46 protein-coding genes and 1 pseudogene are annotated in these 57,671 nt (G+C 59.7%); 13 read left to right on the top strand and 34 right to left on the bottom strand.

Features of this window, described 5'->3' with window-relative positions; genetic code table 11:
- Nucleotides 1-150 precede the first annotated feature (150 nt).
- Complete coding sequence (locus H8B15_RS15970) at nucleotides 151-1,302, top strand: PDDEXK-like family protein (protein ID WP_187320660.1); 1,152 nt, start codon at nucleotides 151-153, stop codon at nucleotides 1,300-1,302.
- 348 nt (nucleotides 1,303-1,650) lie between these two features.
- On the opposite strand, the gene darG is transcribed toward H8B15_RS15970, so the two are convergent.
- The 13 genes from darG to H8B15_RS15905 form a co-directional block, all read right to left on the bottom strand.
- The gene (darG, locus tag H8B15_RS15965) at nucleotides 1,651-2,682 is read right to left on the bottom strand and encodes a type II toxin-antitoxin system antitoxin DNA ADP-ribosyl glycohydrolase DarG (protein WP_187320659.1); all 1,032 of its coding nucleotides are present in this window, start codon (nucleotides 2,680-2,682) and stop codon (nucleotides 1,651-1,653) included.
- Between the two features lie 24 nt (nucleotides 2,683-2,706).
- On the bottom strand, nucleotides 2,707-3,324 hold the full coding sequence (gene darT / locus H8B15_RS15960; RefSeq protein WP_187320658.1) for a type II toxin-antitoxin system toxin DNA ADP-ribosyl transferase DarT: 618 nt from the start codon (nucleotides 3,322-3,324) through the stop codon (nucleotides 2,707-2,709).
- A gap of 163 nt (nucleotides 3,325-3,487) precedes the next feature.
- Nucleotides 3,488-4,126 (bottom strand): hypothetical protein, encoded by a 639-nt coding sequence (locus tag H8B15_RS15955; RefSeq protein ID WP_187320657.1) that lies wholly within the window; start codon nucleotides 4,124-4,126, stop codon nucleotides 3,488-3,490.
- A 102-nt stretch (nucleotides 4,127-4,228) separates the two neighbouring features.
- The gene (locus H8B15_RS15950) at nucleotides 4,229-4,945 is read right to left on the bottom strand and encodes a M48 family metallopeptidase (RefSeq protein ID WP_187320656.1); all 717 of its coding nucleotides are present in this window, start codon (nucleotides 4,943-4,945) and stop codon (nucleotides 4,229-4,231) included.
- Nucleotides 4,942-8,181, bottom strand: a complete 3,240-nt coding sequence (locus H8B15_RS15945; RefSeq protein ID WP_187320655.1) for a type I restriction endonuclease subunit R — start codon at nucleotides 8,179-8,181, stop codon at nucleotides 4,942-4,944. The genes H8B15_RS15950 and H8B15_RS15945 overlap by 4 nt, the downstream gene beginning before the upstream one ends.
- 10 nt (nucleotides 8,182-8,191) lie before the next feature.
- Nucleotides 8,192-9,064: a hypothetical protein gene (locus H8B15_RS15940; RefSeq protein ID WP_187320654.1), complete on the bottom strand. Its 873-nt coding sequence runs from the start codon at nucleotides 9,062-9,064 to the stop codon at nucleotides 8,192-8,194.
- Between the two features lie 120 nt (nucleotides 9,065-9,184).
- Nucleotides 9,185-10,585 carry a coiled-coil domain-containing protein gene (locus H8B15_RS15935; RefSeq protein ID WP_187320653.1) on the bottom strand — a complete coding sequence of 467 codons (1,401 nt, stop codon included), beginning with the start codon at nucleotides 10,583-10,585 and terminating at the stop codon, nucleotides 9,185-9,187.
- 121 nt (nucleotides 10,586-10,706) lie between these two features.
- Nucleotides 10,707-11,948 carry a restriction endonuclease subunit S gene (locus H8B15_RS21200; RefSeq protein ID WP_281383954.1) on the bottom strand — a complete coding sequence of 414 codons (1,242 nt, stop codon included), beginning with the start codon at nucleotides 11,946-11,948 and terminating at the stop codon, nucleotides 10,707-10,709.
- A gap of 17 nt (nucleotides 11,949-11,965) precedes the next feature.
- Nucleotides 11,966-13,480 carry a type I restriction-modification system subunit M gene (locus H8B15_RS15925; protein WP_216859170.1) on the bottom strand — a complete coding sequence of 505 codons (1,515 nt, stop codon included), beginning with the start codon at nucleotides 13,478-13,480 and terminating at the stop codon, nucleotides 11,966-11,968.
- Nucleotides 13,481-13,575: 95 nt separating this feature from the next.
- Nucleotides 13,576-13,869 carry a hypothetical protein gene (locus tag H8B15_RS15920; protein WP_187320651.1) on the bottom strand — a complete coding sequence of 98 codons (294 nt, stop codon included), beginning with the start codon at nucleotides 13,867-13,869 and terminating at the stop codon, nucleotides 13,576-13,578.
- 14 nt (nucleotides 13,870-13,883) lie between these two features.
- Complete coding sequence (locus tag H8B15_RS15915; RefSeq protein ID WP_187320650.1) at nucleotides 13,884-14,465, bottom strand: restriction endonuclease subunit S; 582 nt, start codon at nucleotides 14,463-14,465, stop codon at nucleotides 13,884-13,886.
- A 243-nt stretch (nucleotides 14,466-14,708) separates the two neighbouring features.
- Nucleotides 14,709-15,941 (bottom strand): hypothetical protein, encoded by a 1,233-nt coding sequence (locus H8B15_RS15910; protein ID WP_187320649.1) that lies wholly within the window; start codon nucleotides 15,939-15,941, stop codon nucleotides 14,709-14,711.
- The gene (locus tag H8B15_RS15905) at nucleotides 15,938-18,469 is read right to left on the bottom strand and encodes an N-6 DNA methylase (protein ID WP_187320648.1); all 2,532 of its coding nucleotides are present in this window, start codon (nucleotides 18,467-18,469) and stop codon (nucleotides 15,938-15,940) included. Before H8B15_RS15905 ends, H8B15_RS15910 begins: the two co-directional genes overlap by 4 nt.
- A gap of 98 nt (nucleotides 18,470-18,567) precedes the next feature.
- On the opposite strand from H8B15_RS15905, the gene H8B15_RS15900 reads away from it, so the two are divergent.
- From H8B15_RS15900 to H8B15_RS15865, 9 genes are all read left to right on the top strand, one after another.
- Nucleotides 18,568-19,572, top strand: coding sequence for a helix-turn-helix transcriptional regulator (locus H8B15_RS15900; protein WP_187320647.1), 1,005 nt, complete (start codon nucleotides 18,568-18,570; stop codon nucleotides 19,570-19,572).
- 581 nt (nucleotides 19,573-20,153) lie between these two features.
- Complete coding sequence (locus H8B15_RS21415) at nucleotides 20,154-20,483, top strand: DUF6660 family protein (protein ID WP_425489805.1); 330 nt, start codon at nucleotides 20,154-20,156, stop codon at nucleotides 20,481-20,483.
- Nucleotides 20,484-20,676: 193 nt separating this feature from the next.
- Complete coding sequence (locus H8B15_RS15895) at nucleotides 20,677-25,083, top strand: CusA/CzcA family heavy metal efflux RND transporter (protein WP_187320646.1); 4,407 nt, start codon at nucleotides 20,677-20,679, stop codon at nucleotides 25,081-25,083.
- A gap of 23 nt (nucleotides 25,084-25,106) precedes the next feature.
- Nucleotides 25,107-26,294, top strand: a complete 1,188-nt coding sequence (locus H8B15_RS15890) for an efflux RND transporter periplasmic adaptor subunit (RefSeq protein WP_187320645.1) — start codon at nucleotides 25,107-25,109, stop codon at nucleotides 26,292-26,294.
- 50 nt (nucleotides 26,295-26,344) lie between these two features.
- On the top strand, nucleotides 26,345-26,674 hold the full coding sequence (locus H8B15_RS15885; RefSeq protein ID WP_187320644.1) for a YnfA family protein: 330 nt from the start codon (nucleotides 26,345-26,347) through the stop codon (nucleotides 26,672-26,674).
- Nucleotides 26,675-26,766: 92 nt separating this feature from the next.
- Nucleotides 26,767-27,189 carry a Fur family transcriptional regulator gene (locus H8B15_RS15880; protein WP_187320643.1) on the top strand — a complete coding sequence of 141 codons (423 nt, stop codon included), beginning with the start codon at nucleotides 26,767-26,769 and terminating at the stop codon, nucleotides 27,187-27,189.
- A gap of 81 nt (nucleotides 27,190-27,270) precedes the next feature.
- The gene (locus H8B15_RS15875) at nucleotides 27,271-27,885 is read left to right on the top strand and encodes a hypothetical protein (RefSeq protein ID WP_187320642.1); all 615 of its coding nucleotides are present in this window, start codon (nucleotides 27,271-27,273) and stop codon (nucleotides 27,883-27,885) included.
- A 51-nt stretch (nucleotides 27,886-27,936) separates the two neighbouring features.
- The gene (locus H8B15_RS15870; protein ID WP_187320641.1) at nucleotides 27,937-30,042 is read left to right on the top strand and encodes a heavy metal translocating P-type ATPase; all 2,106 of its coding nucleotides are present in this window, start codon (nucleotides 27,937-27,939) and stop codon (nucleotides 30,040-30,042) included.
- Nucleotides 30,039-30,824 (top strand): ZIP family metal transporter, encoded by a 786-nt coding sequence (locus H8B15_RS15865; protein WP_246455544.1) that lies wholly within the window; start codon nucleotides 30,039-30,041, stop codon nucleotides 30,822-30,824. Before H8B15_RS15870 ends, H8B15_RS15865 begins: the two co-directional genes overlap by 4 nt.
- Nucleotides 30,825-31,028: 204 nt before the next feature.
- Here H8B15_RS15865 and H8B15_RS15860 read toward each other — a convergent pair whose 3' ends face one another.
- Nucleotides 31,029-31,241 (bottom strand): hypothetical protein, encoded by a 213-nt coding sequence (locus tag H8B15_RS15860; protein WP_185284443.1) that lies wholly within the window; start codon nucleotides 31,239-31,241, stop codon nucleotides 31,029-31,031.
- Nucleotides 31,242-31,364: 123 nt separating this feature from the next.
- On the bottom strand, nucleotides 31,365-32,327 hold the full coding sequence (locus H8B15_RS15855) for a site-specific integrase (RefSeq protein ID WP_185284442.1): 963 nt from the start codon (nucleotides 32,325-32,327) through the stop codon (nucleotides 31,365-31,367).
- 493 nt (nucleotides 32,328-32,820) lie between these two features.
- Between H8B15_RS15855 and H8B15_RS21085 the strand changes: the two genes are divergently transcribed.
- Nucleotides 32,821-33,273: a site-specific integrase gene (locus H8B15_RS21085; RefSeq protein ID WP_246455540.1), complete on the top strand. Its 453-nt coding sequence runs from the start codon at nucleotides 32,821-32,823 to the stop codon at nucleotides 33,271-33,273.
- A gap of 318 nt (nucleotides 33,274-33,591) precedes the next feature.
- Here the strand turns inward: H8B15_RS21085 and H8B15_RS15845 are convergent, their stop codons facing one another.
- The 12 genes and pseudogenes from H8B15_RS15845 to H8B15_RS15790 all read right to left on the bottom strand — a co-directional run bounded on the left by H8B15_RS15845 (nucleotide 33,592) and on the right by H8B15_RS15790 (nucleotide 50,785).
- On the bottom strand, nucleotides 33,592-35,130 hold the full coding sequence (locus tag H8B15_RS15845) for a glycoside hydrolase family 32 protein (RefSeq protein WP_185284441.1): 1,539 nt from the start codon (nucleotides 35,128-35,130) through the stop codon (nucleotides 33,592-33,594).
- Between the two features lie 34 nt (nucleotides 35,131-35,164).
- Nucleotides 35,165-36,061 (bottom strand): carbohydrate kinase family protein, encoded by an 897-nt coding sequence (locus tag H8B15_RS15840; protein WP_185284440.1) that lies wholly within the window; start codon nucleotides 36,059-36,061, stop codon nucleotides 35,165-35,167.
- A gap of 89 nt (nucleotides 36,062-36,150) precedes the next feature.
- Complete coding sequence (locus H8B15_RS15835; RefSeq protein WP_185284439.1) at nucleotides 36,151-37,470, bottom strand: sugar porter family MFS transporter; 1,320 nt, start codon at nucleotides 37,468-37,470, stop codon at nucleotides 36,151-36,153.
- Nucleotides 37,471-37,551: 81 nt separating this feature from the next.
- The gene (locus H8B15_RS15830) at nucleotides 37,552-39,276 is read right to left on the bottom strand and encodes a RagB/SusD family nutrient uptake outer membrane protein (protein ID WP_185284438.1); all 1,725 of its coding nucleotides are present in this window, start codon (nucleotides 39,274-39,276) and stop codon (nucleotides 37,552-37,554) included.
- A gap of 24 nt (nucleotides 39,277-39,300) precedes the next feature.
- Nucleotides 39,301-42,471: a SusC/RagA family TonB-linked outer membrane protein gene (locus tag H8B15_RS15825; protein WP_185284437.1), complete on the bottom strand. Its 3,171-nt coding sequence runs from the start codon at nucleotides 42,469-42,471 to the stop codon at nucleotides 39,301-39,303.
- 340 nt (nucleotides 42,472-42,811) lie between these two features.
- Nucleotides 42,812-45,586, bottom strand: a complete 2,775-nt coding sequence (locus H8B15_RS15820; protein WP_258049151.1) for a hybrid sensor histidine kinase/response regulator transcription factor — start codon at nucleotides 45,584-45,586, stop codon at nucleotides 42,812-42,814.
- Nucleotides 45,587-46,078: 492 nt separating this feature from the next.
- Nucleotides 46,079-46,279 (bottom strand): annotated as a pseudogene (locus H8B15_RS21410) (transposase); the annotation flags it as partial.
- A gap of 407 nt (nucleotides 46,280-46,686) precedes the next feature.
- Nucleotides 46,687-47,103, bottom strand: coding sequence for a VOC family protein (locus tag H8B15_RS15810; RefSeq protein ID WP_185284435.1), 417 nt, complete (start codon nucleotides 47,101-47,103; stop codon nucleotides 46,687-46,689).
- A 51-nt stretch (nucleotides 47,104-47,154) separates the two neighbouring features.
- On the bottom strand, nucleotides 47,155-47,880 hold the full coding sequence (locus H8B15_RS15805) for a helix-turn-helix transcriptional regulator (protein WP_185284434.1): 726 nt from the start codon (nucleotides 47,878-47,880) through the stop codon (nucleotides 47,155-47,157).
- A gap of 1,152 nt (nucleotides 47,881-49,032) precedes the next feature.
- Nucleotides 49,033-49,416 (bottom strand): transposase, encoded by a 384-nt coding sequence (locus tag H8B15_RS15800; protein ID WP_187320640.1) that lies wholly within the window; start codon nucleotides 49,414-49,416, stop codon nucleotides 49,033-49,035.
- Nucleotides 49,417-49,734: 318 nt separating this feature from the next.
- On the bottom strand, nucleotides 49,735-49,920 hold the full coding sequence (locus H8B15_RS15795; RefSeq protein WP_187320639.1) for a hypothetical protein: 186 nt from the start codon (nucleotides 49,918-49,920) through the stop codon (nucleotides 49,735-49,737).
- 493 nt (nucleotides 49,921-50,413) lie between these two features.
- On the bottom strand, nucleotides 50,414-50,785 hold the full coding sequence (locus H8B15_RS15790; RefSeq protein WP_187320638.1) for a winged helix-turn-helix transcriptional regulator: 372 nt from the start codon (nucleotides 50,783-50,785) through the stop codon (nucleotides 50,414-50,416).
- 161 nt (nucleotides 50,786-50,946) lie between these two features.
- On the opposite strand from H8B15_RS15790, the gene H8B15_RS15785 reads away from it, so the two are divergent.
- On the top strand, nucleotides 50,947-51,693 hold the full coding sequence (locus H8B15_RS15785) for an SDR family NAD(P)-dependent oxidoreductase (RefSeq protein ID WP_187320637.1): 747 nt from the start codon (nucleotides 50,947-50,949) through the stop codon (nucleotides 51,691-51,693).
- Nucleotides 51,694-52,369: 676 nt separating this feature from the next.
- On the opposite strand, the gene H8B15_RS15780 is transcribed toward H8B15_RS15785, so the two are convergent.
- The 7 genes from H8B15_RS15780 to H8B15_RS15755 form a co-directional block, all read right to left on the bottom strand.
- Complete coding sequence (locus H8B15_RS15780) at nucleotides 52,370-53,143, bottom strand: SDR family oxidoreductase (protein WP_187320636.1); 774 nt, start codon at nucleotides 53,141-53,143, stop codon at nucleotides 52,370-52,372.
- A gap of 96 nt (nucleotides 53,144-53,239) precedes the next feature.
- Nucleotides 53,240-53,839 (bottom strand): helix-turn-helix domain-containing protein, encoded by a 600-nt coding sequence (locus H8B15_RS21300; RefSeq protein ID WP_343069172.1) that lies wholly within the window; start codon nucleotides 53,837-53,839, stop codon nucleotides 53,240-53,242.
- Between the two features lie 83 nt (nucleotides 53,840-53,922).
- Nucleotides 53,923-54,165: a hypothetical protein gene (locus H8B15_RS21295; RefSeq protein ID WP_343069171.1), complete on the bottom strand. Its 243-nt coding sequence runs from the start codon at nucleotides 54,163-54,165 to the stop codon at nucleotides 53,923-53,925.
- Nucleotides 54,166-54,459: 294 nt separating this feature from the next.
- A complete protein-coding gene (locus tag H8B15_RS15770; protein ID WP_187320635.1) occupies nucleotides 54,460-54,774 on the bottom strand; it encodes a DUF3817 domain-containing protein in 315 nt (104 codons plus the stop codon).
- Between the two features lie 5 nt (nucleotides 54,775-54,779).
- Nucleotides 54,780-55,235: a hypothetical protein gene (locus H8B15_RS15765; protein WP_187320634.1), complete on the bottom strand. Its 456-nt coding sequence runs from the start codon at nucleotides 55,233-55,235 to the stop codon at nucleotides 54,780-54,782.
- 4 nt (nucleotides 55,236-55,239) lie between these two features.
- Nucleotides 55,240-55,680, bottom strand: a complete 441-nt coding sequence (locus H8B15_RS15760; protein ID WP_187320633.1) for a DUF6010 family protein — start codon at nucleotides 55,678-55,680, stop codon at nucleotides 55,240-55,242.
- 77 nt (nucleotides 55,681-55,757) lie between these two features.
- On the bottom strand, nucleotides 55,758-56,672 hold the full coding sequence (locus H8B15_RS15755) for a helix-turn-helix domain-containing protein (protein WP_187320632.1): 915 nt from the start codon (nucleotides 56,670-56,672) through the stop codon (nucleotides 55,758-55,760).
- A gap of 502 nt (nucleotides 56,673-57,174) precedes the next feature.
- Here H8B15_RS15755 and H8B15_RS15750 point away from each other — a divergent pair.
- The coding region (locus H8B15_RS15750) for an NAD(P)H-binding protein (protein ID WP_187320631.1) at nucleotides 57,175-57,671 on the top strand (497 nt) is incomplete at its 3' end.

The raw sequence follows: 57,671 nt of genomic DNA, 5'->3' as shown, positions 1-57,671 counted from the left end.
GGCGTAAATGCCGAGCTGTTTCGTTCTACTACGGACCCCTATAGCCCATATTGTTCGCTTTACGAGTAGGTAGTGCGGCTACATGAAGTATTGTTAGAAGGGTACGGCAAACAAGTTGTTACTTGCTGCTCTCATCTATCAACGTTGCATATGACGCATAGTAGTTTGCTACAGCAGGTTTCCGCCTTGCAACGGACGCAGGAGAAGATGACGTTGCTAAGCGGTGAGAACTTCAATGTATTTCGAATCCTGGGCCTCGAAGCGAACGAAGTGCGGATGCACTCCGCGTTCCTCGGAGAGCTGCTGAATCCGGCGGGTAGCCATGGCCTGCGGGATGCGTTCTTAAAGCTGTTTGTCGAAGCGATAGGCTTTACGAGCTTCCCAACGGCTACTGCCCGGGTTGTGGTGGAGTACGATATCGGGCGAGTGACGGCAGACTACTCGCAAGGCGGTCGAATTGATATTTACCTGGAATCGGCCGGGCAATACCTGTTCATTGAAAATAAGATTTATGCCCACGACCAGCAGAATCAGCTAGAGCGGTATCGGGCACACCGCAAAGACGCTCGGCTGCTGTATTTGACGTTAGAGGGTGCTGAGCCAACTAACTGGGGGGCCGGAAAGCTGCTGCCAGAACAGTACCAGCGACTCTCTTACCGCACCGACATTGTTGCTTGGTTGGATACATGCCGGCAAGTGGCGGTGGCCTATCCGCTCGTGCGGGAAACAATCGTTCAGTACCAACACCTCATTCACTACCTCACGGGCAAAGCGCCCAATGACTTCATCCGAATGGAAATGCAGCAACTGGTTCAGCAAAGCGAAGAAAACTTTGTGAGCGCCCACGCCCTCAAACAAGCGTTTGAGGAAAGTCAGGCAATTTTTGTTCGAGAGCTAATCCACCAGTTCGAGGAGAAGTGGTACGCCCGATTCAGTGAGAATGTCTCACCATTCCCAGACTACGCCATCTACTTCCGGCTCCACAACAATAGTTATGGCTTTCGGGCTGTACGGGACGGGAAGGACGTATTGGCAACAGAAGAGGCATTACGTCCGTTGGCCGTCCTTATTCAGAATAAGGTTCCGAAGTTAAAACGCGACCGTAATCACTATTGGCTAGCGTGGAAATGGATGAGCAACCGTTACTTCAATAACATACCGCCTGCCGAACTCTACCAAGCTGTGAAAAACGAAGAGGCCCGGCTGCATCTGTTTGAGGATAGGCTACGAGAAGGACAAGGCTATTTTGATCAGGTCAAAGAGTTAATGCGCGAGGTTGCACAGGCAAACAAGACAGTGTAGCCTATTTGGAGATTCTTCTTGCAAAAGGAAATTTGATGAAAGGGTAGCTCTACTACTTTCTGTTTTTAAATTTTTCAAGGAGGACCTCTGGGATCATCGTGTGTAGCCTCGGCCTATTTACGTAGTCGGGGCTACTTCTTTTTCCTAGCTAGACCTCCTCGCCCCTACACGTACATATGCATGGGCTTTTTGTAGTCCATGTGATTTTGTAACTCGTGAATAAGAACATGAGACCAAATCGGCAAACTGCTACTACTGCATCATTAACACAGATAACGGGGCAAACTGGCCGGGCATGATGCTCGACTAGCTAGCCCCGTTGGGTAACTGCAAGTAGGACGAGCTAGGCTACACGCCTTCTAGCGAAAGTCGTTCAAACGCTAAGCCGATATATTCGGGTGTCAATACTTCGCGTTTACGATCGTTCCAAGCACCAACAGCCTGCACTAGGGTAGGAACATCATGCGCCTCGCGGGCGTTGAGCAGATAATCGACGGTAGCTAGGAGCTCCATCCCAAGAGGGGACTCGAAGCCTTCGATGAGGTGGGTAAGGTGGGCTACCTGCTCCTTTTGCTGGCCAGTAAGGTACTGCGCCATGTATGCGTCAATCTCGGGAAATTTTTCTTCCATCAGCGTCAGCTCCGCGAAGGGCTTCGCTTCCTTATAGGCCATGCCGCGCAGGTAGGCACCATCCATGCGTTGCAGGACGTGACTCAAATTATAGGCAAAGGGGCCATACTGCGCTTTCTCGAACTTCAGCTTAAGGGGTTCGCCTAGGCGCTGAAGAAAGTAGGCGAGCTTTTGCACTTCGATCAGGCTGAGGCTGTAACCAAGCGATGAGTAGGCCCGCATAGCGGCCAGCAACATAGCGCGGGAAGGGGTCAGCTTTTGGGCGTCAGCAGTGGGCTGGCGCTCCCGCTTGGAAACCGTAGCGGAAGGCTCGTAGAGGTAGATGGGAATGGTAACCTCGGTGAGGGACTGCTCGATGATGGGTCGCACCTGGCTCCAGTTCAGGCCTCCGTTGCCGCAGCCCAAGGGAGGCATAGAGATGGAGGTGATACCACGCGCTGCGATTACGCGCTTCAGGTCTTCAAGGCCTTCGGTGATGTACTCGATATGGGAGCGTTCCTTCCAGTGCCGCTTGGTAGGGAAGTTGATAATGAAGCGCGGGCCAACTAGCTCGTGAGTTTCAGTGACGAACATTTCGCCTACGCGAACCTGCTGTGTTTTGCAGGCCTGGCGGTAAAGGCGGTAGTTAAGGTCGAAGGCTTCTTTGAACTGCAAGGCGATGCCTTTCCCCATTACACCTTCGGTATTGACGGTGTTGATGAGGGCATCTGTGGATGCTTGCAACAAGTTGCCTTCGGCAGAGATAATCATGCGAATTGCGGTGAGCCAGGAGACTTAATAGTACCAAGTGGGCACTGCGCGCACGGGCAGCGTGAGGCCGGCCTGCTGCACAAGTTGCTCAACCTGGATACGAATATGGGTATTGAGAACAGCAATTCCTACCAAAGCATTCACGGGTACAAACTGATAAACGAGAAACTCAGCCTGTTTGTGACGCTGTAGATTGGGGTTCTGGAGCGTCGGTTTCCAGTGGTCGGCGTAAATATCAGCCCACGCCAGGGCGGCTAGGTCAGTAGGGCTTTGGTGGAAGGTAGTCAGGATTTCGTAGGCGTGGCCATCGGTGAAGACGTAGGGTAGGCCCAGCTGCTGGATGCGCTGCACTTGGCTAACGAGGTATACAATATTGGCCTGAGGCTGGCGGTGGCTGATGGCATAGAGCATGGGGCTGCGCGGTCCTAGGTAGAAAGGCACGTAGTCGTTGAGCACGCCACCGGGTGGGAGTGGTACAGCAATGCGGTTACGCCGGTCGGTGAGGCTAGCGTCGCCGATGTTCTGGTAGGCGGTGATGGCGGGGCTAGGATGGTTGCGACAGAAGATGCCGTGCCGTAGCGTATCGGGTAGATTAGCAAGGTGTGTGAGACGGAAGATGCGGGTGGGAATCGGCTGGAGCATGAGCCAAAGAAAACCATTATTACTTTGCGAGAAGATCTGGCAGATACTCGTTCATGCTGTGGTAATTAAGTGTGATTTTGCAACTCGTGGGTGAGAAGCGCGACGATGCTGGTAAGCAGCGGGAGTGGTTGGGCTATCTGTATGGCGCAGTATAGATTGAAAGCTAGGGGAGAATGGTATTTAACCAGTTCCTTACATTGCTGCCCATAGTAGTGCGGGCACGGTGCAAGTGTTTAAGAAAAGGCTGCTCTTTGTAGGAGCGAAGGTTCGCAAGTACCGTTAGTACCATTTCGGCGCGAGCAGCATCTGATCCGTATTCACTATGAACACTATTAATTGTCTTCTCAGCTGCCGGCGTTACGCGGAAAGCATAATTAAGCCGGGGGTAGTTCTGGAGAAATTGCTGGTATTCTGCAGGAAATGGTGGCGAAAGGTCTGTTTCTGGTGATGGAGTCACCTCTGCGAGCTGAAACAATGAACCATCTTCCCGGCGCAGGTGGATAAAGCTTAGCATGCCATCGAGCCACTCGTCAATGATGGGCTGAGGTAGAAATTTACTCTCGAAGTAAAATAGCTCCTCATTGCATAGCTCTAGATATTGCTGCACTGCTTCTTTAGATAGTGGAAGCTGGGTAAGAAGCTTAAGGCTTAGTTCTTGAAAGCGGCTAGTGCAACTCGTAATGACAGTGTGATGAAAACTGTTGCGGGAACTTCGCCAACTGAGTAACGCAAACAGAATTCCGGCAACACCCAGAATAGTAGCGATATGATCTAAGGCTTCCAGAATGCAAAGTAAGGTCATGTGACTGTTGAAATTAGTGGCGCGGGAGAGATGCTTCGACAAGCAAGCGGACGCAGATAAAGCATAACTTCTTAAGCAGGGCTGAAAACTAAGCCAAGAACGTTAAACAAGGGCCTTTTCCAGCTTTGCTTTGCGGCGCTCCCAGTCGGGTAGTATCTGGGTGAGGAGGCGGTAGAAGCGGCGGGAGTGGTTGGGCTCGATGAGGTGGCAGAGCTCGTGGAGGATGACGTAGGCAATGGAGCTTTTGTCGGCGCGGATGAGGTCGGTGTTGAGGGTGATGCGGCCGGTGGGGCTGCAGCTGCCCCAGCGCTTTTGGTAGTAGCGGTGGTGCAGGGTAGGTAAAATGGGGAGCTGGTACTCGCTTAGCAGCGGTAGGCATTGCTGCAGCACGGCCTGAAACTGCTCGGCGGCGCGCTGCTGGTACCACTGGCGCAGGAGTTGGGCGGTGTGGTCGGCATCGGCGGGGCGGGGCGTGTGCACCACCAGGCGGCCGCGGATGAGCTTGACCTGGGACTTAGGAGCTTCTTCGAGGCGGAGGCGGTACTGGCGGCCGAGGTAGAGGTGGGTTTCACCGCTGACGTAGCGGCGGGCGGGCGTGGCGGGGCGGAACTGCTGGAAGTAGGCCTGCTGGCGCAGAATCCAGGCGGCGCGGCGGGTGACGCGGGCCTGGATTTGGGCCAGGGGCACGTCGGGGGGAGAGAGGATGTGCACGCGCTGGTCGGGGTGGACGGAGATGCTGAGGGTGCGGCGCGGGCGCACTTCTACCGTGAAAGTCAGCTCGTGGCTGCCATAAGTGATGGAGAAAGCAGTGACACTCATGCGTACTGGCGGCGGGCGACGGCGAATACTTGGTCGAGGAGGCGGTCGATGGCGTCGAGGGAGAGGCCGAGGTTTTCGCGGGCGTTGAGGTCGAAGAGGTAGTCGTCGAGGGCGAGGCGGGCGGCGTTGACGAGGGAGTCTTTGTTGGGCCAGTCGACGATGGGGCGGGCCTGGTCGAGGAGGTGCGAGCGGAGCAGGTCGTCGAGGTGCAGGCCGGCGTGGATGGCTACTTCGCGCAGGCTGGCGGCATCGGCACCAGGGGACGGGCGCACGGCTTCTTCGGTGAGGCCGTAGAAAGCCTGGGCGGCGGGGCGGCCCTGGAGGGCGGCGGGGGTATCGGGGGCGGTGCGGTGGCGCAGCACCTGCTGCTGCACGTCGCGGGCGCGCTGCAGGTACTCGGCCTCGGAGATGCGGCGGGCGCGGTAGTCGGCAATGGTTTCCTCGATGAGCTCGGAGAGGCGGCGGAACAGGGCCGGGTCGTCGTCCATCTTCTCGGTGATGGTGCGGGCGGTGCGGTGGGCAATGGTATCGGCCTGGGCGGCGGGGGTGCCGGCCTCGGCCACTACCTCGGCGAAGTGCTGCTCGTCGAAGATGTTGACCAGCTGGGTGAGGCGGATAATTTCCTCGGTGCGGATGTGGGTGTCGATGAGCTTCTGCACCTGGGCTTCGTACTGGCGGTAGTCCACCACGTCGGCGTAGCGCTGCTTGGCCTGCTCGCGCAGCTTGAGGAAGAAGGCGCCGTCGTGGCGGTACTGCTCGACTTTGGCGGGCGGGTTGCGCTGGGTAAAATCCAGCGTGGACAGGGCCAGGCGCAGCAGGCGGGCGTAGGTGGATACCTTGTCGTAGAAGTCGTGGCGGAGGGCGGCATCGGCCAGCAGCTGCTGGTAGGCCTCGGCGTCGTAGCGGTTGGGCACGGCGCGGAACAGGTCCCAGAGCTCGGCGTGGCGCTGGGGCAGCTCGTCGACCTGGGTGCGGACGTGGGCCAGGGTGTCGGCCAGGTCGGCTTCGTCGAAGCCGTCGAGGCCGGAGTAGGTGGTCAGGGCCGAGTCGAGCTGCTGGAGGTTGCCGTAGTAGTCGATGATGTAGCCGAACTCTTTGCCGGGGTGCACGCGGTTGACGCGGGCAATGGCCTGGAGCAGGGTGTGCTCGCGCAGGCCGCGGGTGAGGTAGAGAACGGTGTTGCGGGGGGCGTCGAAGCCGGTGAGGAGCTTGTCGACGACGATGATGAGTTCGGGCTGGTCCTGGTACTTGAAGGCGTTGATGACGTTTTTCTGGTACTGCTCGGGGGAGCCGTGCTGGTCCATCATGCGCTTCCAGAAGCGCACGACGGGGTCGGTGGCCTCGGTGGCGTAGGCGTCGTCGGTGCCCTCGCGCTCATCGGGGCCGGAGATGAGGACTTCGGAGGTGACCTGGCCCAGCATGTCGAGGGCGGCTTTGTATTTGAGGGCGGCTTTCTTGGAGCCGGTGACGAGCTGGCCCTTGAGGCCAGTGCCGGCCCAGGTGGCCGTGAAGTGCTGGCTGATATCGAGGGCAATTTCCTGGATTTTCTGCTCGGCCTCGTTGAGGGGCTCGGCGCGGCTGACCTTGTGCTTGAGGTCGGCGCGCTGGTAGTCGGTGAGGGGCTCGGTGACGACCTCGAAGAAACGGTCGAGGGGGCGGGCGTTGACGGCCTGGGCGGCGTGGCGGCCCTCGTAGAGCAGGGGCACCACGGCCTTGTCTTCGACGGCCTGGCGGATGGTGTAGGGCGGGTCGATGAGGCCGCCGAAGCGGGCGGCGGTGCTCTTTTCGCGCTTGAGCAGGGGCGTGCCGGTGAAAGCCAGGAAGCAGGCGCGGGGCAGCACCTGGCGCATGCGGGTGTGCAGGGAGCCGTACTGGGAGCGGTGGCCTTCGTCGACGAGCACGAAGATGTTGTCATCATCAAGAGGGACGTCGAGGTGGCGCACGGCCTTGTCGAACTTGTTGATGAGGGTAGTGATGACCTCGGCGCGGGGGTCGTGGAGGAGCTGGCGCAGGTGCTTGCCGGAGCGGGCGCGCTTGGGCAGCTTGCCGCACTTGATGAAGGTGCCCTCAATCTGCTCGTCGAGGTCGGTGCGGTCGGTGACGAGCAGGATGCGGGCGCCGGGCAGGCGCGGGTCGGTGGCCAGCAGCTGGGCCAGCATGACCATGGTGAGCGACTTACCGGAGCCCTGGGTGTGCCAGAGCACGCCGCCGAGGCGGCGGCCATCCTGGTCGCGCTGCTGCACCCGCTCGAGGGTGGCGCGCACGCCGAAGAACTGCTGGTAGCGGGCTATTTTCTTGAGGCCGTCTTCGTAGAGCACGAAGTGGAAAGCCAGGTCGAGGAGGCGCTGGGGCTGGCAGAGGCTCCAGAGGGCGCGGTCCTGGCCGGTGGGCAGCTGGGGGGCGGCCCGGAGCTGGCGGAAGTGGGCCTGGGCGTAGGCGAAGTCGCCGGCGAAGAGGGCGGCTTCCTGCTCGGGGCGCAGGGGCTGGTTTTTGAGGGTGAGGAGCTGCTGCTCCCAGGCGGCCTGGGCTTCGGGGCTGGGGTGCTGCTCGCGCCAGGTGGCCCAGAACTCGGGCGGGGTGGCGGTGGTGGCGTAGCGGGCCTGGTCGCCGTCGGCGACGAGCAGCAGCTGCGACCAGATATAGAGCGGACGGATGCCGTCTTCGGTTTGCTGGCGCAGGTGCTGGGCAATGGCCTGGTCGAGGAGGCCGGCAGCGGGGCGCTTGCACTCGAGCACGGCCAGGGGGATGCCGTTGACGAAGAGCACCACATCGGGGCGGTAGGTATCGGGCAGGCCAGCGCGCTGCACGGTGAACTCGCTGGTGACGTGGAAGGCGTTGTTGGCGGGCTGCTGCCAGTCGATGTAGCGCAGGGAGAAGCTTTTTCGGTCGCCGTCGACGACTTGCTCGAAGCTTTTGCCAAGGGTGAGCAGGTCGTAGGCGGCGTGGGTGGCGGGGCCGAAGCCGAGGGGGCCGGGCAGGTCGCGCAGGGCCTGGATGGCGGCGGAGAGGTTGTCGTCGGAGAAGGGCTGCTGCTGGCCGCGGTGGCGCACGGCGTTGAGGCGGGCGAGTTGGGTGCGCAACACCGTTTCGAGCAGAACGCCGTTGGTACGCCCGCCGCGGGCGGCCAGGGCCTGCGCGGGGGCGAGGTAGGTATAGCCGAGCTTCTGGAGCCACAGCAGGGCCGGGAGCTGGGAAGCGTGGTCTTCGCGCAGGTTGGGGGTAGCGGAGGCGGGCATGGGCTGAGAATTATTGTTGTGCAGCAGCGGCTTGGTCTTCCTGATGCTCCAGCAACCGCTGATACAGATGGCCAACGTTCAAGCGCAAGTCTTCCAGCAGCACCTCGGATGCGCTTAGTGTTTCCCCAACCAATCTTACTGCTTCAAAACAGCCTACTAATACTTTGTACCATTGTAAGCATTCGAACCACTGCGGTAGGTGAAAGAAGCGGCTTCCTAAACGAGAATAGTGCTCGTGCTGGGAGCCATGCTTGTATAGCCAGTACAAGTCAGATAAAGATTTAAGGTCATCATGCTCAGCTAGGTGCTTGTACTGAGAATCAGTTGTTAGACTAGATTTCAATTCGCGCTCCTCAAGTTTCAATAGGTCCAAGTCACTAGTTGCTCTCAGCGCAGCATTATTGAGAAATTCCATCTGCGGCTCTGTTAATTTAATTAACGGCGCAACCTTCTCATCTGCATACCAAGCCTGCAAAGCTGCTGCTTTATCCTCATCGTTTCCTGTTAACTGGCCGGTAGCTATCAGACTTTCTACAAATCGTATGTATGGCTTATCTAACAGCTTTACTTCGTTTTCAAATGTTGCCTCATGCTCCTCTAGAGTCTTAAGGTATAGGAGAAGTAAAACATCAGTTACACACGAACGGAACAAGAGCGTAATAGGCACTTTCATCTCACCATGTTCAGGCCAGTAATTTAACTGGGCTAGAATACCCATCAGACTGGCCTTAATCCGACGAATCAAGTCGAGGTAGGTTTGCTCAATAATTGGAATGGGTAACGGCTGGGCATCATGAGGCTGCTCGATTGCATTGATGGCGCCAATGAGCGACTCGATGTAGCGTTTCAAAATATCCCGGTCTTTAAGGTCGCCGTGTATCATGCTGCTATTGAGAAGTGATTTTTGCGTGTTTAATATATCTTTGGTTAGAGTCTGACCCTGCCATGTGAGGGAACAGATAGGAAAACGTCCGGGCCAGATGCTGGGCGTTTTTCTTATTTATCAGGCTTTCGGTTTGACGGCGGTTACCGCTTCGGCGACTGTTGACTTTAAGGTTGAGGCAACATCTGCAACATTTTTAGTAGCATCCGCCAAATGCTTGGTACTGAAAACTAGTGGAGTGGCCTCCTTGCCTAAGGCGGGCGGCGTATAGATGCCCTGGATGGTGCTGACAAGCATGGCGGTTTTCTCTGCTCCCAGCTCAATCATATCTGAGTAAGCCGTTACAGTGGTGGCCACAGCCGCTTTGAAGGCGTATTCTTCCTGTAAGTTGCGCTCTTTCGTGTACTGGGCTATTGCGAAAAATAGCAGAACAAAGGCGGGAGAGGTTCGCACCACATTCAGCAACGTTACAGACCAGCTAAATCCGCCGTCGCCGTGACTGGGGAATTGGGTGAAGATGTGCAGCACCCACCACAAAGCGAAACCAGCCGCCGCAATAGCTACTGCGGCCCAGACCCGTACTGGCCAGGCTAGTTCTCCCTGGCGGCGGCTGAACGTACCGCCTAGCGCGGCATCAGCCGCAAAACCGAGTAACTCCTCAATACGCTGTTGCTTACTTAAAATAAGTTGCTCTTTTTCGGAAGCACTTCTAATAATCTCTGCGTACTCGGCATCTTTCTCCCCTAATTCATACAGATGGTTTTGGGCATTACCTCGTGCAGATTCAAGCGCGGTATTGAGTTCGGTAAATTCTTCTTGCTCTTCAACCAGTTTCTCGCGCGAATCCGTCAGAAGCTGCTTTTGTTGCTCTAAAATCCCTGCGATGGTAGCATTGCTGGTGCTGGCAGTTGTCTGAAAGTCGCGGATTTCTCTTAGCAGCTCGTTTGACTGCTGTTGGTTGCTGGTTAGGGTCTTGAATTCCTGCTGCTTCTGGGTGCGGTATTCGTCCAGCTCATTTTGGCTTTCTTCAAGAGCTGCCTTTAAGGTATCTACTTCCGCGACTCGCCTTTCAACTTCGGCTTGTAGTAGGCTGATGCTGGCTTGTGCTTTCTGAAATTGGAGTTCGTCAATGCTATGCACGCGCAGCTTTGATTTTTCCCAGAACCCAAACTGCATTTGATAATGCACTAACCACAACAATTGAGGGGCAATATGGTCGAACGAATAACCACCAGTCAGGTAGCTTACCATGTGTTGAAGAATGGCATTCAACTGGTTGTTTCCTACTTCAGGGTCATTATAGGCGTGCAACATAATCTGCCAACTTCCCCGGTCAATTTCTGCTCTCAACTGCTTGATAGCTCGATTGAACATGGCAATAAATTCGGCCAGCTTGAATTCTGCAACAGTGACAGTGCGCAGGTCTTTATTCTTGTAGGCTTTTTTGGCTAGCTCGTTCAAATTCAGAGCCTCTAACTGTCGTAGTGACTTGTCGACCGTAATTCTTTGTTGCTCAGTCATCGTAATTATTGCAGAATCAATTCAACGTTTTGGCTTCTAACGCACTACCAGAGAAAAGACTGGCATATTGAGAATATAGGAAAACTTTAACATGGTGCCGGCCCACCACGTTAAAACTGCCCTACCCCACCCGCAGCCGCCCCGTGAGCAGCTGCTGCATGAGGCCCTTTTTCTGCTGCTGCCACTGGTGGAGCTGGGCCTGGAGCAGCTCGATTTCCTGGTCGCAGGCGGTGAGCACGGCGGCAATGCGCTGCTGCTCGGGGAGCGAGGGAAACGGAACCTTGATTTTGTAGAGGCTGGCGGGCTGAATTCGCTTGGAGCCGGTGCCGGTGGCTATTTTTTCGAGGTTGAGGTAGAAATCCTCCCGACTCATCAGGTAGAGAAACCATTGGGGATTTACCGTAGCCGAGAAATCGAAAGTGGGCATGTCCTGGGTGGAGCTGTAGCCGTCCAACTCGGCGGGGATGATGCCCATAGCGCCTTTATGCAGATTTTGCTTGCCGTAGATGAACTGCCCGGCGCGGCGCAGGTAGTAAACGGTGGCGTCTTCGGCCTCGGTGCCGCGCACGTCGCGTGCTTCTACGCCATTCAAATTGAGGCGTACCGTGATACGCTCGTGCGGATTGGAAACGGGGAGCGACTCGCGGCTTTCGGTTATCATCTCGCCAATGGAGGCCAGCGGCCACGGCTGCCCCTGAAACTCGGGAAACCGCCGCTGCCCCGTCAGTAGCTGCTGCATCAGGCCGCGCTTGTAGGTGCGCTTGGCTTCAATCAGATTAGCTAGCCCATTCTCGTATTTCTCCCACTGTTTCAGAAAATACACTACACGGCCTTGTTCTGACTTAGTAGGTAATGGGAACGTGAACTGAGTAAGCGTACCAGCGTTGATATTTTTCTGTCCGCCGCCAGCCTGCCCATTGTTGACGAAGTCTTTGCCTATTTCTGAGTTGATGAGGTAGCACAGATAGTCACTATCAACAATAGAAGGTATAGGCCTCGAAATGAGCGTAGTGAAACTTTGGGCATTTTCAAACTCCTGCGTGACTACTGCCGAAATCCCAGGATAACCAGTACGTACAGTCAGAATATCGCCAACCCTAAGTCTTTTATTTCTAAACGAGTGCTCGTACTCTTCACCAATGAAAAGCAGGTCACTGGTATCCAAATAACCTTCTTTGATATTGAGGTTGCGCAGCAATATGATGCCCGTACTCTGATAGGCATGGGTTGCTGCACTAGCAATACCCACTGTAACCTGTGAGGTGACGTCTCCCAATTTCATTACTGCCCATTCTTCCGGTATCCAACCAAAGCGCGTCAGCTTATACCCTGCCTTCCCGGCAGTCCCGGCCGTTTTTTTCATTTCTATCGTTTCCATGCTTACGCCTCCACGTTGATGCCCAGCTCGCGCAGGTAGGTGTGTACCTGGCCGCGCACGGCGGTCAGCTCGTGCTCCAGGCGGGTGATTTCCTGCTGGGTGGCCACCAGGTCGATGGCGGCTTCGGCCTCCTGGGTATCCACATAGCGCGGGATGTTGAGGCTGTAGTCGTTTTCGAGCAGCTGAGCGGGCGTGACGCGCTGGGCGTAGCGCTCCTGGGTTTCGTAGCGGCGGTAGGCGTCCACCACGCGGGCCATATGGGCCTCGCCGAGGCGGTTCTGGTTTTTGCCGGCGTCGAAGTCGCGGCTGGCGTCGATGAAGAGCACGTCGGAGGTGGTGCGGCCCCGGCGGAACAGCAGGATGGCGGCCGGAATGCCGGTGCCGAAGAACAGGTTGGCGGGCAGGCCGATGACGGCATCCAGCAGGTTTTCCTCGATGAGGCGCTGGCGAATCTTGCCCTCGGTGCCGCCCCGGAACAGCACGCCGTGGGGCACGATGACGCCGGCCTGGCCGTGGCCATCGAGGGTGGTTTCAATCATGTGCAGGATGAAGGCGTAGTCGCCCTTGCTCTTGGGCGGCAGGCCGCGGAAGAAGCGGCCGTGGCGGTCGAGGCCGGCTTCGTCGTGGCCCCACTTGTCGAGGGAGAAGGGCGGGTTGGCGGCCACCACGTCGTAGCGGCGCAGGTTTTCGCCGTCGAGCAGGCGGGGGTTGCGCAGGGTGTCGCCCCACTCAATCTGGGCATCGTCGAGGCCGTGCAGGAACATGTTCATGCGGCACAGCGCATAGGTGGAGCCGTTGATTTCCTGGCCGTAGAGGGCCACGTTGCGCGAGCCCACCTGGCGGGCCATCTTGATGAGCAGGGAGCCGGAGCCGCAAGTAGGGTCGCAGATGCGGGCGCCGGGCTGGGGGTTGAGCAGGCGGGCCAGCAGCTCGGCCACTTCGCCGGGGGTGTAGAATTCGCCGCCCTTCTTGCCGGCATCGGCGGCGAAGCGGGAGATGAGGTATTCGTAGGCGTTGCCGATGACGTCTTCGCCGCCCACCACGGAAGGGCGCAGGTCGAGGCGCGGGTCGGCGAAGTCCTGGAGCAGCAGCTTGAGGCGGGTGTTTCGCTCGCGGGTCTGGCCCAGGTTGGGCTCGGAGTTGAAGTCGATGTTGCGGAACACATCGGTGAGCTTGCCGCGGTTGGCGGTTTCGAGGTCGTCGAGGGCGATGTTGATTAGCTCGCCGATGTTATCGGCGTTGCGCTGCTCGTAGAGGTAGCCGAAGGAGCAGTGGGCGGGCACCTGGAAGCGTTCGAGCTGCATGGCGCGGGCGGCGCGGGCTTCGTCGCCCTGGTACTTGGCGAGGTAGGCGGCGTGGTGGTCGGCCCAGACGTCGGAGAGGTACTTGACGAAGAGCATCGTCAGGATGTAGTCTTTGTACTGGGTGGGGTCGACGGTGCCGCGCAGGGTGTCGCAGGCGCGCCAGAGGATGTTGTTGATTTCGGCCTGGGAGACGCGGGGGGTAATTTTAGTCATGTTCTGGGGGAGGGACCTCACCCCCCGGCCCCCTCTCCTCGGGGAGAGGGGGAGCCAAGGCGGCGCGGGTTTAGTCTTAGTTTAGGGGAGAATTCTTATTGACGCTGAGAATCACCGGGAATGGCTGCCCAATTGGTCCACTCGACGGCTGCGCACCGCTCCAGACGAATTTGTTTATTGGCGGGCTGGTTGGAGTTCAGCGACTGGATGACCTGCTGCAAATCAGCTAGCGCAGTCTGTGGGGTGATGCCCTTCTTCCATAAGGAAGTATTGGGTAGGTAGTACGTCTGATTATTAGCAGTCCAAGCATCAGCATATCCTTTGGTCTTCATAGCCGATTTTACTTCGGTATGGCGGATAGTGATATCGTAGGTGATGAGTGTGTTCATAACTGACAGGATGATTAAGCGGTTAGGAAGGAGCCGGTGGCGGTGTGGATGGCTTCTTGGAAGGCCTGCTGGTAGAGCATGGCCTTTTGCTGTAGGAGCCGCTCGGTGAGCTGCTGCTCGTGCAGCCAGAGCTGGTGGAGGTTGGCCAACCGCTGTTGCACGGGAATAGGCGGTAGGTCGATGGTGGTGGCCAGCAGGGCGGCTTTGTTGAGGACAGGGACGGTGGTACTGGCGTTGGTGATGCCCTGGAGGCGGCGCTGGGTGTGGGGATGGTTGAGGTAGGCGGCCAGGTAGGCGGGTACTACCTCGAAGCTGGGCCGCAGGACGAAAAAGCCAGAGGAGGCTACATAGCCGGCCAACTCGGCAGTAACGAGCGTGGCGGGGTAGCGGCCGCCCTTAGCGGGTAGTAGCACGTCGCCGGAGCGGAGCCGGGCGCGCTTGGTGGTTGCGTTGGCGGGAGCAAACCGCGTGGGAGGCTGAACCAGCCGACCTATGCTGTCGAGGTCACTAGGCAGTAGCAGCGTGAGCGGGCCCTCATCGAGCGGCTTTTCGTAGCTACCTAGGAAAGTATCGGTGAGGTGGGAGATGGTGAGCACGCCAAAAATATGTTTCTGTAGTTTACTACAAAGGTAGGTGCGTCTCAGAATTATGCGAGAAATATCTTCTGTATCTTACTACAAATTTTAATTGCGGGACATGCAATATACTGGATGAGGCGGTGGAACAAATATTCCTATTCGCTATTCTTTCCTTGCTTTAAATTATAGTGAAGTAGCAGCACAGAGACATCTATAGGAGCCTGGCAACTATACTGCAATTGCCGGTTTGCAGCATTACCGCTAACTTAAACGAACATCTCCAACAACTAATGGGACACGGGCATCGGGCCGGGTGGCGGGCTTCAGCTGGGCCTGGAGTACGCTGTGAAGCGTTAGGCCATGTTTATGCATACTAGATTGATATACGAAGGCCTCCTGGCCGGTGTCAGTGGCTTTGAATAGGCCATTATTCCCACGGTCTATGTGAACGATGGTGCCGGTAACGTACTCGACAGAAGCTGATGCGGATGGGATAGTCTGCCAGTTGTTCTGGTGGGTTTGCAGCAGGGCGGTATCATCGATTACCGATTTGAGCCACACGAGCAGGTCGAGCAGCTGGTACGTGAGGCTGGTTAGCAGGTAGGGTGTTTTGACCGTTTGGCGGAGCACCCGGAGCTGCTGCTTGGCAGTTTCACGCTCGGTTGAGGTTATCTTCTGGTCGTGCTGATAGTGGGAGCCATTGCTGGTAAGCTCGATGAGCGTGCGCAAGGAATCGGCCAGGATTTTGGGTAGGCTGGGCTGGGACAGTTTCACACTGTCGCCGCCGTGGGGCGGGTTCATCTGCTGGCCGCTGAGGAAGATGGAAGCGGCGGTGAGGTTGACCTCGTGGCCCTTCAGGCACTGGGCAGGCAGAAGCTGCTGGCGGTGGGTGGCGAGCAGGAAGGCTTCAACCAGCTGACGCAGGGTATTGAACGAGCTATCATCGTCGTGCGTAGCGGCAGGACGTTCGATTTCCCGCAGCACTTTCAGCAGGAGCGAACTGGCCGTGGGGCCGAGGAGCTGGTCAGCGCAGGCGAATGCGGGCGCGAAGCGGTAGCGGAGCTGCACGTCGGGCAGGCCGTCGATGGCCTCTTTGATGGCCGCGAACAGGCGTTGCGTTTCATCACTGGAGCCTTTACGGAAAAACCCCTCGTACTGCTCCTGAAAGCCGGCATCCTGCAAGAGACTGGGCTGGCCCGTGAGAATGAAGCGAGGCAGGGGCTTTTGGTGGGCGCTGCTGAGGGCGGTGATTTGCTCCCACGCCTCGTAGAGCGCCTTCCGGCTTTCGGTGCCTTCCTGCTGGCCAGCCTTCTGGTAGGCCATGGCGTCAAGCAGCACGGCATTGACGGTACTTATGTGGGCGGAGAGGTAGCGAATGCCTTCTTCGGTTGACTGGAAAGGAATTAGCGTGATGCCATTTGCCCGGGCCAGCGTGCTGAATCCCTGCAGCGTTTTGTACTCGTCATCAATCCATAGAACCTGATAACTGCTCATGGCTTCACTTTTTTGTATTGTACATCAAGGACTGGTAGCTCCAGCTCGTAGGCTACCGGGTATTCAGCATCGGGCTGGTTGATGATTTCCAGCTCGCCGCCAAAGTAGTTGACAATCTGCTTGACCTCGTAGCCACCGATACCAGTGTTGCCGGTGGGGCCGGCTTTGGCCCCCTTGCGGGTGAGCTGCGCCACATCGAAATTCAGGGGGAAAGGGTGGCCGTTGTTGGCGATGGTGAGGCTGAGGGCAAACTCAGATAGCCCCTCCTCCAAGAATACTTCTTCGACCGTGATGTCGATTTTATTGCGCTCCTTCTCCAGGTTATGGAATCCATGTTGCCGGGCGTTTTCAATTACATGGCTGAGTAGTAGCTGAAGCAGGTGTTTGTTGGCCTGCACCGTTACGGAGTCGATGCGTTGCGCTTGTTTATGACTCGGGAAGTCAAAAACAGGCACGAATTTCTCGTGCAACGTGATAGTAAAGGGCGGCAGGCTCGTCCGGATGTGCGCCACTTCCTCGCGCAGGAAATCCAAGATGTCGAGGGCTTGTAGCGGGTAGTCGGCCAGGACCAGTTCGGCTTCGTTGCGGCTCAGGGTTTGGAACATGAATTCCAGGTCGCGCTTGATGGCGGCCAGAGTATCCTGTACGGTGGTGCTTTCGGTAGGAAACAGAGGGCTGTGCGGGGCTAAAACCGTATTGGAGGCAGCGGCATACTGAATGGCGGCTTCCAGCAGGTCGACGTTGGACGTCAGGTTGAGCTGCGGCCGACCCAGGGCATGCTTCAAGGCCGCGAGCTGCGCGTAGGACTCGGCTTTGAGGGCGCGCTCGGTCTGGGCAGCATCTGAGGCGAGTTGTTGGGTTTTGTCGGCCTGCTCGCTGGTTATGCGGACTAAATTGCGCTGCTCGGCCAGACCGGGTAAATTGATAATCAGCTGCCATAAGTCGGATTTCCGGATAGCGGGCATGGCGGAGCCAATGCTCAGATTACGGAACTGCTCCTGCACGAACTCAGAATTAAGCTCAGCTATCAGATATTCGAGCACGACCTCGTCGGGCTGCCTTAGCTGGAGTGGCAGAATACTGGTAGGCGACAAGAATACCTCTTCCCCCGGCTGGTGCGTGTACCAGGTTGGCTTGGGCCGCCCGCCCTGAATAGCCACCAATAGCGCATCCTGCTTCAAGGCCACTAGGCGACGGCCGCTGAACTGTTCAACGGGTAGTTCGTCGCCAGTGAGCGTGAAACTCAGTTTGTCAGACTTCAAATCCCGAATACGCAACAGCCGGCCCTCGGTCGGCTGCTCGCTGCGTAACGGCAGCGGCTTGACTACCTGTTCGAAGCGCACCTGATGGGGCGTGGGTTCAGCGGGTAGCTGGTAGCGGCGGACGGTGAGGTCGTAGTCGTGCCGGCGGAAATCAGCTTCGGTGGCGAAGTGGGCACCATCCGCGCCGTGCGGCTGGGTCAGCGCTGCGAGCAGGGCGTCGGGTTGCAGCGTGACCTGGCGGCCCTTGCGTTGGGTGTAGGACTCGGCATCGAGCAGCAGGACTGGCTGACCAGCGGGCCGGGCCTTGTTGAGCAGCAGCAGGGCCAGGCGCACGCCCGTGTAGGGCGCTAATAAGCCGGCGGGAAATTCGATTATGGCTTCCAGAGCACCCGATGTCACCAACTCCTGGCGCAACTGCCGGTACGCCGGCCCCTGCTGGAATAGAAAGCCTGCCGCAACCGGGATGACAGCCCGGCCGTGCGGCGGCAACTGGCGCAGGACGGTGTAAACGAAAGCCGCGTTGTCCGGCATTTTGTATGGCAGGTCGGGCCGGAATCGGCTACTATGGCCGCTTTTACCGAATACGGGCAGAGTAGTCAGGATAAGGTCAGCGGGCGGAAGCTGGGGCCACTGGTCGAGGTGTATTTCGGCCAGCAGGTCGACTGAGGAACGTTGGTAAGCGACTAGGCGTAGCGCAGCCAGCCTGCGGATTTCTGCGTTTTGCTCCTGCCCAATATATTCAACAGCCGGGTTGAGAAAAGGAAGCAGCGCGGCGGTGCCAGCTTGCAGATTGTAGACGTGCATACCCGGCTGGGGCTCGTAAATAGAGGCAATGAGCTCGGCTAGGTCGGCGGGAATTGTAAATTCGCCGGAGTCACGGTTGTAGCGGCTGAGCTGGTCGAGGGTGAAATCAAAAAGGCTCTCAAACTCGGCCTGAGGGAGAGCAGGAAGGTGGAGCGAATCGACTGTGGACGCTACATGTTCGCGAGTGTTAGGACGGAGGAGTGACATTAGCTCTTCGGCCCAGATAAGGGCTGACTTGACAGTTTCAGAGTTGCCGTTAGCCTGATAGTCACTCAGAGAGAAGCTATAAAAACCGTAGTTCATATCGCCCTCTACCCAAAACGACGGGTGCGCGAGTCGGCCAAGCAAAAGCAAGGCCGGCACGGCGGTATAAGAAGACACCCGAGCTTCGTCGCGGATAATGGAAAACAGCTTCGTAACCTGTTTTTGCAGTTGAGGGGTAGGGGCGGGGGGACGTTTCATAGACAAGGGATGTCATCCTTTTTTCAGGAAGACGATGCAAAGCAACGGTGGGGGTGTGCAGCCAAACTGCACAGGGCGTAATTTCCCGAAAAAAATTTATGCCACCTACAAAAAATGCCCTGCTGCGCTACGCCGCCATAGACGCCTGCCTGCAGCGAACCACGCAGCAGTGGAGCTTTGAGCGGCTCCGAAGAGAAGTAGCCGCCGTGTTGGCCGAGCATGTGGATAGTGCTGGGGGAGTGAGTGTACGGACTTTGCGAGAAGACTTGAAGAATATGCGGCCGGGTGGGGCAACAGGCTACAACGCTCCTATCCTCTTCGAGCCGGAACGCGGATATTACTATGGGGAGGCAGGGTATTCGATTTTTGCCAGTCCGGTGACGGTGCACGACCTGCCGACGTTGCAACAGGCAGTGGGGCTGTTGCGACAACTTACCGGTCTGGGCCTGTCGCGGGAATTGGGGGAGGTAGTAGAGCGACTGGAACTACGGCTTAGTGGACAGGCACAGGCAGTTCGGGAAACCATCTGCCAATTTGAGCAGCCGACAAGCTATCAGGGACAGGAATGGCTGGGGGCACTTTATGTAGCAGTGCAACAGCAACAAGTGCAGCGGATAATTTACCAACCCTTCGGAGCCACACAGCCAGACGAACTGCTGGTGCATCCTTACCTATTAAAGCAATACAACGGGCGCTGGTTTCTGATAGGGCAGCGGGAAGGCTGGCAAACTAGCTTATCGGTGTTTGCGCTGGACCGGATACAACAATTGCATACTGATAAGCAGACTTTTCTGCCGCATGCGGGAGAGGTAAATCAATACTTTACCCATCTGATAGGGGTTTCTATTCTACCCCATGCGGAGCTGGCGGAGGTGCGGTTACGGTTTACAAAGTCACGGCTGCCCTATGTGCTGACGAAGCCACTACACGCTTCTCAGACGCTTGATAAGAATACCGACGAAAAGGTATTGCAGGTGGTGCCGACCCGGGAGCTGGTAAGTGTGTTGCTTAGCTATGGAGGTGACGTGGAGGTACTGGCACCGGCTATTCTGCGGGAACAGCTGGCGGAGGAGGCAAAAAGAATGTTGGGTTACTATCTCTAGTTCGCATAGGGTTCAAGATTACCTGTAATATATCAGCAGTATCAAGCGTAATTGGCGGCCTTTGGATAAATGTCCGAGAAGTACCTTGGACATTTTCCAAACGGTGGATGAGAAGGTGTCCAACCTGCCTTTCTTCTTCCCCACTGCCCCACGTAGGTCGTACCAAGCCGGCGCTCATGGGTCATGTAGCATGTGTTGAGTGGGCCGTGTTTTTCCAGACACAGTTGCTCAACACATGGTACACGAGCACTAAAATAGGTTCAGGAATGCTACGGCTGAGTTTGTATCATTCCTTAAACGCAGGTGGGAGTCGTAGAAGTCTGCTAAGGCGTTCGTCAACAGCCTTTCCGCTCGCTGGATACTAAATTTCACCCCACGTATGCTCAATGCAGTAGCTTTGCAACAGCCACCGCTATTTGGGGTATTGGAAACATCGCCGAGTCTTCGGTAACAGGCGTGCTTCTTGGCGTATTGCTACTCATGGGCTGCTGCTGCCCGGAATGCATCCCGCGCTTATGGAGAAACCCTAGCCTACGCCCGGTTGTATAGGGTTAGTAGCGACTCCGCTATCTTTGCCTGTAATGCGTCTTTCTGCTCTGTTTTTTGCTTTGTATTTCGCGTGCCTCTCGTGCCTGACCTGTGCCGACGAGGCGCCCGTGTGCAAAGACCAGACGCAAACGACGGTAGCCGCCTCGTCCCACTCAGATTATGGGGCTGATGCCTTGGGGGACTGGTGTTCCCCCCTATGCCAGTGCCACTGCTGCGGTGGAGCCGTCGTACCGTTGGCTCCACTACCGGCGCTCATGCAAGCCCCGCCCCAGGTATGGGACTCGGCACGCCGGCACGCCCGGCTCGTGGTAGCGGCACCAACGCGTGCTCCCGGGGCTATCTGGCAACCGCCGCGGGCCTAATCCTTCCCTCTTTTTCCTGCTGACCACCCCCTCCGGGCGGCCTGCTCCCCCGTGGAGTAGCCTCGCTGGACATGCCGACGCGTAGCGTTGACGCCGGGGTGCGTCGTGGCCGCGCCGTTCCCGCTTTTACTGGCCGGAACCGCCTCGCCGCAGGGTTTTTACGGAAGCGTTAGACCTAACCCCCCACCAGCGGATGTTCGACCGGCTGATCTATTTTTCCATCCACAACAAGCTCCTTATCGGGCTGCTGACCCTGGCCTTGATTGCCTGGGGCGGCTACTCGCTGAGTCGGCTGCCCATTGACGCGGTACCCGACATCACCACCAACCAGGTTGTCGTCTATACAGTGGCGCCCTCGCTGGCGGCCAGCGACATTGAGCGCCTCGTTTCCTTTCCTATCGAGCAAAGCGTGGCCACCATTCCCCACCGGGAAGAGGTGCGCTCCTTCTCGCGCTTCGGCCTCTCGGTGGTAACTATCGTTTTCGAGGACCAGATTGATATTTACTGGGCCCGCCAACAAGTAGCCGAGCGCCTGCGCGAAGCCGAAAGCCAGATTCCGACAGGCATCGGCCGTCCGGAGCTGGCCCCCGTCAGCACCGGCCTGGGCGAAGTGTACCAGTACCTGGTGCGGGCCAAGCCGGGCTACGAGCAGCGGTACGACGCCCGCGAACTACGCACCATTCAGGACTGGATTGTGCGGCGGCAGCTACTGGGCACACCCGGCGTGGCCGACGTGTCCAGCTTCGGCGGGCAGCTCAAGCAGTACGAAATCCGCCTGGACCCTGACCGGCTGCGCTCGCTCGGGGTCACCATCGACCAGGTGTACCAGGCCGTATCGCGCAACAACCAGAACACCGGGGGCGCCTACCTCGACCAGAAGCCCACGGCCTACTTTATCCGCACCGAAGGTCTGGCCGAGAATGCCGCCGACCTGGGCAACATCGTCGTGCGCAGCACCCAGGACGGCCTGCCCGTGCTGGTGCGCGACGTGGCCGACGTGCGCCTGGGCTCGGCCGTGCGCTACGGCGCCATGACCCGCAACGCGGAGGGCGAAGTCACCGGCGGCCTCGTACTCATGCTCAAAGGCGCCAACGCCAACGAGGTGATCCAAGCCGTGAAGGCGCGCATGGCCACCGTGCGCAAGTCCCTACCCGAAGGCGTGACCATCGACGTGTACCTGGACCGCTCGGACCTAGTCGGCCGGGCCATTAGTACCGTCACCAAAAACTTGGTCGAAGGCGCGTTGATTGTGCTGTTCGTGCTCGTGCTCTTTCTCGGTAACTGGCGGGCCGGGCTGGTGGTAGCCTCCGTCATTCCACTGGCCATGCTCTTTGCCATCAGCATGATGCGCCTGTTCGGGGTGTCGGGCAACCTGCTTTCGCTGGGCGCCATTGATTTCGGGCTGATTGTGGACGGGGCCGTCATCATCGTGGAGGCCATCGTGCACCGCCTGCACGGCGGGCAGCTGCGCGTGCCCGGGGGCCGCCTCACCTCGGCGCAGATGAACGAGGAAACCTACCACGCGGCCAGCCAGATCCGCTCCTCGGCCGCCTTTGGCGAAATCATCATCCTCATCGTGTATTTGCCCTTGCTGGCGCTGGCGGGCATTGAGGGTAAGATGTTCCGGCCCATGGCCGAAACCGTGGCCTTCGCCATTAGTGGCGCCTTTCTTCTGAGCCTGACCTACGTGCCCATGATGTCGGCGCTGGCCTTAAGCCGCGCCACCGAAGCCAAGCGCACGTTTTCCGACCGGATGATGAACTGGCTGGAAGCCCGCTACCGGCCGGTGCTGGTAGGGGCTCTACGCCGTAAAACGGTGGTATTAGTGACCGCCGTGGCCCTGTTTGGGTGCGCACTGCTGCTGTTCCGGACCCTGGGCGGCGAGTTCATCCCGCAACTGGCCGAGGGAGACTTTGCTATCGAGATGCGTACGCTCACGGGTTCGTCGCTGAGCTACACGGTCGATAAAAGCCAGCAGGCCGGCGCTATTCTCACCAAGCAGTTTCCGGAAGTCAAAGAGGTGGTCGCCAAAATTGGAGCGGCGGAAATCCCTACTGACCCCATGCCGGTGGAAGCGGCCGACGTGATGGTGATCCTGGAGAAAGACCAGCGTAAATGGACCTCGGCCCGCACCCAGGAAGAGCTGGCCGAGCGGATGGCCGAAGCGCTTGCAGTGATTCCCGGCGTCACCTTTGGCTTCCAGCAGCCCATTCAGATGCGCTTCAACGAGCTGATTTCCGGCGCCAAGCAGGACGTGGTGCTTAAAATCTACGGCGAAGACTTGCAGCAGCTGGCCGCCTACGCCGAGCAGGCGGCCCGCCTGGTGCGGCAGGTGGCAGGCGCCGAGGACGTGTACGTGGAGCAGGTCACCGGCCTGCCCCAAATCGTGGTGAAACTGGACCGCAACCGGCTGGCCCGTTTCGGGCTGAACGCCGAGGACGTCAACCGCACGGTGCAGACCGCCTTTGCCGGGCAGAGCGCCGGGCAGCTTTTCGAGCAGGAGCGCCGCTTCGACGTGGTGCTGCGCTTGGCCCCCGCGCTACGTCAGAACATCCGCAACGTGCGGCAGCTGCTGGTGGCCACGCCTGCTGGCGAGCAAATTCCGCTGGAGCAAGTAGCATCGGTGGACTTGCAGGAAGGCCCCAACCAGATTCAGCGCGACGATGCCAAGCGCCGGATCAGCGTGGCCTTCAACGTGCGGGGCCGCGACGTGGAAAGCATTGTGCAGGAGTTGCAGGGTAAAATGGACCAGCAGTTGAAGCTGGCTCCCGGCTACTACACCACCTACGGCGGGCAGTTCGAGAACCTGCGCCAGGCCACCGAGCGCCTGAGTATCGCCGTACCGGTGGCGCTGCTGCTCATTTTCGTGCTCTTGTTCTTCACCTTCCGGTCGCTGAAGCAGTCGGTGCTGATTTTCACGGCCATTCCCCTCTCGGCCATCGGCGGGGTGCTAGCCCTGTGGCTGCGCGGCATGCCCTTCAGCATTTCGGCCGGGGTAGGCTTTATTGCCCTGTTTGGCGTGGCCGTACTTAACGGCATCGTGCTGATCGGCTACTTCAATCAACTCAAGGACGAAGGCCATACGGACCTGTATTCGCGTATCTTGGAAGGCACACAGGTGCGGTTGCGGCCGGTGTTGATGACGGCCACCGTGGCGTCGCTGGGCTTTCTGCCGATGGCCCTGAGTACCTCGGCCGGGGCGGAAGTCCAGCGGCCCCTGGCCACCGTCGTCATCGGCGGGCTGGTGACGGCCACGTTGCTCACGCTGCTCGTGCTGCCTGTGCTCTATGCCCTCTCCGAACGCCCGACCACACCCAAGGGAGAAGAGCCGGCCCCGGTGGCCACGGCCCTGCCGGTTGCTACCGGATTGCTGCTCCTGCTTGGGGGACTACTACTCCCCGCGCCCGGTCGGGCACAGGGCGTGCTTACGGCGACGCAAGCGGTGGGCCAGGCGCTGCAAGCCAACGGCACGGTGCAGGCGGCCCGCAGTGCGTTGGAAGCGCAGCAGGCGTTGCGACGAACCGCGTACGATGTGGGCCGCACCACGATTCTGGGCACCTACGGGCAAGTGAACTCGCCCTTGTCTGACAACGTGCTCAGCATTGGGCAGACGCTGGCCTTACCGGGTTACTACCAGGCGCAGGCCCACCTGAGTCAGGCGCAGATCCAGGGCCGCGAGCAGCAGCTCGCGCAGGTGCAGGCGGAGCTGCGCCGGCAGGTGCGACTAAGCTACGAGCAAGCCGTCCATGCCCGGCACCGGCTGCGCATGCTGCGCGGGCAGGACAGCATCTACGCCGAGTTTCTGCGCTCGGCGCAGCTGCGCTTCAACACGGGGGAAGTCGCCCGACTCGAACCCGCCAATGCCCTGTTGGCGCAGGGCGAAACGCAAAACCTGCTAACGGAAGCCCAAGCGGACTACGCCATTGCCCGCCGCCAGCTGCAAGCGTTGCTACAAGCCCCACAACTGGTAACCATTGCCGACAGTACCCTGCGCCTGCTGCCCTCCCCCTCAGCCCCCTCGGATACGGCGGTGCTGGCGTTGACGCCCCAGGCCCGGGTGTTGCAACAGCAAGTAGTGGAGCGACAAGCGCAAACCCGGGTGGAGCAAGCCGCCGGCTTGCCGCAAGTAACGGTAGGCTACACCAACCAGTCACTTAGGGGCACCTACGAAGTAGATGGCCGGATGACCACCTACGGGGCCGGTGACCGGTTCCAGGGCGTGCAGGCGGGCGTGGCCATCCCCCTACTGCGCGGCCCGCTGAAGGCCCGCGTGCAAGCGGCCCGGTTGCAGGAGCAAGCGGCAGCCAGCACCTATCAGCGCTACCGGGCGGAAGTAGCCGCTCAACTCGAAGAGCTGCGCCTGCGCCTGCAAGCGCAGCAGCAACGGGTGCAGTTCTACGAGCAGACCGGTCTGCCGCAGGCCGCGGTCATTGTCCGCATTAGCCAGCTCGCCTACAAGGCGGGCGAGACCACCTACGCCGAACTGCTGCTCAATCTGGAACGCGCCCTGCGCGTGCGCACCGCCTACCTCGACGCCGTGCTGGCGCACAACCAAACCGCCATTGATTTGGAGTACCTGCTGGGCACTCCGGCACAATAACCCGCTCTTTCAGAATGATTCCTATGCATAAGATCACCTCACTCGTGCTGCTGCTGGGCCTGAGCCTACCCTTCGGCTGCACCCCCGATAAACCAGAAACGGCGGCAGATGCCGAAGGCCGTGAAGCCGCGCCCCCCAATCAGCAGGAAGGCGAAGAAGCGGAAGAGACGACCGACCTGGTGACGCTCTCGCCCGCGCAGCAGCAAGTGGCGGGCATCCAGACCGGGCACCTGACCAACCGGCCCATGGGCACGGGCCTGGCCGTGACCGGCACGCTGGACGTGCCCCCGGAAAGTGCCGTCTCCGTCACGGCTCAGCTGGGAGGCTTCGTGGAGAACACTGAACTGCTGCAAGGCACGCGGGTGCGTAAAGGCGAAGTACTGGCCACCATCCGCAACCCCGAGTTCGTGACCCTACAACAGGAGTACCTGGAAACCCAGGCCCGCCTGGCGTACGCCCGCACCGAGCTGGCCCGGCAGAAAGAACTGTACGAGCAGGAAGTAGCGCCCCAGAAGAACTACCAGCGGGCCCAAGCCGACTACCACGCGCTGCGCGTGCAAACCGACGCCCTGGCGGCCCGGCTGCGGCTGGTGAACCTGCCGGTGGGGGGGCGCCTGATTACCACGGCACCCATCCGGGCACCCCGGGCGGGCTTTGTGCGGGCGGTAAACGTTACCGTCGGGCAAGCGGTGACGCCGACCGATGCGCTGTTTGAAATCGTGGACCCCGAACATTTGCACGTCGAGCTGACTGTGTTTGAGCGCGACGTGGCGCGGGTGCAGAAAGGTCAGCTGATTCGCTTTACGCTGGCCAGCGACTCCACGGGTGCCCGCCGCGAGCGGACGGCCCGCGTCTATCTGATCGGGCGGGCCATTGGGGAGGACCGCACCGTGCGCGTCCACGGTCACTTAAACCAGGAAAACGACCCGGCCCTGCTGCCCGGTCTCTACGTGCGGGCGCTCATTGAAACCGGCCGCACCGAGGTGCCCGCCCTGCCCGACGCGGCGGTGGTACGCTTCGAGGGCAGGAACTACGTCTACGCCGTGGAAGCCCCCGGCCGCTACCGCATGGTGCCCGTCACCCTGGGACGTAGCGAAGACAATTTCACCGAAGTCACCCTACCCACATCGGTCCCCGCAACGACCACCTTTGTCACGGCGGCGGCCTACTCGCTGCTGGCCAAGATGAAAAACGCCGAAGAAGAGGAATAGCCCCCTGCGGGCAGATTCTGTTTATCCATTCTGTGCTAACACTCTCCATAATGAGCTACTTACAACCCATTGCCGTCTTTATATTGGCTGGCCTCTGCGAAATCGGGGGCGGCTACCTGGTCTGGCAGTGGCTAAAGGCGGACCGTCCGGGATGGATGGGCCTGCTCGGGGCCCTGCTGCTTGTGCTCTACGGCTGGGTGGCCACCTGGCAGCCCACCTCCTTTGGCAAAACCTACGCCGTCTACGGCGGCATTTTCGTGGTCATGTCCATTGCCTGGGCCTGGTACTTCGACGGTTTTCGGCCGGATCGGTTGGATGTGCTGGGCGGGGTCATCATCCTATTAGGGCTGGGGGTCATGCTGTTCTGGCCCCGACCCTGACTCCTCGTGTTGCTCTGGTTCACCCCAGCTCCTGGCAGCTTGCTACCCTGAAAAAAGCGGCCGTCCAACCCTTATTCTTCATCACGCACGCTATGGCCCATCCCCAAGAAGACACCCTCATTGCCAAGCAGATCACACCCACGGCCATGCGCCTGTTGGTGCTGGAAGTGCTGCAACAGCAGTCGGCCGCACTCAGTCTGGCCGACGTGGAGCAATTGCTCGGCCACGCCGACCGCATCACCGTACACCGCACCCTGAAAACCTTTACCGACAAGGGCTTGGTGCATCGCATTGAGGACGGCAGCGGGGCCGTCAAGTTTGCCTTGTGTGAGCCCGGCTGCACGCCTGAGCACCACCAGGATCTGCACGTGCATTTCTTCTGCACCCAGTGCCGAGAAACCAGCTGCCTACCGGCGGTGGCCATACCGGCTATTCCCTTGCCCAGCGCGTTTCAGGTGCAGGAAACGAGTTTGGTGCTGAAGGGCGTGTGCGCACGCTGCACCAGCATCGCCTGAAACAATGCAATACCATTGCATCGCCCCGCGAGCGAAGTTTGTGCTCGCCTGGGGCAGTGCCTTATCTGATTTCAGCTGCCCATGCTTGAACTTCTCACCGGTGCTCTTGTGCTCAGCTTGCTCCACGCCGCCATTCCCAACCACTGGGCACCCGTACTGGCCGTCGCCCGGGCCGAACACTGGCCGTTGCGCCGGGCAGTGGGCGTGACGCTGGTAGCAGGCCTGGCCCACGTGCTGAGCACGGTGGTCCTTGGGCTAGCACTGGGCTGGCTGGGCTGGCGCCTATCGGCCCGTTTCGAGCAGGTAGTCGGGTGGGTCGCGCCGTTGGTGCTGGTGCTCATCGGGCTGGTCTATGCCTTTTCCGGGCCCGGCCATACGCACCCGGACTCGCGCCCGGTGAGCCGCCGGGGACCACGCCGGCGGGTGGTGCTGGGACTGGCCGCGACGATGTTTCTGGCCCCGTGCCTGGAGATTCAGACCTTCTTTCTGGCTGCCGGCACCCACGGCCCCGCCGCGTTGGCGCTGCTGATGCTCCTGTACCTACTGGTTTCCGTTACCGCCATGTGCGCTCTGGTAGCACTGGCCCACCGCAGCTTGCCAAGGCTGAAGCTGGCGGGGCTCGTCGAACACGAACGGCAGCTGACCGGCGCGGTGCTCATACTGGTGGGGCTGGCTGGCTTTTTCTTGGATTGGTAGCCGCTTGCTACCACTACTTTCTTCTTTTCCTTCCGAATCCATTTTCCTCCTATGCCTGATCCAACCTCCCAGAACACCAACGAAGAGCTGCATACTGCCAAGCAGGTAAAGCTCGAAAACGTGGGCGCTCTTAGCCGCGAGCAGCTCACGCCCGACGCCGCGACAGAGCCCCAGGGCCACGACGTAGCCGGCCACGACCACGCCCCGGCCGAGGATACGACACCGGACGCGCACGCCGGCCATAGCCACGGCGCGGGCGACCATGACCACGGCCCGGCCGGCGACCATCCTTACCTGGTGCCGGGCATCAGTCTGGCCCTGCTACTGGCCGGTATTGCGCTGAATTATGTTGATGTGGCCTTTTTCACGGGCTATGTGCGCCTGGCCTGGTACGGCTTGGCTTTTTTGCTGGTAGGCTGGAAGGTGATTCGCGCAGCTATCCAGAGCATTCCCTCAGGCAATATCTTCAATGAGTTTCTGCTCATGAGCCTCGCCACGCTCGGCGCATTTGCCATTGGCGAGTACCCGGAAGGCGTGGCCGTGATGCTGTTCTACACCGTGGGCGAGCTGTTTCAGGATGCAGCCGTGAACCGGGCCAAGCGCAGCATCAAGGCCCTGCTCGAAATTCAGGCCACCGAAGTCACCGTGGTGCGGGAGGGCCAGCCGCTGGTGCTCGACCCCAAGGCCGTGCAAATGGGCGACATAATGGAAGTGAAGCCCGGCGAGAAGGTAGCCCTCGACGGCACGCTCAACGGTCAGGCAGCCAGCTTCAACACGGCGGCCCTCACCGGCGAGTCGGCTCCGCAAACCAAGCAGCCGGGCGAGGCCGTGCTGGCGGGTATGATTAACCTCGAATCCCTGATTCAGGTCACGGTTACGGCTGCCTTTGCCGATACCAAGCTCTCAAAAATCCTGGCGATGGTGCAGGACGCGGTAGGCCGCAAGGCCAAAACCCAGCAGTTCATCACCACGTTTGCCCGCATCTACACGCCCATTGTGGTGGGGCTGGCCGTGCTATTGGTGCTGGTGCCCTACTTCGTGGTGGGTGACTACGTCTTCCGGGACTGGCTCTACCGGGCGCTGGTGTTTCTGGTCATTTCCTGTCCCTGTGCGCTGGTGATCAGCATTCCGCTGGGCTACTTCGGCGGTATCGGGGCGGCCTCGAAAGCGGGTATTCTGTTCAAAGGCTCCAATTTTCTGGACGTACTTCGCGAGATTGACACCGTGGTGATGGACAAGACGGGCACGCTCACGCAGGGCGTGTTTGCCGTGCAGCAGGTGCAGCCCGCGCCCGGCACCACGCCCGAGCAGCTGCTGCGGCTGGTCGGGGCGCTGGAAACCAAATCCACCCACCCCATTGCCAAGGCCGTGGTGACCCACGTCGGCGCGGCCGCCACGGGCGTGCCCGTCGAGGCTGTGGAGGAAATTGCCGGCCACGGCCTGCGTGGCACGGTGGATGGCCGCAACGTGCTGGCCGGCAATACCAAGCTGCTGGCGAAGTTCGCCGTTTCCTACCCGGCGGAAGTTGACCAGGTGGTGGACAGCATCGTGGTGGCGGCCGTGGACGGCCAGTACGCCGGCTACCTCACCGTGGCCGACGCCCCGAAAGAAGACGCGGCCCGCGCCGTGCAGGAGTTGAAAGCCGACGGCATCGGCCAGGTGGTGATGCTCTCCGGCGACAAGGACAGCATCGTGCAGCGGGTGGCGAAGGAACTAGGCATTACCGAAGCGCACGGTGGGTTGCTCCCCGAAGACAAGGCCAAGTACGTGCAGCAGTACCTAAGCGAGGGCCGCAAACTGGCCTTCGTGGGCGACGGGGTCAATGACGCGCCCGTGGTGGCGCTGGCCGACGTGGGCATTGCCATGGGCGGGCTGGGCTCAGACGCGACCATTGAAACGGCCGACGTCGTAATTCAGACCGACCACCCCAGCAAGATTGCTACCGCCCGCCGCATTGCCCGCGCCACGCACCGCGTGGTGTGGCAGAACATCTGGCTGGCCTTCGGAGTGAAAGCCGTGGTGCTGGCCCTGGGGGCCGGCGGCGTGGCCACCATGTGGGAGGCCGTGTTTGCCGACGTGGGCGTGGCCCTGCTGGCGATTCTCAACGCCGTGCGCATTCAGCGCATGAATTTTATAACCGATAACTCGTCAAAATGATGCTGCTCGTGCTGGCGGCTACTAGCCAACCCGCCTGGACAACCCTGGCGGGCTTTTCGCTCCTGCCTGCCCTTGTGATGATAGCCGGGGCGGCGCTGGCCGTGTGGCGGGCGCCGGGGCCGGGTCTGCGCAGTGCCATTCTGCACTTTGCGGCCGGGGTCATCTTCTCCGTCGTGGCCGTGGAGCTGCTACCCGACATCGTGCAGCGCCACGCCCCCTACGAAGTAGCCCTGGGCTTCGGCCTGGGCATTGCTACCATGTTGGGGCTGCGCGCCTTTACTCAGCGCCTGGAGCAGCGGAAGGAAGTGCCCCCCGCAGTAGCGGCCGGGAGCCCGACGCCGGCCGCACCGCTCCCCTGGGGCCTGCTGCTGGCCATCGGCATCGATATCCTGATTGACGGTTTGCTGCTGGGTATCGGCTTTGCCGCCGGTGCCAAGGAGGGCACCCTGCTGGCCGTGGCCCTGACCATTGAATTGCTCTCGCTGGGCCTAGCCACGGCCGTGGAACTGCGCCAGGATGGGCACAGCAAGGGACGGGCCGTGGGCATCGTGGCGGGACTTTCGCTACTGCTGCTGACCGGGGCTGGGGTAGGGCTCACCGTCTTGCAGGGCGCTACCGGCAACCTGCTGGAAATCGTGCTCTCCTTCGGGCTGGCCGCGCTACTGTTTCTCGTCACCGAGGAGCTGTTAATAGAGGCCCACGAGGAGACGGAAACGCCATGGCTCACGCTGGCCTTTTTTGTGGGGTTTCTGCTGTTTCTCTTGCTGGGCATGGTCGCCTAATTTTATAAACCAGCAATTAGTAGCGGTTAGGGCAATACTGTGTCTTCTCAAGGGCATTAGTGCAAAAGTTACATTCTAAGGAGGGTGGTCCTCAAGCTGTAACGTGGGCCTTAAGCACTGCTCACCTATCATTGGCTTGTTGTGGATAATGAAAAAGCTCCGCTTGCGACGGAGCTTTCAGCTATATGCTACTTTAGGGACAGATTAGCGTACGAAAAAGCCTTTGGCTAGCCAGGCGTCCACGTTCTGCGAGCGCACAAAGCGGGTTTCGACATGCCCCCACGCATCCACGTGGTACATGATGGTCTTGCCCGCCTCGCGGGCCTGTAGCGCCGCCAGGTGTTCGGCCGGTGACAGGGAGGGAGCGGGTGATTCCGCAGGTTTACGCACCCGCGGGCGTTTGGTAGAGTAAGACATAGTAGAATAACACGCCTACCATCTGAAGGTTCCTGCTCCCCGCACCGTCGCTCGTCACCTCTAGGTAGGACAAAGTGGGGCAAAGCCTTTGCTATGCTTACCTATGGTACATCTTCGTAGTTGTTACAAGCCCAGCTTCTGGGCAGCATTGTGCTGGCGCACATTGTCGAGGCGGGTGTAGCGCCGGATCATCTCGCTCGTTTTGTGCTTGGTCTGGTTCATCACCTCCGAGTCATCGGCGCCGGCTAGCTTGGCCACCGTCACAAAGGAAGCGCGCAGCGAGTGGGCCGAGAACTTCACCCCTAAATACCGCTGTACAATTAAGTTCAGGTGATGATCCGTCAGGCGCCGCTCGGTCAGGCGCCCGCCTTTGCGGAACGAGACGAACACGGGCCCTTCCGTGCGGCCCAGCCGTTGCAGCCACGCTTGGAGCGTGCGGATGGGGCAGAGCGTAAACTCGGGCGAGTAGAAGATGGCCTTTTCCTCGGCGGCCCCCAACTGGTTGGTCTTGCTCTTAGCCAGGTTGACAATGAGTCCTTCCTCGGAAAAGGAAAGGTCCTCGATATTCAGCGCCGACAGCTCGGAGCGGCGAAAGGCGCCGGTAAAACCCAGCAGCAGAATCACCCGGTCGCGCAGCCCAGAAAGGGTCTTCGCATCGATACTTTTCACGGTGCGTTTGAAATTCGCCAGCGTGAAGGCGGGCGCTTGCTTCTGCCGCACGCCCTTCAGGCGCGCGATGCCCTCGAGCAGCACCTTGAACTTCTTGTCATCGGTGGGCGAGTCCAGCCCCCGTAACGCGTGGGCTTTGCTGATGGCGGCGCAGTGGCGCTGGATGGTCGCTACTTTCTTACCCGACTCTGCGAGGTGCGTCACAAAGCCAGCGAGCGTATCGATCGAGGCGGGCAGCGGTTCCAACGCGTGCTCCTGGCACCAGGCCCCGAAGCGCTGCAAATCGCCGGCGTAGGCCTTGGCCGTATTGGGCGCCCCCGACAAGCCGGCCGCCACGTATTTGGCCGTGTGTTCCGTGAGATCGACGAGCGACAGACTCGAAGGTGTCGGGGCGGACACAGCGGGCAGCTTTTTCATGTGGCTATATATAATAGGAGTAGGCGAGCGATTTTGGCTGCAAAGTACGAAAAACAATAAGGTTCGATAAGTAAGAGTTATCGAACCTTATTGTTTTTCGTACTTTGCAGCCAAAATCGCTCGGCTACTCCTAATTATATATAGGCACCATCAAGCGCGCTAGTTTTTTTACCATGAGTGAGTTGATTCCAGTCCCCGCAATGTTGCCCGCAGGCTTGTCTTCTGTCTCCGATGTGGTGGCCCGCTACGTGGCCGTCGGCCTAGCCGGCGCGGCCAATACGCGCCGGGCGTACGTGGCCGACCTACGCACCTTCGAGCAGTACTGCTGAGATCAAGACTTTGAGGACCTGCCCGCCGCTGTGACCACCGTGGCCCAGTACGTAACGCACCTAGCCGACCAGCCCCGCAAATCACTCGCGTACTAGGCAAGCGCTAGCGGCAAGCCCCGGCCTTTTCGGACGACGAACTCAAGCGCGCCATCAACCAGCTGGACTTGGCCACACCAGCCGGACTGCGCGACCGGGCGCTGCTACTGCTGGGCTTTGCCGGCGCCTTCCGCCGCTCTGAACTGGTGGCCCTGAACGTGGAACACCTTAAGCTCACCCCGCAAGCGCTGCTGATCCATCTGGACAAGAACAAGACCAACCAGTACGGCGAGGTGGAGGACAAAGCTGTCTTCTATGCCCCCGACGACCGCTACTGCCCCGTGCGCTCGATGCAGGCTTGGGTCGCGGTGCTCGGCCGCGACACGGGGCCGCTGCTCGTGTCCCTGAAACGGGTGCCCAAGCAAGTAGCCCAACCCTCCACCTTTCGCCTCTCCGACATCAGCGCCAACAAACTCGTGCAGCAGCACTTGGGCGGGCAGTACACGGCCCACTCGCTCCGTGCGTCCTTTGTCACCATTGCCGTGGAGGCGGGGCAGTCGAACAAGGCCATTAAGAACTAGACCAAGCAGAAGACCAATGCCATGATCGAGTGCTACGCCCACTTAGAGGATGTCAAGCGCTTCAACGCCGCCAAATTCCTCGGCTTGTGAGCGTATCCCCAGTAGGAATTGCTTCGGAGTGTTTTTCGACAGGTTTGTATTTTCTGTACGTAGCAGTCTAACATAGGCCTATGCATGTGGGGCTGCTCTGTTAGATGAGTAACCCCACCAAACCAAGAGACGAGCTTGTACTCAAATTACTAAGCTGTTACCCAGTGCTTTCCCAGTCCCATAACGCCCCTTTTCGAACATGTTTGGTTGTACAAGAAAAGGAGCGACTCATCGCTGTCCCAAGGTTGGGGCCTTGCTGGCTGGTTTTGCCACCAGCGGCGTGTTGCTGAGTTGCTGCCACGTGCTACCCTGCGCCGAACGCAATTTTATAGAAGTCAGCGGCTTGCTAGCGAAGAAAATACTGGTCATCACCGTCAGGCCCTGGTCGGCGAACAGCTCCACAGAGGCCGCATCGAGGTAGAGTGTCAGCTCGGTGCCGGCGGCCGTGCTCAGGCGCGGGGCCGTGGCACGCCCCGTAAACTTGGGGCTGAAGTTGTTTTTACCAGCCTTGCTGCGGTCAATGAAATACTGTTTGGCCGCTTTATCGTACCCTACTATCAGCTCCTCCCCGGCCACATTGCCCAGCACTAGCTCAAAATCATTCAACTGCTTGGTGCTGAGTGTCAGGCGGTGCTTGTCGGTGGTGCTGTTGAGGCGGGCGGTAAGGTCGGTGGGCGCTTTTACCGTTATATTCTGTAGGGTGGTGGCCTTGCCGGCCAGGGTGCGCAGCTCGGAGACGGGCTGCGAGGTGAGGTAGATTTCACTACCCACTTGGCGCAAACCCAGCTCGCGCGGGATGGTTGTGGCGCTACGCCAGGGCGAGGTAGGCACCTGGTTGGCGTACTCCCAGTTGCTCATCCAACCCAGAAACAGGCGGCGGTTGCCGGTGTTATTCCACGTTACGCCGGCGTACTCGTCGGGGCCGTAGTCGGCCCACTTGGTGTTGGCGTTGAGGGGCGTGAAGGTTTTGCCATCAAACTGGCCCACAAAATACTGCGTGGCCGAGCCACCGTTGGGACCACCCGGGTTTAGGTTCACGATGAGCACCCAATACGTTTTGCCGTTGAGCATAAGCGGAAACAGATCGGGGCACTCCCATACGCCGCCATGGGCGCCCAGCTTCTCGCCAAACTCGCTCAGTTTGGTCCACTCTTTCAGGTTAGGCGAGGAGTAGAACGTGATGCGGTCCTTGGTCGCCAAGGTCATCACCCACTGCTTAGCGGGCTCATTCCAGCTCACTTTTGGGTCACGGAAGTCCACAATGCCAGGATTGGGCAGAACGGGGTTGCCGGCATATTTAGTCCACGTCTTGCCCGCGTCGAGGCTGTAGGCCAGGCTTTGGTATTGGTGCTTGTTCTGCCCTTTTTTCTCCTCTTCCGGGCTGTGGTGGGTGAAGATGGCGACCAACGCATTCTTACCGAAACCGGCCGTGTTATCGGCATCTACCACAGCCGAGCCCGAGAAAATGTAGCCCAGGCTATCAGGGGCGAGAGCAATGGGCTGCTCCTGCCAGCGCACCATGTCGGGGCTGGTGGCGTGGCCCCAGTGCATAGGTCCCCAGACCATACCCTGGGGGTAGTACTGGAAGAACAAGTGGTAGGTGCCCTGATAATAGACCATGCCATTGGGGTCGTTCATCCAGTGCGCAGTCGGCGTGAAATGGTAGGCTGGGCGATACTGCGGGGTAGCCGGCGGCACGGCGGCTTGCTGGGCGAAGGAGGTAGTCGTCAGGAGCGCGCCGCTAAGAAGGGCCAGTAACTTTTTCATGATCGAACGAAGGGCGAAAGGAATAGGAAGTAGCTTACGCCGTTTGCGGCGCGAGCAGTTTGGCCACGTCGGCGGCGGTGATGGCGGGCGTGGCGCCTTGGTGAGTAGCCACTAGCGCCCCCGCCGCGCAGGCAAAGCGCAGCATAGCGTCCGGCTTGTCGCCGGCTAGCCAGCCTTTCAGCAAGGCCGCCAAAAAGGCGTCGCCACTGCCAATGGTGTCGCGCACCTGCACGGGTAGGCCGGGAGCCCGGTAGAGCTGCCCGCCGGTGTAGAGTAGGGCGCCATCGGCGCCACACGTGACGCACACCGCTTGCAACTGGTAGCGCTGGGCCAGCCACTGCATGGCCGCTTCCCTATCCTGCACCGGCCCCTGGCCCAACCACTCCATCACTTCAGTCAACTCATGGTGATTCATCTTGACCAGGTTGGCTTTGCTGAGCAGGTACTTCGTTACTTCCCTGGTGTAGTGCGGGGGACGCAGGTTCACGTCGAACACCCGGAAACGGGCGCTTTCGAGTAGGCGGTAGAGAGTTTCGCGGCTATTGGTCTGGCGAGCAACTAGGCTGCCGTAGACCAGCATATCGGCCTCCGCTACTGTATCGGCCAGTGCCGCCTCATACTGGATATAGTCCCAGGCCACAGGCTGCACAATCTTGTAGACCACTTCGTTGGCGTCGTCTACGTTGGCTTTCACTACCCCCGTGAGGTGGGTATGGCCTTGTTGAACATAGGTGGTACTTAAATGCTTCGACTCGATGAAAGCCAGCAGTTCCCGGCCCAGCTCATCGTCGCCCACGCGGCTGATCAGCTCAGCAGGTTGGCCCAACTGGCTCAGGTGCACGGCTACGTTAAACGGAGCCCCGCCCGGCTGCTGGCCGGTAGGCAGGATGTCCCAAAGTACTTCGCCGAAACAAACAACGGAGGTAGGCATATGCAGCGTAAAAGGGTCTTGGTTAAGTAAGTAGATTAGCGGGCACGCTGTGCGTCAGAAACAGCGCGCCCAATAGCAACGGCGGCGGCTCAGTGCAGCACCAGCACTTTGTCGGCATCTTCCAGCGTTTTACCTTTGGTTTCGGGCATCAGCTTCCACACGTAGAGCAGCTGGAGCACCATCATGGCGCAGAAAAACGCGAAGGTGTTGCCACCGCCCAGCTTCTCGGTGAGGGCCGGAAAAGCAAAGGTGATGAGGGCCGCCAGCACCCAGTGGGTGGAGCTGCCCAGCGCCTGCCCCTTGGCACGCACGGCGCTCGGAAAAATCTCGGAAATAAACACCCAGATAACGGCCCCTTGCGAGAAGGCAAAAAAGGCAATATAGCCAAATAGCAGCAGGGGCACGAGCAGGCCACTGCGCTGACTGTAAAAGGCTTCCGCCACGAGGCCCAGCGTCACAATCAGCCCTACGGAACCGATGAGCATCAGCTTGCGCCGGCCAAATTTGTCGATGATGTTGACGGCTAGCAGGGTAAAACAGAAGTTCACCAGCCCAATACCGGCCGACGACAGCAGCGCCGCGCTTTGGCCCAGGCCCGTCAACTCGAAAATACGGGGGGCATAGTAGATGATGGCATTAATGCCCGCCAGTTGGTTGAACATAGCGAACAGCACCGCCAGCAGCACCGGCCGCCGGTACTGCGGAGCCCACAACGACTCGCCGGCACCTTCCTCGGCCGCGTTGGCCACCAAAATGGTCGATACGTTGTTCTCGGCCGTAGCCGGGTCAATGCGCTCAAACACGGCCCGCGCCTCGGCCGTACGGTTTTGGCGTAGCAGCCAGCGGGGGCTTTCGGGAATTCGGAACAACAGCAGGAAGAACGCCAGCGACGGCACGGCCTGCACGCCCAGCATCCAGCGCCAATCCTGCCCCCCCCCCAGCCCGGCCAGCAGGTAGTTGGAGAGGTAGGCCAGCAGAATGCCAAACACCACATTGAACTGGAACATGCCCACCATGCGCCCCCGTGAGGCGGGCGGCGACACTTCGGAAATATACAGCGGCGCCGTAACCGACGAAGCCCCTACCCCGAGCCCGCCCAGGAAGCGGAACACCATGAACGGCACCCACGTGGGGGCCAGCGCCGCGCCTACCGCCGACACCAGGTAGAGCATCGCAATCCAGCTCAGGGTGGTGCGCCGCCCCAGTTTATCGGATGGGACGCTGCCAAAGATGGCCCCGATAACGGTGCCGATCAGGGCAATGGACATGGTCAGGCCGTGCTGGTAGGAGTTGAGCTGCCACAGCTGCTGCACCGATTTCTCGGCCCCGGAAATCACCGCCGTATCAAATCCGAAAAGTAAGCCGCCCAGCGCGACCACCACGGACCAGAAGAAAACGTTCTTTTTCATTCGTTTAGAAGTAGCTGACGGGTACGTCGTAGCTGTTTGCGTTATGGATTCACCAAAGTCAGCGGGGCAGTGACAGCACGCCTACCACCCTACATTCTGCTTGTATAGTCCTTTGCTGAAGTTGATCTGGTTGATTGGAATCGGCATGTATTCGTCGCGGGCGGGCGTGAAGCGGGCGGTAGACAGGTACTGCCGCAGGTTCTTTTCCTTGGCGAAGTAGGTGTTCAGGTAGGGCGCCGCAATACCCCAGCGCACCAAGTCGAAAAAGCGGTATCCTTCCATGGCAAACTCCAGGCGGCGCTCAAAACGCAGGGCTTCGCGGGCGTAGGCCTGCGTGAAACCGGCGGTTGGGTAGAGGCCAATGTTGTACTTGGAGGTAGCCGCGCCGTTGGCTTGCTTCAGGCGCGCGGTGCTGTTCTGCGCCCGCTGCCGGATCTGGTTGATGAGGGGTAGGGCCTCCGACGGCCGGTTCAGCTCAATGAGCGCTTCGGCCTTCCACAGCAGCACGTCGGCGTAGCGGATAATCGTCCAGTTTTTCGAAGAGCTCATGAAGGGCGGCGTCTTCTGAAAGCTGGGGTCAGTGGGCAGCACGCTTTCCTTCATCGACAGGTTGTAGCCGTATACCTGCGGCACGCGCACCCACGACTCCTGAAACACGAAGTTAGGGTCGTACTTGAACGGGTGCCCCACAATGGCCACCGTGTGGTCGAGACGCGGGTCGACGGTCGTGCTGAGGAAGTCGGCCGGGGTTGTCAGGTCGCCGGAGGTGTTGAAATCGGCGAAGCGGGGCAGCCCGCCGGCATCGGTTTTAAACGAGTTGATCAGGTTTTGGCTGGGCTGATGAAACGAGCAGCAGCCGTACTCCGGGTTCATGGGGTAGTTCAGCTCGTTGCCGCGGTCGGTGCGGCCCTTGGGCGTACCGTCGTTGCGCGAAAACTGAATGGCAAACACCGACTCTACCCCGTTGTCGCCCGCCGTGAGGAAGTTGGTGGCAAAGTCTGCATGCAGGGAGTATTGGCCGGAGCTGATAACGGCGTTGCACAGGGCATTCACTTCCGTGAGCTTGGCCGCGTCGATGCCCGTCACGGCGTTGCTTTCGTTTTGCGTATAGGCCTGGTACAACAGCGTTTTGGCCAGGTAGGCCTGCGCGGCAGGCTTGGTAGCCCGCCCGATTTCAGGCTGGGTGGCGGGCAGGTTTTCCACCGCAAAGCGGAAGTCCTCGGCCACTTTGCTCCACAGCGCGTCGTTGCTCAGGGCCACGTTCGACACGGTGGGGTATTGATCCACCGGTAATTCCTCGTCGATGTAAGGCACGTACTTGAACATCTCCTTGAGCAGGAAGTAGAAGTGCCCGCGCAGGAAGCGCATCTCGCCCTGGCGCACCGCCTTGTTGGGCATCGTTGCGGCATCCACGGCGTTGAGGCGGCGCAGCGCGTCGTTGCAGCGCGAAATGCTCAGGTACATGCGGTACCAAAACTCGTCGGTGTTGCTCAGGTCGACGCGGTTGAAAATGAAGGTTTCGTAGAAGTGAAACGCGTCCACGTCGGCGGTGCCCCCGCCGCCCTTGTAGGCGTCGCCGCCGCGCACGTTGCCGTAGGGCCACATGGAGGTATAAGGCACGTAGTAGATATCGTTGCCTAACTGCGCATAGGCCGCAATTACTTGTTTATCAATATTTCCAACCGTATTCAGCTGGTCGTCGCTGAGCGCCCCGGTGGGGTCTACATTGAGGAAGCTTTTATCGTTGCAGCTCACCGAAAAGGCCAGCAGCGAGCAGGCCAGCACGCTGGTTTTGAGGAGTTTCATGGGAAGGTTTGGCTAGCGTAGCAATTAGAAGGAAACGTTGAGGCCGGTGGTGAACACGCGCGGTATCGGGTACTGGTAGTTGGTCACCTCGGGGTCGGGGCCGGTGAATTGCTTACTCTTGGCGATGAGGAAGTTTTGCCCCTGCACGTACACGCGCACGTTTTGCAGGCGCAGCCGGCTAACCAGCGCAGTGGGTAGGTTGTAGCCCACCTGCACGTTGCGCAGCTTCAGATACGACGCGTTTTCGACGAAGTAAGTGGAAGAGCGGCCCTCGTTGTTGGAGTTTACCAGGGTAGGCGCCGGAATAGAAGAGCCCGTGTTGGTCGGCGACCAGGCATCGAGCAGGCGCTGCCCCCAGTTCTCGCCCGAAGCCAAGGAGGAGAAATCCGTACGGAATTTTGAGTTGTTGTAGGCGTAGAGGCCTTGCACGCCCTGGAAAAACACCTGCACATCAAAGCCCTTCCAGGCGGCGCCCAGGTTCAGGCCGTACGCAAAGTCCGGAATGGCCTCCGTAATCCACGTCTGGTCGAAGTTGTCGATTACCCCATCCCCGTTCAGGTCTTTGTAGCGAATGCGGCCGGGGGCGGCGCCTACCTGGGTAGGGCCTTCGCCTACTTCCGTCGCATTCTGGTACAGGCCATCGGCCACGTAGCCGTACACGGCGTTGATGGAATGACCCAGGCGCGTCACGTCCTGACCGTTGCCGCCGTAGGCGTTAATCACCTCGTCGGGCAGGTAGGTGAGTCGGTTGCGGTACGTGGAGAGATTGCCCGACACATTGAACGTCAGCCCGTTGCTGAGTGCGTTCTGGTAGGTGAGCAGAAATTCCCAGCCCGAGTTTTTGATGGAGGCGCCGTTCACGAACTTGTCGCCGCCCTCACCTACTACCCCCAGGAAGGGCAGGTTCACCAAGATGTCGGTGCTCTTCTTCACGAAGTAGTCGGCCGAGCCGGTGAGCTTGTTCTGGAAGAAGCCCACGTCGAGGCCCACGTTGGTCTGGGTAGTGGTTTCCCACTTTAGGTTGGGGTTGGCCTGCTGCACGCGCCGGTAGCCGGCCGGCAGGTTGGTGTCGTTGCCGTAGATGTCGTAGGCCGTGCCAATGTCATAGGCAAAGTTGGGGTCCAGCGTCCCCAGGCTCGACTGGTAAATAGCCCGTGAGGCAAAATTGGCAATGTCCTGGTTGCCAGTCTGGCCCCAGCCAGCGCGCAGCTTCAGGTCCGATACGGCATTCACGTTGTCTTTTACGAAGCTCTCCTCGCTCAGGCGCCACCCGCCCGACACGGCCGGAAACACCCCAAACTGGTTATCGGCCCCGAAGCGCGAGGAACCATCGCGGCGGATGGTACCCGAGAGCAGGTACCGGTCCATGAACGAGTAGTTGACCTTAGCGAAATAAGAAGCCAGGCGGTAGGCCGTGGCCGAGCCGCCGTTGTCCTTGTTGGCCGAGCCCGCGTCGAGCACAATGTAGTTGGGGTCTTCGCTGGCAAAGTTGGTGCGCGAGGCGTAGAAACTCTCGCTGGCGTAGCTGATGCGCTCATTGCCCAGCAGAAAGCTCAGCGCGTGCTTGCCGCCGCCCAGCGCCAGGTCATAGTTCAACGTGTTCTGCCACACCCAGTTACCAAACGTGGTTTCGTTGTTAGTCACACGGTTGTTGTCGTTGGACAGGTAGCCGGCCCGGAAGGTTTTGTACAGCTCCTTGTACTTATACAGCGAGTAGTCGATGCCGAAACTGGTGCGCAGGTGCAGCCCCTTGATGATTTCGGCGTCGGCGAAGGCATTGCCGAACACGCGGTAGAGATTCGAGCGATTCTGCTGGTTGTCGGTGAGCAGGCGCACGGGGTTGTCCCGGTCGCCAATGCCGTTCACCGGGCCGCCCCACCCTACCCCGTCCACTGTGCGCACCGGCACAATGTTGAGCAGCTGGCTGCTTCGGTCACGAATCAGATTGAGGTCGAACTGAGCTTCCTCTAATTTGCTGACCGTCAGGTTTTCCCCTATTTTCAGACGGTCACCCAGCAGCGAGTAGTCCGAGTTGAGGCGCGTAGTCCAGCGGTCAGCGCCGGTGTATTTCAGCGTACCGGAGTTCTTGTAGTAGTTCAGCGAAAACAGCACGCCGCCGTGCTCCCCGCCATTGCTTACATTCACGTTGTACTGCTGCACCAACGCTGTCTGCTGGGTTTCTTTAAACCAGTCGGTGTTGGCGGTGCGCTGGGTTTGAGCCGCGTCCAGAAACTCCGGTACCGTCACGTTGTCCAGCACCGGCCGGCCATCGGGACCCAGGTGCGACTGAAAGTTGTAGAACGGAATAGTAGGCCTGGTGCCGTCGTTGACGGAGGCCTGCCAGTAGATGCGCCCGTACTCCTGGGTGTTCAGCATCTTGATGTGCGGCCCCGGCTTCTGGGCGGAGAAGAACGTGGAGAAGTCCACCCGCGTCACGCCTTTTTTCGCCTTTTTGGTGGTGATGATGATGACGCCGTTGCCGGCCCGCGAACCGTAGATACTGGCCGCCGACGCATCTTTCAGCACCTGAATCGACTCAATATCATTCTGGTTGAGCTGGTTGATCCCCTCCTTGGTCGGGATGCCGTCAATCACGTAGAGCGGGTCGTTGTTGCCCAGCGTGCCGAAGCCGCGGATGCGCACGGCCGTGCGGCTGCCACTCGGCGAGCCATCCGTGGTAATTTGTACGCCCGGCACCCTACCCTGCAAGTTGTTGGCCACGCTGTTGGACGTCATGTCCTTGATCTGCTCAGGCTTCACCACCGCCACGGCACCCGTCAGGTCGGCGCGGCGCTGGGTCTGGTAGCCGGTCACCACCACTTCACCCAGGTTCTGGGCGGAAGGCACCAGCTGAATGGTGAAGGTGGTTTTGCCGGCCACGGCTACCTCCTGCGGCGCGTAGCCCAAGGAAGAAACAACGAGCGTGGCGGTAGCGGGCACCGTGAGGGCAAAGCGGCCCTCCCCGTCGGTGGAGGCCCCGTTGGTAGTACCCTTCACTACTACAGTAACGCCGGGTAGGCCCACACCTTTCTCGTCGTTTACCTGACCCGTAATTGGAATATCCGCTAGCGCCTGAATAGCAGAACTGGGTAGGGCGGCCACGGCTACTCCCGGCAGCACGGCGGCCGTGAGGGGAGCCGCAGCCAGTAGCGTGAGCACACGCAGATGCCGCGTCAGAGGTACACTTTTGTGCATAATGTAGCAAGAGAAAGAGGGTGAGAACAGAAAGCGCATTGAAGCGGCTCCTTGCCCCTGCCACGTTACATCCGACCGGGCCTACCTGAGCTGCAAACGTTTTAGCAGCAGCTTTGAAACAGGCCCGGAAGACGAACTGGCCCGGAGGCTGCGACGGCTTCAGGGCTCAAAATTCTCTGATCTTTCTCTTGCAACAGTACACGATTGATTCAAAAGCTTTCACATTTGAATCAATTACCTTTCAATAATTAATTAGCTTAATATCAGTATTTTGTAGTTAGAAAACGTTTGCAGTCAAGCGCGTCGCTTTCACTTTTTACACCTGATTTTCGCTGGCGTATCACGTGCTGGGCGTGGTATGCAGCGCCCGAAACTCGGAGGGCGACATTTGATAGCGCCCCTTGAAGCTGGTGGAGAAATAAGCTGGGGAGGAAAAGCCAAGCTGGTAGGCCACCTCCGCAATCGTGAGGCCTTCTTCCAGCAGCAATTGCCGGCTTTTGGTGAGGCGCAGGCTTTGAATGAATTCGCTTACGCCGGTACCCAGCACGGCCTTCATCTTGCGGTACAGCTGCACCCGCGAGAGGCCCATGCTGTGGGCTACGTCCTCCACGCTCAGCTCGGGGCGAGCCAGATTCGCTTCGATAATGGCCGTGAGGTCGGCCAGGAATTTCTGATCTACGCGCTGTTGGGGAGCTACTGTAGCGGTAGCGGTACTCAGCTCACGGCGGAAGTGCTCACGCTGCCGCTGCCGGTTAGTTAGCAGGGTGCGCAGGCTTTCGAGCAGAAAGGTAGGATTGAAGGGCTTGGTGAGGTAGAGGTCGGCGCCGGCCTGCACGCCCTCCACCTGCTGCTCGGGCGCCGAACGGGCCGTGAGCAACACTACCGGAATATGGGAGGTGCGCCAGTCGCCCTTCAGCTGCTGCACAACGTCCAGGCCGCTTTGGTCGGGGAGCATCACATCGCACACCACCAGGTCGGGAATGGTGTCGGCCGCCAGGCGAAGGCCGTGGGCAGCATCCAACGCCGTTTGCACTTGGAAGTGGGGCCGCAGCTTCCGGGCCAGAAACGTATTGACTTCGGGGTTGTCCTCAATCACCAACACGAGGGCAGCGCTGTTGTCGCCGGTGGCGAAGGCGGCTTCGGGTAGGGTTTCGGCCAGCTCCTCATCCAGCAGGAAGGAAGCGGCCACGGGCATCGATACGGGCGCGGCAGAGCGCATCGCGTCGGGTAGGGAAAGCGGCAGGGTGACAACAAAAGTACTTCCCTGGCCTGCCTGGCTCCGAAACGTCAGCTGGCCCTGGTGCAGGCGCGTCAGGCCCAGTGCCAAGGCCAGGCCCATGCCCGAGCCCTTACCGCCGGGCGCCTGCCCTTGATAGAACCACTCGAAAATATGTGCCTGGTCCTGGGCGCTGATACCGGGGCCCGTATCTTCCACGCTCACCCGCACGTGGCCTTCCGCCGGCAGGGGTTCTATACTGACCGTGACTTGGCCCTTCTCGGGGGTAAATTTCAGTGCATTAGCCAGCAGGTTGAAAAATACTTTGTCCAAGATGTTCACGTCGAACCACAGCCATACCGCTGGTTCGGCCGGCAAGAAGCGTAAGCTGACTCGCTGCTGCTGGGCTGTTTTCTCGAACATATCTATGATTTCGCGCACGAACGCTACGAGATTACCTTCGGTGGCCCGCACTGGCATCTTGCCCACATCAATTTTGCGGAAGTCCATCAACTGATTGACCAGTTGCAACAGGCGCTGGGCGTTGCGACGCACCAGGCCCAGCTCCTGCCGATGCGAGGGCGCCAGGAGGGGGCCATCCGTCAATACTTCCTCCAAGGGCCCCAGCATAAGCGTGAGCGGAGTACGCAGCTCGTGCGAGAAGTTTGTGAAGAAACGCAGCTTTGCCTCTGTTTCCACCCGGGCCTGCTCGGCTAGCCCCTGAATCTGATTACGCTGCGAGCGGATTTCCTCATTTTGTTGGGCCAGCATCCGAGTGATGCGTCGGTTAGCCCGCAGTGCCCGCCATACGAGCAGCCCCAAACCAGCGGCGCCCAGCAACGCCGCGCCTAGTACATATAGGCCGCGCTGCTGGCTTACAAAGGTGTGTCGCTGGGTTTCCAGCAACTCTTGCTGCCGCTGAATATCACGCTGCTGGCTGGCTAGCTTCTCAGTCTGCATCTTCATGGTCAGCACGTTCGTCGAATCGATGACCATGGTGCTAAGCATGTTTTCCTTGTCGTACGGCTCGTTGTGCAGGATTTTCATGGCCGTGCGAATGGCTTCTTCCCCACCCGGCGAGTACAGCAGGGTGGCGGTGAGAATACTATCCTGCACCAGCTGCAACCCTCCCTGGGCGCCCGCCAGCCCATCTACCCCCACCACGTGCACCTGCTTAACCAGTCCCAGTTGCTTGCATACTTGGTAGGCCCCCAAGGCCATGCGGTCGTTGTGGGCAAAGATGAGCTGCACATCCGGGTGCAGACGCAATACGGCGGGCAACGCTGCCAGCACCGATGGGCGCTGCCAATTGCCTTGCACCTCTCCTACCAGCTGCACCTGCGGGAAGCTGCGTAGTGCCTGCAACAGGCCTTTGTGCCGGTCGCGAGCCGGGGAGGCCCCGGCTGCACCCAATACTTCCAGGATCTTGCCTTTGCCTTTCAGCAGGCTGCCAATGTAGCGGCCCGCAGCCCTACCCACTTCCTGGTTGTTGCCGCCCACGTAGGCAGTATAGAGCTGGGAGGTGGTGCGCCGGTCGAGAATAACGACGGGTATTCCCCGATTAAAAGCTTCCTCCACCAGGGGAGTAATCGGTTCGGCTTCGTTGGCCGACACAATCAACAGATCTACTTTCTCCTTCAGAAATTCGCGTATCTGCCGCTGCTGGAGGGTTGTATTGTCGTGGGCGTCCTTCAGCCGAAACGTTACGTTGGGATAAAAGCTCAACTCTTTTTTCATGCCCACCAACATGGCTTGTCGCCAGGCATCGTTCATCGTGCACTGCGAAAAGCCAATAACATAACGCGTTGTCACTGAAGCGCTTACTACATGCACGTTCAAGCAGCCCAACAATAGAAATAACCCAAGTAGCCAGCTTATTAAGTGAGGCAGTTGCTTCATCCTGCTAAGATACAGTAAGTGCTAAAGATGCTCTCAGTGCCGGGGTGAGGTTACGGTAGGGTAATGCCGACGTGGTGCAGCCCGAAAACAGCCATTGATGTTTATCGGGTGTTAATTAGACGCCATGGGCACCTTAAGATAGCCTGCAGCACAACCCAATTCAGCTTACCGATGGGGGGGCTTGCCGCCGGGGCGAAGCTGGTTTTCTTCCATTAGGCTGGTAAGTCTATCTGCCCGAAACCGTATAAGTCAACAGGTAGCTCGCGGCTACCTGTTCACAGTGTGTGTACTAGACTAGGGTGGTCCAGTAAGAACGGGCAGTGCGATTAGGCTTGTGCGTTCCCCCATTCGGTAAGCCATTAATTAATAGATGTTAAGCCGCTTGTTCAAGATAGCTACCACGCGAGAGGCCCACCAGGGCGCACGCCCGCCGCTGACTCCAGCCTTTCCCTACTAAGCCCTGCGCTGCCTGGCGCCGCGCCGCAGGGCTACTTACTTTTTTCGCAAGATCTCCTTGATTGCCTGATTCTCTAGGCTTAGGTCCGCGAACATCTGCTTGAGTTTTCGATTCTCCTCTTCCAGATGTTTGAGCCGGGTGAGCTCGGCCACGCTTGCCCCCGCATACTTGTTCTTCCAGGTATAAAAGGTGGCCTCACTCAGCCCATGCTCGCGCCCGATTTGGGCAACGGTCTGCCCGCTGGCTTGTTATTGCAGAATGGCCACAATCTGGGCCTCACTGAATCGTCCTTTTTTCATTCGTTAGTCGTCAGGTAGTGAAAGTTACGTCTTTCACTACGCACATTTACCGACTTTAGCCAATACGTCCCTTCGTGACCCCTGGCCTTGGTTAAAAGTTTGGTCCAAACGTTACGCAGTGGCCTTGCCTGCTAAATACCCCTCGTCGTGTAGCACCTGCACGAAACCATGCGCCAGCAAGGCGAGCCGTCAGCAGACGACGGCCGCGTGGAGAGAACGCTCTATCCGGGAGACCTTCCCGACCCGGCTGCTACCCGATGCTGAGTCCGTAACAGGTGCGGGGACAACCGGCTGGTTAGCATAGGTTTGCTGCGTGATTCAGTGCGCTAGCGGTCGGGTGGGTGCTACTTCGCCGGCGGGCGGGCAAACTGTTCAAGAGCATCGGCAGCGAACGGGGTGAACAGGTTCACGAGATTGCCATCCGGGTCGCGGAAGAGCAGCGAGCGGTTGCCCCAAGGCATGGTGGTCGGCTGCTGTACCAGCGTGTCGCGCAACCAGTCAGCCAGCCGCTGGTAGACGGCGTCTACGTCGGCTACGCGAAATTCCAGGATGGCCGAGCGGTTGGCGGCGGCCGTAGCTACCTGCTCCCCACCGAAGGGTGCCAGGGTACTGGTATGGCCAATGGCCAGCGTGGCACCCGCCGTGCGCAGCTCGGCAAAAACAGGGACCGGGCGGCGAAAGGGTTGGTTAAACAAGTGCTCGTAAAAGCGCGTCAGGCGCTCCACATCGGCGGTGATGAGGCGGACGGAAGTGAAATGCATAGCGAGAGAAGTGTGTTCAGGTCGCAAAATTCTCCCCCGCCACTGACAACCCTATGGCAGTCGGTTTCGCCTGTCACCAACTTTTTTTGCAGGTGGTAGCTTCAGGCTTGCCAAGTAGTCGGTCAGCGACAACGGCGCGGGATTGGTGAAGGGCAGCCCCGTGGCCGTGAGGTGTTGCACCCGCGACACGCGAAACTCCCGGTAGGCCTGTCGCAGTTGGCACCACCCGACGAGCTGCCAGGCGAAATTGTAAAACACTAATCCAATCGGCTCGACGCGGCGCCGCGTCTGGTGGCCTGCTTTGTCGCGATAGGTCAGTTCGAGCACCTGCCGCTTGGCAATGGCCCCTTGCATGGGGGCCAGATACTGGGTATGCTGCTCCTGATACTCGGGGATGGCTAGCTGCATGCCGTGGTCTAGCTGCGCCAAGCGCGTCTGGTCGGGTGGACGCAGCACGGCGCGCACTTTCTGCAGGGCAGCGGTTACCAGCGGCTGGATGGAACGGTCGGCCAGGGTGGCGCCCAGCGTTTCGAGCAGCAGCAGGGCACTGGCTTCTTCCGTCGAGAAGCTGACCGGCGGCAGAAAGTAGCCTGGCACGAGGAAATACCCTCGCCCCGCCTCAAAGCTCACAGGGATACCCTGCTCGTCCAGCGCCCGGATGTCGCGGTACACGGTGCGGACACTGATGCCAAACTGCGCGGCCATGCGCTCAGCGGGCACGTAGCGCTGGGCTTGCAGGAGGGTCACCAGGCCAAATAGGCGGTCGATACGGTTCATGGAGGAGCGGCTAACGGCTACTAAAGCGGTGACTGTAGGCAACGGTTTTCCCGAATCTGTTCGCCTTTAGTAGCAAATGACCTGGTTAACGTTTGTACCAAACTTTTAACCAAGGCCTCTCTTGCGCGAAGGTCCAGCGGCCGTCTGGTACGGCCAGCGGGGGGAAAGTAGACCGTGGGGCAGTGGGGCAGCAGAGAGGTCCGGTGGACGTTTTACGGGGTCCGAGTGGAAAATGCCCAAGGGCCTCAGGTAGTTTGTCGCTTGATGCAGGAAGTTTCGTTCACCAAAAAGAGCCGCAAACAGGGTGGGGCAACGAGACGGTAGTTCCGGCCAGTAGAGTAGCATCAACAGCCTGGTCTATAAATTGCCTTTTGCAACAGCCACACGACTTATACGACAAGCAAGTAGCCGCCACATTCTCCAAGCTTTTGTCTTAGTAAGCAGGGTCATTCGGTCCAAGTGATGGCAGCAGGCTTGGAGCAAACAGTTGCAACAGGAGGATTGTGGCGGCGAAAGAAAAGCCTGCTAATTCTAGGAGTTTGGCCCCATACAGGGTCCACCAGGAATCCACTTCGGCTCGGCCTGGGTTGGCAGGGTCATATAGGATCGGAAAGACACGCGGGATCTTGTCGGAAGGAGTATAGCGCAGGATAGCAACTAAAGAATAGGACTGCCCGGCAACCACATACTCGATCTGGGGATTATACAGCGACTCCTATGCATCGAATAGCGGTAGCGCCACTACATAGCCCGTGGTTCGGAGCCCGTTACGCTGAAGTTGATACCGCTTTCGCAGTAACACACCGCTCTTATACAGATAGAGTAGGTATACGAACAGGAGAAAGAGCGCTGTAGCGTAGCGCGACCAAGGCTCGAACAAAGGCTATGTAGGTAAATAGGAAGTCATTCTTGAACCGAACCGCAAGCAGGTTCGACGGGATAAGAATAGCAAGAATGATGCAGGTAAAATGATACGAAAGGTATATTCAGCTAAAGAGGGCAAGGCAGTTCATTTCACAAAATAGTTGCTTTACATGAACTGTGTTAAAAGTCAAGGGTTGAAGGCCAATTTTGACGAAAAATCGGCTTGATACGGCACGCCGGATTTGACGATGGCAAAGGCCTGTTTGAGCAGCTTGTTACAGACAGCAATCAGGGCCAGCTTCTTATTCTTTCTCTTAGCCACGAGGCGGTCAAAGAGGGCTTGGCAGGCCACATACATTTCTTGGCCGCGAAGCTGCACATGAACAGTTTGCCCCGGATCAAGCCCCCACCCATTGTGGTGATGCGCACCTTGCCGTGGATGCTCGTGCCCGACGTGTGCTCACGCGGGGAGAGGCCCGCCATGGCAATCAACTGACGGTAGTTGTCCAGGCGGGTGAAGCCGCCGGCAAACAAGAACAGCATGCCCGCCGTCTTGCGGCCAACACCGGGAATTGAGCACAGCAGGGTCATCTCCGAAGCAAAGTGTTGTTCCAATAGCGTCAGCAGTTTGGCTTCTATCGCCTCGACTTGCTGGGTCAATGTTTTTACCATCTGCCGTAGGTGCTACAAGGCGACCCTACTGACAAAAGGTTGGCGTTGCAGGGCTTCTAATAAGTTGCTCACCATCGTTTTTTGCTTGAGTAGTTGTTCCGTGACTTGTTCTAACTGCCGACACTCGACCAGCATCGTTTCTTCCGGCTGCCACGTTTTCACGGCCTGCTGTTGACCATAGCGCAAGAGCTACTGCGCATCTTTTTGGTCACTTTTGCCTTTATTCAGGTGCATCTGGATGAAGCGGCGAATGACCAAGGGGTTCAGCACGGCCACTTGCCCACCCTACTCATGGAGATAGTACGCCAAGGCCAAATTTTAGGTGCCCGTAGCTTCCATCACGAACAGACATTGCGTACCACAGACCTTGACCAGTTGCTGAAAACCCGCTTTGGTGTTGGGGACCTTCAGGTGCTTAAGCTGCGGGCTCGCTTGATAGCACACCGCTAAGAAAGCTTTGCTCACGTCAATACCGACAACCGAGCGGGGAAATGGAGCATCCATGACAGGATACGGTAGCCCACTAATACCAGCTTGAAAAAGATGACCGAATCGAGCGAAGGCTGACCCAGAAGCCTTGCGTTTCCTGGTAGTGGAAATCTAAGTCGAATAGCTTGTCGAGCCGCCGGCAGAGGGTATGGCGGGCACCCGCTCGGAGAGGCGGAAGTGGGTGACCACTTGATCGGTAAACTGCTTCTTGCCTTGCATCTTCCCTGTACGAGCGTTCCCGATAACAAGCTGTCTGTTCTGCAACAGCCACAAGTGGCTTTGTCAGCTTGCCGCGTCCGGCGCCCAACCAACTTCGGGCGCCGGACGCGGCAAGTCTGCTGACGTTTGACACGGCAACTGAAATGATTCTTGAAACGCTACAGACACGTTGCTAGGCCTATGTACTCCGTAGCCACGTACGGCTGCGGCAAGGTAGCCCCGAAGCCTTCGGTCCATTCCAATAGGGGGCGCTACCGACAACCACCGTCGTATGTGGGTGAGTTAGAAACTACGTGGCCGCTCTGGTAGAGGCTGCCGCCAGCGCCTGCGTGAGCTCGGCGCGGTGGGCATTGCCCCACTGCTCCATCACTGCAATCACCGGCAGAATGGACTGCCCTAGGCTCGTCAGATGGTATTCTACTTTCAGCGGGAGCTGCCCGAACACGATTTTATGCACCAGCCCGTGCTGCTCCAGCTCGGCTAGCTGCACATTGAGCACGCGCCGGGTAGCCCCCGGAATGATGCGTTGCAGCTCGCTGGGCCGGCGCCGGCCCTCGGCAATCAGGCTGAGCAGCGTCGACTTCCATTTGCCGTGCAGCACGGCTTTGGTCAGCACGGCGCCACAGTCCAGGGTGTTAGGAATTTTCTTCTGGTACGTCATACGGATCTTGTGTTGGCCGCCCGCCACCAGCAAGGCCGGGCGGCACACCCTAGGGGATAAAATTCTCCCCCGCTGAATAACTTCTCCGTACTGGTTTCGGTTGGCGCACCGGCCGAAATTTGCCCCGCAAACAGCTTTTCACACACTACATGAACCTAGCCATGAACGGATTGACAAATAGAGTGGCCCTCGTGACGGGCGGGAGCCGGGGCATTGGCGCTGGCATTGTGCGGGCCCTGACCGCCGCCGGCGTGCGCGTAGCCTTCACCTACGTGCAGGCCACCGACCAAGCCCAGGCCCTCGTCGAGGAGATAACCCAGGCGGGCGGCGCGGCGCTAGCCGTGCGCGCCGACACGGCCCAGCCTGAGCAGGTGCGCGCGGCCGTGCGCCAGGTACTCGACCAGTTCGGTCAGCTTGCTATTCTAGTCAACAACGCCGGCATTCATCTGCAAAGCCCCGTGGACGAGGCCGCACCCGACGAGGAGGCCATTCAGCGGCTGTGGCAGGTGAACACCTGGGGCACGGCCCAGACGGTGCGGGCGGTTGTACCCCACCTACCCACAGGCGGGCGCATTATCACCATCGGCTCAGGCTCCAACGTGCGAGTGCCGTTCATCGGGCTGGGCGAGTACGCCGCCAGCAAGGGCGCCCTGGCTGCCTACACCCGGGCCTGGGCCAAGGATTTGGCGCCGCGCGGCATCACCGTCAACGTGGTGCAGCCCGGCCTGATTGCCACCGACCTGACCCCTACCGACCCCGCCACGATGGCGGCGCTGCTGGCCGACATTCCGCTGGGGCGCTTTGGCACGGCCGACGAGGTAGGCCAGCTAGTCACTTTCCTGGCTAGTGAGGCGGCCGGCTACATCACCGGCGCGACCCTAAACCTGGATGGGGGCTGGTCAGTATAAGGCGTTTTTAACCGGTTAGGCACATGCACAAGTGGACGCCCTACCCCGGCATCTCTTTTGACTCTTCCACAAGCAGCGTAGCGCTTAAGAAGAATCCAGGAAAAATACGGGGTAGGGGGCAAGCCTGCTCATTACTTTTTACCGCGTGGCCGCCTGCGTAAGCCGTTCCTAATTGCCATGGGTGAATAGGGTTTGGTAGTCGGCGGAGAGTCCCGTTTTTGCCAGGAAGCGGCGGCCAGCTTGTTCGGGCTTATACCGATAACTGATAAGGAAAGGCTCTTGGATGCCAAGGAGTTTTATTAGGCTTTCTCTTCCTGAAGTGTAGTAGCAGTAAACGTGCGCTGGTGCGTGCACTGATCAGTGTAGACTAGGTGCCGTGCCTACCTGGTAAGACGGACGAGTTGGCCCTGCTGATGCTTTAGCTCACCTTCCCGGGCGAGCCGTACACTAACTCGCCACTATCACTGCTATAGCTGGGATGGTTGCGCCTTTGCACCTTCTACCCGACGCAAGCATCGGGCAAGGTCCGAGCAAGTTGCTAGCGCCCTTTTCCGGCAGCGCGGGCTTTGCAGGGCGCCCAGCCGCCGCAAGCCCTGCGGCCCCAGCCGGCAGGCCGGTACGTTTCTCCCCACGTGTGGGCCTACGCAGCAAACGGAGTGAATGCCGGGGCCAGCGGCTAGCGCCGGGCCAGCGACTCGCGCACGCCTTTGCTGAGCTGCCGCAGCAACAGGTCGGGGGCTACCCGGCTGAGTAGGCGCAGCATCTTGGCCAGGCCGGGGTAGACCTCCCACTGGTTGGTCTGCATGGCCCGGAGCGTCTGCGCAATGAGCGGGCGCGGGGCCATCAGGTCCTTCTCCGCTACGTCGCCGGCAAACGGCGTGCTCAGGGGCGTCTTGGCGGCGGGCGCTACCAGCTCGAACACCTGCACCGGCGTGCCCTGCAGCTGCACCCGCAGGGCCTTGGTGTAGGCCCGCAGGCCGGCCTTGCTGGCGCCGTACACCGGGGCCAGGGGGTAGGGCGTCAGCGCCAGCCCGGAGGTCACGTTGAGGATAGCGGCGGCGGGCTGGCGCAGCAGGTGAGGCAGAAACTGCTGCACCATGCGCATAGGCCCGGCCAGGTTCACGTCCAGCTCCCGCGTCAGCTCGGGCACCTGCTGCGCCGACGCCAGCAGGTCGAGCTTGCGCATCTGCCCCGCGTTGTTAATGAGGATGCTGAGTTGCGGAAACTGAGCCGTTACCTGCTCATAGAGCTGGGCAATAGCAGCCGGGTCGCTCACGTCGCTCTGCAACGTGTGTACACCGGGCAGCTGCTGCCGCACCTGGGCCAGCTTGGCCGGGTCGCGGCCGGTGAGTAGGACGGTGTTGCCCAGAGCCAGTAGCTGGGCGGCAAATTCGTAGCCGAGGCCACTCGTGCCGCCAGTAAGTAAGATGGTTTGATGACGTAAGTTCATGGGGAGCGTGGCAGTTAAGTACGCCGCAAAGGTGCGGCCCGCCCACGGGCAGCTGGTTGCGCATCGCAATCGACTTGTTGCAAAATTCAATCAACCCTACCCCCGGAACGCGGCGGGCGAGCAGGCGGTCTGGCGCTTGAAGAAATTCGAGAAGTGGGCCACTTCCCCGAAGCCCAGGCTGTCGGCAATTTCCGCCACGCTCCATTGCGTTTGCCGGAGCAGCAGCTTGGCTTCCTGCACCATCCGCGCCGAGATGAGGTCGGTAGTCGTGCGGCCGGTTGTTTCTTTGAGCATCTTGTTGAGGTGGTTCACGTGCACGGCCAGTTGGTCGGCGTAGTCCGTGGCCGAGCGCAGACGCAGGCGCTGCTGCGGCGTCTCAATGGGAAACTGCCGCTCCAGCAGCTCCACAAACAAGGTGGTGACCCGTGCCGCGGCCGAGTGGGCCGGGTAGAGCGCCGTGGCGGGCTGCAGCTTCTGGCCCTGGTGCAACAGCTCCAGCACGTAGGTGCGCAGCAAATCGTACTTGTAGGCGTAGGCCGAGGTAATTTCGCGGGCCATCTTCTGGAAAATGACAAGCCCCTCGGCGTACTCCTCGTCGGTGAGGGGGAACACGGGGCAGCCGCCAGCCCGGAAGAGGGGCAGCTCATCGAGCCGCACGCCGCTCTTGGCCGGCAGCAAGAACTCGCTGGTAAACACGCAGAAGTAGCCGTCCTGCTCCTGGTCGGCGGGCAGCCAGTGGTAGGGTACCTGGGGCGTGGCAAACAGCAGCGCGTGGCGCTCTATCTCAATAACCTTATCGGCATACTCGGCCCGGCTACGCCCCTGAGGCTGATTTTGTAGTACGCCCGGCGGTCATAGGGCATGAGCGGCTTGTCGCGGTGTTCCCGAAACAGGTCGGCCACGTTGAAGATGTTGAAATGCCCGATGTCCTGCTGAATACCGGTGGGCAGCAGCGTGTGCAGGTCCGTACCGGTGGCCGTGGCCAGCTGCTGATAAAACTCGTCGAGGGAAGTAACGGGCATACGACAGAAGACTTGCAAAATTCAGCGATGTGACTACGACGGGGCAAGGTAGTGCCGGCGCCGTTATTTCCCCAGTTAGGCAACAGGTAATAGCCGCTATTCAGGTCTTCAACAGAATAAGAGGTGTTACCAGTAGCAGTTATGTGTACAGAGGCGCAACTACTCCGGGCCGTGGAACGTCGGTCCAAAGGGATAGCCGGCCGTCGTCGTCAGCATTGAGGGCGTCGTTTTTGAAACGGGTAGCCCTTGACCTCGGGGTGCGGCTGCCATTTCAAACACGAGCACGTCCATCCGTTAGCGCGCTTGCCGCTGCAGGGGCGCCAGGATCTTGCGCTCCACGTACAGCGTGCCGAAGGGGACGCACGAGGCTACCAGCACTTTCCAGGTGGTGTGGGCAAAGCGCCAGTGCTGCTCGACGCCGACGCGCAGCGTGCCCAGCAGGTAGAGGAGGAATAGCAGGCCGTGCAAGGGCCCGAGGGCGCGCACCAGCGACGCATCACCGTAGAGGTGCTTTAGCGGTACGGCCACGCCGACGAGCAGCAGCAGGGACACGCCTTCAAGGAGCCCCAATAGGCGCAGGCGGCCGATAGCAGAGGGGAGCAGTTTCATGGGAATTACAGGCGGAAGTAGGGCCGCGGTGCCCACGGCAGGAAGGGCCAGGGAATGGCCAGAAAGACAAGCAGCAATGTGGCCGAGAACCACAACGCCATGGTGCGGAACTTGGCCGCGTCGGGGGTGCGGCGCTTGGCCAGCGCCGCGCCGATGGTCAGCACGACCACGGCCACGGTCATGGCCAGCACGTGCTGCAAGCCGAAGAATAGCGCGCCGGGGGCATGCACGGCGTCGCGTAGGTGAAAAGCCCCCGTGACGGGGCTTACGAAGTAAAGCCCGTAACCCAGCGTGAGTTGCACGTGCGCCAGGGTAGCTACGCCGTGTCGGAGCGTGTCGTCGAGCGGGGTGAAGGAGCGGCCACCCCACCAGCCCCGGTAGGCCTGGCCGAGGCCCCAGAGCAGGCCAAGCAACACGGCCCACCGGCCCCACGAGTGCAGGGTAAGCAGTAGTAGGTACATCGACCTAGGAAGCCAGCCGCCCGGTACGGCGCCAGCGTTTCAGGTACGCGTAGGCCGACGGAGCCTGGTAGAAAAACCAGACGGCCAACAGGGCGTCGCAAATGGCGCATTGCCCGGACGAGGTAGGCACAAACGGCACAATGGGCGTTCCATACACGTGGTGCACCACGTCCCAGCCCGTGTGCAACAGCCAGCCGAGGCCAATGAAGGCGTAGGAGCGCAGCCCGCGGTAGGCCACGTACAGCATCAGTGTAGCGAAAGGAAACTCCCAGATGCCCAGGCCACCGTTGAGGTAGGCCCCGCCAGCCCCGGCCACAAAAATGGCCATGAACTGGTGGCGGGCCGGCTCCTTAATGAAGGAAAAAAGCAGAATAAGAACACCCGCCACCACGACGGCAGCCAGGGCGTCGGGGACGTGGAAAAGGGGAGGATGAGCCGGTAGCATGGCGCTTGGGGGATAAAAGGTACCCGGCAAAGGTCTCGCTCGCAGCGCCCAGGCGGCTAGTACGCGCCGGGACGAAATCAGGACTTTTCCACCTTTTTGCGATAGGCCAACGGTGAGAGGCCGGCGTGCTTCTTGAACAATCGACTGAAGTAGGATGGGTCACTCAACCCAACCCGCTGCGCAATGTCACTGATTGGCCAAGTGCTGTGGCCCAGCAACACTTTGGCCTCCAGTACAATGGATTCCTCAATCCAGCGGGCCGGGGGCTTGCCGGTAGCGGTGCGCACGGCCTTGGTCAGGTAATTGGGCGTGACGTGCAGGCGCTCGGCGTAGTCGCTGACCAGGTGCAGCGAGGACAGCGAGGTGGCTACCAGCTGCTTGAAGCGGTTGGCCAGCGTTCCGGCTGTATCCTGCGCCACCGGTAGGTCCGTTACCGCGGCTTGGTGAAGTTCTTCCAGCAGTGCCAGCAAGTAGGCGCGTACCAGCCGGGGATGCTCCAGGGCGTGGGCCTCGTACTCGACCAGCAGCCGCCGTAGCAGGTTCTCGACGAAGCCCGCCGTTCCCGCGTCCAGCCGCACAACGGGCCCGCCCCAGAAATGCAGCAAGCTGAAGGCCGCCAGCGCGTCAGCCCGCCCGGCCGGGCCAATGAGCAAATCGTCGTGGAAGTGACACAGCAGGCCTGTGTTCTGGTCACCGGGCTCGAAGGCATACACCTGCCCGGCGCGCACCAGCAGCAGCTCGCCGGGGCCGATGGTGCAACGCTCCGGGCCGATGTGCATGGTGGCCGTGCCCGAGGTCAGCAGCAGGCAGGTGTGCGCCGTGGCGCGCGTAGGGGGCAGCGCCTGCGTGAACAGCGGGTACAGGCGCTCCACGGGCACAATAAAGAACTGTTCGGCAGCGGCCGTGAGCAGCTGCGGCACAGCCGCCGCGCCGGCGGCAAACTGGCGCAGGTAGTCGCGCGGGGCATAGGTGTGGATACTGGGTGCGGGCATGACAGCAAGATGGCAGGAATGGGAAGGGGCGCCAACGGCCGGGCCTTCGAATACAGGCAGCCGGTGAGTCCAGAAAAGATAGGCACTACGCGTGGTTTCAGCCTCCGATCTGGAGTAGGCGTCCTCTTTTAGGGGCACTTATGGCGAGGTGAATATCTCCTGCGAAGCCGATTATCACAAGGTTTCTCTCGACTACCCACTCGGGTACAACCCGGCTAACCTGCTGAAGCTCCGTTGGTGGCCATTAGGGCGCTATTCGAGCTGCTTGCTGCCGCGCGGTATTCTGTCGGATCAGGCTGATTTGTTATCCTATGCGACTATTTCCCGCGCGGATTCTCTACCACCTTTGCTCTGCATCTGGTTAAACGCGCCGAACGCACCGTTGGGGCTGCCCGCGGCTGGGTGACCAGGCGTTTACCGGCCCTGCTTTAAGCACCTGCGCCACTGCAAACAGCGCCTGTTCTACTACCTCTACCACCAACCACTTCCCTTCTCTACTACTATGAAAATCACCACCACCGGCTCCCTCGGCAACATCGCCAAACCAGTTGTTGAGCAGCTGCTAGCCGCCGGCCACGACCTCACCGTGGTTACCAGCCAAGCCGACCGCCAAGCCGCCATTGAGGCCCTGGGGGCCACCGCCGCCGTGGGGTCGCTCAGCGACGCGGCGTTCTTGACTGCGGCTTTCACCGGGGCCGAGGCCGTCTTTGTCATGATGCCGCCGTCCATGGGTACTGCTCACCTGATTCAGAACATTGCCGCGGCCGGCCAGGCGTGTGCTCAGGCCGTGAAGGCGGCGGGGGTGCCGCGGGTGGTGCTGCTGAGCAGCGTGGGGGCCGACGCGGCCGGGGGCACCGGTCCCATTCAGGGAGTGCACTGGGTGGAGCAAAGCCTGCACCAGTTGTCCGGAGTCGACGTTACCGCGCTGCGCTCGGGCTTCTTTTACACCAACTTCCTGCGGGATATTCCCCTGATTAAAAGCCGCGGCGTATTCGGCAA

It is taken from the genome of Hymenobacter citatus (genome assembly GCF_014333615.1).
In the GTDB taxonomy this organism is placed as follows: Bacteria; Bacteroidota; Bacteroidia; order Cytophagales; family Hymenobacteraceae; genus Hymenobacter; species Hymenobacter citatus.
Note: the sequence above shows the minus strand (reverse complement) of the source record. Positions and strands in the feature narration are given on the sequence as shown.

Excerpts from the sequence above, each read along its gene's own strand:
- H8B15_RS15970 (WP_187320660.1), top strand. The coding sequence starts at position 151 with ATGACGCATAGTAGTTTGCTACAGCAGGTTTCCGCCTTGCAACGGACG.
- darG (WP_187320659.1), bottom strand. The coding sequence starts at position 2,682 with ATGATTATCTCTGCCGAAGGCAACTTGTTGCAAGCATCCACAGATGCC.
- darT (WP_187320658.1), bottom strand. The coding sequence starts at position 3,324 with ATGCTCCAGCCGATTCCCACCCGCATCTTCCGTCTCACACACCTTGCT.
- H8B15_RS15955 (WP_187320657.1), bottom strand. The coding sequence starts at position 4,126 with ATGACCTTACTTTGCATTCTGGAAGCCTTAGATCATATCGCTACTATT.
- H8B15_RS15950 (WP_187320656.1), bottom strand. The coding sequence starts at position 4,945 with ATGAGTGTCACTGCTTTCTCCATCACTTATGGCAGCCACGAGCTGACT.
- H8B15_RS15945 (WP_187320655.1), bottom strand. The coding sequence starts at position 8,181 with ATGCCCGCCTCCGCTACCCCCAACCTGCGCGAAGACCACGCTTCCCAG.
- H8B15_RS15940 (WP_187320654.1), bottom strand. The coding sequence starts at position 9,064 with ATGATACACGGCGACCTTAAAGACCGGGATATTTTGAAACGCTACATC.
- H8B15_RS15935 (WP_187320653.1), bottom strand. The coding sequence starts at position 10,585 with ATGACTGAGCAACAAAGAATTACGGTCGACAAGTCACTACGACAGTTA.
- H8B15_RS21200 (WP_281383954.1), bottom strand. The coding sequence starts at position 11,948 with ATGAAAAAAACGGCCGGGACTGCCGGGAAGGCAGGGTATAAGCTGACG.
- H8B15_RS15925 (WP_216859170.1), bottom strand. The coding sequence starts at position 13,480 with ATGACTAAAATTACCCCCCGCGTCTCCCAGGCCGAAATCAACAACATC.
- H8B15_RS15920 (WP_187320651.1), bottom strand. The coding sequence starts at position 13,869 with ATGAACACACTCATCACCTACGATATCACTATCCGCCATACCGAAGTA.
- H8B15_RS15910 (WP_187320649.1), bottom strand. The coding sequence starts at position 15,941 with ATGAGCAGTTATCAGGTTCTATGGATTGATGACGAGTACAAAACGCTG.
- H8B15_RS15905 (WP_187320648.1), bottom strand. The coding sequence starts at position 18,469 with ATGAAACGTCCCCCCGCCCCTACCCCTCAACTGCAAAAACAGGTTACG.
- H8B15_RS15900 (WP_187320647.1), top strand. The coding sequence starts at position 18,568 with ATGCCACCTACAAAAAATGCCCTGCTGCGCTACGCCGCCATAGACGCC.
- H8B15_RS21415 (WP_425489805.1), top strand. The coding sequence starts at position 20,154 with ATGCGTCTTTCTGCTCTGTTTTTTGCTTTGTATTTCGCGTGCCTCTCG.
- H8B15_RS15895 (WP_187320646.1), top strand. The coding sequence starts at position 20,677 with ATGTTCGACCGGCTGATCTATTTTTCCATCCACAACAAGCTCCTTATC.
- H8B15_RS15890 (WP_187320645.1), top strand. The coding sequence starts at position 25,107 with ATGCATAAGATCACCTCACTCGTGCTGCTGCTGGGCCTGAGCCTACCC.
- H8B15_RS15885 (WP_187320644.1), top strand. The coding sequence starts at position 26,345 with ATGAGCTACTTACAACCCATTGCCGTCTTTATATTGGCTGGCCTCTGC.
- H8B15_RS15880 (WP_187320643.1), top strand. The coding sequence starts at position 26,767 with ATGGCCCATCCCCAAGAAGACACCCTCATTGCCAAGCAGATCACACCC.
- H8B15_RS15875 (WP_187320642.1), top strand. The coding sequence starts at position 27,271 with ATGCTTGAACTTCTCACCGGTGCTCTTGTGCTCAGCTTGCTCCACGCC.
- H8B15_RS15870 (WP_187320641.1), top strand. The coding sequence starts at position 27,937 with ATGCCTGATCCAACCTCCCAGAACACCAACGAAGAGCTGCATACTGCC.
- H8B15_RS15865 (WP_246455544.1), top strand. The coding sequence starts at position 30,039 with ATGATGCTGCTCGTGCTGGCGGCTACTAGCCAACCCGCCTGGACAACC.
- H8B15_RS15860 (WP_185284443.1), bottom strand. The coding sequence starts at position 31,241 with ATGTCTTACTCTACCAAACGCCCGCGGGTGCGTAAACCTGCGGAATCA.
- H8B15_RS15855 (WP_185284442.1), bottom strand. The coding sequence starts at position 32,327 with ATGAAAAAGCTGCCCGCTGTGTCCGCCCCGACACCTTCGAGTCTGTCG.
- H8B15_RS15845 (WP_185284441.1), bottom strand. The coding sequence starts at position 35,130 with ATGAAAAAGTTACTGGCCCTTCTTAGCGGCGCGCTCCTGACGACTACC.
- H8B15_RS15840 (WP_185284440.1), bottom strand. The coding sequence starts at position 36,061 with ATGCCTACCTCCGTTGTTTGTTTCGGCGAAGTACTTTGGGACATCCTG.
- H8B15_RS15835 (WP_185284439.1), bottom strand. The coding sequence starts at position 37,470 with ATGAAAAAGAACGTTTTCTTCTGGTCCGTGGTGGTCGCGCTGGGCGGC.
- H8B15_RS15830 (WP_185284438.1), bottom strand. The coding sequence starts at position 39,276 with ATGAAACTCCTCAAAACCAGCGTGCTGGCCTGCTCGCTGCTGGCCTTT.
- H8B15_RS15825 (WP_185284437.1), bottom strand. The coding sequence starts at position 42,471 with ATGCACAAAAGTGTACCTCTGACGCGGCATCTGCGTGTGCTCACGCTA.
- H8B15_RS15820 (WP_258049151.1), bottom strand. The coding sequence starts at position 45,586 with ATGAAGCAACTGCCTCACTTAATAAGCTGGCTACTTGGGTTATTTCTA.
- H8B15_RS15810 (WP_185284435.1), bottom strand. The coding sequence starts at position 47,103 with ATGCATTTCACTTCCGTCCGCCTCATCACCGCCGATGTGGAGCGCCTG.
- H8B15_RS15805 (WP_185284434.1), bottom strand. The coding sequence starts at position 47,880 with ATGAACCGTATCGACCGCCTATTTGGCCTGGTGACCCTCCTGCAAGCC.
- H8B15_RS15800 (WP_187320640.1), bottom strand. The coding sequence starts at position 49,416 with ATGGTAAAAACATTGACCCAGCAAGTCGAGGCGATAGAAGCCAAACTG.
- H8B15_RS15795 (WP_187320639.1), bottom strand. The coding sequence starts at position 49,920 with ATGGATGCTCCATTTCCCCGCTCGGTTGTCGGTATTGACGTGAGCAAA.
- H8B15_RS15790 (WP_187320638.1), bottom strand. The coding sequence starts at position 50,785 with ATGACGTACCAGAAGAAAATTCCTAACACCCTGGACTGTGGCGCCGTG.
- H8B15_RS15785 (WP_187320637.1), top strand. The coding sequence starts at position 50,947 with ATGAACGGATTGACAAATAGAGTGGCCCTCGTGACGGGCGGGAGCCGG.
- H8B15_RS15780 (WP_187320636.1), bottom strand. The coding sequence starts at position 53,143 with ATGAACTTACGTCATCAAACCATCTTACTTACTGGCGGCACGAGTGGC.
- H8B15_RS21295 (WP_343069171.1), bottom strand. The coding sequence starts at position 54,165 with ATGCCCGTTACTTCCCTCGACGAGTTTTATCAGCAGCTGGCCACGGCC.
- H8B15_RS15770 (WP_187320635.1), bottom strand. The coding sequence starts at position 54,774 with ATGAAACTGCTCCCCTCTGCTATCGGCCGCCTGCGCCTATTGGGGCTC.
- H8B15_RS15765 (WP_187320634.1), bottom strand. The coding sequence starts at position 55,235 with ATGTACCTACTACTGCTTACCCTGCACTCGTGGGGCCGGTGGGCCGTG.
- H8B15_RS15760 (WP_187320633.1), bottom strand. The coding sequence starts at position 55,680 with ATGCTACCGGCTCATCCTCCCCTTTTCCACGTCCCCGACGCCCTGGCT.
- H8B15_RS15755 (WP_187320632.1), bottom strand. The coding sequence starts at position 56,672 with ATGCCCGCACCCAGTATCCACACCTATGCCCCGCGCGACTACCTGCGC.